This window comes from Phyllobacterium sp. RCAM01083 (assembly GCF_055685835.1).
Genome location: NZ_JBVFZN010000005.1, coordinates 2,432,668 through 2,488,966 on the forward strand (window position 1 = coordinate 2,432,668; position 56,299 = coordinate 2,488,966).

Genomic DNA, 56,299 nt, shown 5'->3' on the forward strand with positions numbered 1-56,299 from the left:
TTTAAGCCCTACCAAGGTTGAATTGAAAATATCGCCCAATTGGTATATATCATTGTCATATCTCAAAAGAGGTGCGACATGGAAAAAGCCAAAATCTTCTGGTCCGGACGCTCGCAGGCCGTGCGTCTTCCAAAGGAGTTCCGATTTGACGCCACAGAGGTTCGTATACGGCGTCACGGGCAATCCGTGATTCTTGAGCCGATGCCGGAAAATTGGGCTTGGCTGGATGCCCTTTCAGGCCCGTTAGACGACGACTTTGCAAAAGCTGCGGGCGAGAAGTCAGTACCGCAGGAAAGACCTGATCTCGACTATTTCAAATGAAATTCTTGCTTGATACCAACGCCATCATTGCGTTGCTGAAAGGCAATGAACGGCTGCACAGCCGGCTGCGTCGACATCAGCCGCAGGATTTTGCAATCTCGGCCATTGTTGCCCATGAACTATTTTACGGAGCCTACAAATCACAGCGCGCCGTTCAGAATGTCGGCCTTGTTGAAAGTCTGCAATTCCCGGCACTTGAGTTTGATCTGGACGACGCCAGATATGCGGGCGAGTTGCGCGCAAAGCTTGCGCGCGCGGGTAGTCCCATCGGCCCTTACGATGTTTTGGTCGCAGGGCAGGCCCTTGCACGGTCTCTGACCCTCATCACACGCAATGTCCGTGAATTTCAGAGGGTCGAGGGACTCAGCGTTGAAAACTGGGAGGATTAGACCGTCAATCTACTCTTCCTCGCCCTGGCTGCTGCGGAATGTCGTATCGGCGGGATAGACCCCGAGAATCCGCACCTCCTTGGAGAAGAATTCCAGTTCTTCCAGGGCATGGGCAACGTTCTTGTCGTCCGGATGCCCTTCAATATCGGCGTAAAACTGCGTAGCGGTGAACTTGCCGTCAATCTGATAGCTTTCCAGCTTGGTCATGTTAACGCCATTGGTGGCAAAGCCGCCCATCGCCTTGTAGAGCGCCGCCGGAACGTTGCGCACGCGAAAGACGAAGGTCGTCATCATGAGTTCGTCGGATGTGCGCGGTGCCCACTTTTTCGTCTTGTTCAGGACGACGAAGCGCGTGACATTGTTTTCCGTGTCCTCGACATCCTCTTCCAGGATATCGAGACCATAAAGGCTGGAGGCGAGCCGCGGTGCGAGCGCCGCCATCGTCTTGTCCTTGACGTCGGAGACCAGCCGCGCCGCGCCTGCCGTATCCCCGGCAATGACCGGCTTCCAGCCGTTCTTGCGGATGTATTTGCGGCACTGGCCAAGCGCGTGGATATGGCTGTGAACCGTGACGATTTCGCTGCGCTTGGTGCCAGGAAGAACCATCAGCTGAAAATGGATCGGCAGAAAATATTCGCCGACAATGTGCAGGCGCGATTCCGGCAAGAGGTGGTGGATGTCCGCCACGCGCCCGGCGATCGTGTTCTCGATCGGGATCATCGCCAGATCAGCCGCGCCACTTTCAACCGCGTTAAACGCATCCTCAAAGGTCGGGCATGGCAACGGCTCCATGTGCGGAAACATGTTCCGGCATGCGGTGTCGGAATTGGCACCCGGTTCGCCCTGAAAGGAGATGCGGTTGGTCTTGGCCATAATCAATTGCCCTTTATTGAAGTAAGAATGTCACGTGCCCGCTCAAGATCTTCCTGGGTATCAACACCCAGTGGCACCGAATCAACGATCTCGACATCGATGCGCATGCCGGCTTCCAGCGCGCGCAGCTGCTCCAGCCGTTCGCGCTGTTCGAGTGGCGACGGGCCAAGGCTGACGAATCGCTGCAGAGCTGCACGGCGATAGGCATACAGACCGATGTGGTGGTAGAGCGGGCCGTTGCCGTAGGGAGCCGTCGCACGCGTAAAGTAGAGCGCGCGCATTTTCCCGGTGCCAATATCTGACCCGACGATCTTCACCACATTCGGATTGGTCTTTTCATCTTCCCTGGTGATCTCAACACACAATGTGGCGATATCGGCGGGACCTTCACGCAGCGGCAGGAGCGCGCGTTTGACCAATTCCGGATCAATGGTCGGCAGGTCGCCCTGGACATTGACGATGGCATCGACAGTGCCTTCCGGATCGAGTGCCAGCAAGGCTTCATAGATGCGGTCCGAACCTGATTCATGGTCGCTGCGTGTCATGACCACTTCAAGTCCGTGGGCTTCGACCGCCGCCTTTACCTCGGCGCTGTCGGTGGCAACAACAGCACGGCCAAGACCGGCCGCCAGGGCACGTTCAGCCACATGCACGATCATCGGCTTGCCGGCAATATCGGCCAATGGCTTGCCGGGCAAGCGTGTGGAGGCCATGCGGGCGGGAATCAGGGTCAATATTTTCATCGTCATAAGCACCCTACGGTGTCAAAAAGTCTCAGGCAGAACTGCCCTTATATGTGTTGCAAGTCTTGAGCAAAAGACCTAGTTTCCGCGCGATCACGAGGGGACTCTCGTCAAGTTATGCAGCGGTCTGCATTGACCAGATAATGAGAACCTCCGCAAGAGGAGCAATGATCGACAATGGATTCGAGCGCATTCAACAAATATGCCATGGCGTTCCTGGCAACAGTTTTCGTTGTCATGACAGCGGGCATCCTTTCGGATTTCTTATTTGATTCCCGTGCGCCCGAAAAACCCGGCTTTATCATCCAGGCTGCCGAAGCCGGCGGTGAAGGTGAAGCCGGCGCGCCAGCCGCAGCAGCTGCGGCCGTGCCGATCGCAACCCTGCTCGCATCGGCGGACGCGACGCGCGGCGAAGCGATTTTCAAGCGCTGCCAGGCTTGCCATACCGGTGAAAAGGGCGGCGCCAACAAGGTCGGCCCGAACCTCTGGGACATCGTCGACCGTCCCATGGCGACGCATGAAGGCTTCAGCTATTCCGGCGCCATCAAGGATTTCTCCAAGGGCGGCAAGGAACTCTGGACGTTCGACCATCTCAACCACTTCCTGACGTCGCCCAAGGGCTACATCAAGGGCACGGCCATGGGCTTTGCCGGTGACAAGAAGGACAATGAACGCGCGGACCTGATCGCTTACCTGCGCACGCTCTCCGACAGTCCAAAGCCGCTTCCTGCTGCCGATGCCGCGCCAGCCGGCGGTGAAAAGCCAGCCGATGCAGCAAAGCCTGCAGATGGCGCTGCGCCGGCACCGACAAAATAAGTCAGCCGTCAATTCCAAGGGAAAGCCGGGTCCAGTGCCCGGCTTTTTTGTATCCGTCAGCCTGATCCTATCAAGACTGCGTGTTTTTTTGCCGAAGGTCTGTTCTCCGCCGCATTTTCTCTTAGACTGACCAAAAAAGAGAACCGTGGAGATCTGATTTGCAATTCCGTCCGCTCGTTGCCAGCCTCGCACTCCTTGCCATGACAGCCGTGATTCCCCTATCGGATGCACGGGCTGCGGATGCTGAATGGCGGACGGCGGTCAGCGCTCTGGGCAAGCCGAAATACGGCCCGGACTTCAAGCATTTTGATTTTGTGAATCCCGATGCGCCCAAAGGCGGAACCTTGAATCAAATTGCTCAAGGTTCCTTCGACAGCCTCAACCCCTTCGTCGTCCAGGGAACGTCTGCGGCGGGGCTTCCGGGCGGGACCATACTGGGTGGATATCTCTACGATACGCTTCTCAGCCGGGCGCCTGATGAGCCGGCAACAAATTACGGTCTTCTCGCAGAAGCAGTTGCTTACCCAGATGATTTTTCCTGGGTAAAGTTCCGCCTCAACCCCGCTGCAAAATGGCATGATGGACAACCCATCACCGTCGATGACGTCATCTGGTCGTTCGACACCCTGAAAGCGCAAAGCCCGATTTACAACAAGTATTATCATGATGTGACAAAGGCCGAGAAGACCGGGGACGGAGAGGTTACCTTCACGTTTGCGAGCGGCGGGAACCGTGAGTTGCCCAGCATTGTCGGCGAGTTTCCCGTCTTGCCAAAGCACTGGTGGGAAGGCACCGATCAATCCGGCAAGAAGCGCGACATCACCAAGCCCACGACGGAAATCCCTCTGGGCTCGGCTGCCTACAAAATCGAAAGCGTCGACTTCGGCAAGACCATCGTATGGAGCCGGGTGGCTGATTACTGGGGCAAGGATCTCCCCACCAATGTCGGGCGCAACAATTTCGATCGTATTCGCTATGAATATTTCCGGGACGCAAACGCCATGTGGGAAGCCTTCAAGAAGGGGGGGTTCCAGGATTACCGCGGCGAGCCAAGCATCGGCCGCTGGATGCGTGGCTATGATTTTCCGGCATTCACCCGGGGTGATGTCGTCAAGGCCGTGTATCCACAGCGGTCGTCTGGTCGCATGCAAGGATTTCTCCTGAACACACGCCGCGACAAATTCAAGGATATCAAGGTGCGCGAAGCCTTGAATTTTGCCTTCGACTTTGAATCCATGAGCAAGAATGCATTTTTCGGTCAATACAAGCGAATAGACAGTTATTTCTCCGGCACGGAACTCGCATCGAGCGGCCTCCCGACAGGCAAAGAACTGGAGATACTTCAAGGGGTTAAAGGTGAAGTACCGGAAGGGGTTTTCAACGAGGAATTCAAGAACCCGGTTTCTGACACACCGCAGGCACAACGCGATAATTTGCGCAAGGCCGTCACGCTTTTGCGGGAGGCCGGTTATGATCAGAAAAATGGAAAGCTCGTCAATACAGCGACCGGTCAACCTCTGACCATCGAATTTCTGGCGGACGATCCGGGCAATGAGCGTACCATCGGACCTTTCATGACGAATCTGCGCAAGCTTGGCATAGACGCGCAAATACGGGCTGTCGATGCGGCCCAGTACGCGGCCAGGGTCAATGATTATGATTTTGACGTGATGGCAATCGCCGGGATCGGGCAAACGCTGTCGCCAGGCAACGAGCAACGCGATTTCTGGGGATCCAGCACGGCCGACACGCCTGGCGGGCGCAATTACATGGGTATCAAAAACCCGGCCATCGACAAGCTGATCGACAGGGTCATCTTTGCCAAGGACCGTGAAGAGCTTGTTGCCGCAACCCGTGCGCTCGACCGGGTTCTCCTGTGGAACTACTATGTTGTTCCGCAGTGGTATGATGACAGGGTCAAGATCGCCTACTGGAACAAGTTCGGCATGCCTGAAAAACAACCGGATTATATCGGTGTCGACCCGCTTTCCTGGTGGATTGACCCTGCCAAGGAACAAGTTCTGAAAGCCCACGCGCAATGATGGCCGGGCGTCTCAATCGCCGCGATCTGCTGAAATATTCCAGTGCAGCGGCTTTGTCCGCTCTCACTCCGCGTCTGGCACTGGCGGATGTGAAGACGGATGTTCCGCTGCATGGTCTTTCCGCCTTTGGCGAACTCAAATATCCGAAGGATTTCACGCATTTCGAATACACCAATCCCGATGCGCCGAAGGGTGGTACGTTCTGCTTCTCGCCGCCGACATGGTATTTCAACCAGTCAACGCAGACATTCAACACGCTGAACGGTTTCAGCGCACGCGGCGATGCACCGCCACGTGTGGAATTGTGCTTTGATTCCTTGATGACATCGGCGCTGGACGAGCCCGATTCCATTTATGGCCTGGTAGCTGAAAGCGTTACGGTTTCCCCGGACAAGCGGACATTCATTTTCAAGTTGCGCCCGCAAGCGCGTTTTCACGACGGCTCCCCCCTGACGGCTCACGATGCGGTGTTCAGCTATGAGACGCTCAAGACAAAGGGGCATCCCGATCTCGTGGTGATGATGGCGGAACTCACCGAAATTGTCGCCGAGGATGACCACACATTGCGTCTGACCTTTTCCGGCAAGCATTCCGGCCGCGCCATTCTCGACATCGCAGCAGGGATACCGATTTTTTCCAAAGCGTGGTACGCCACGCGGGATTTCGGTGCATCGACGCTGGAAGCGCCTCTCGGCTCGGGAGCCTATCGCGCGGGCATGATCCTTGCCGGTCAAACGATTGAATACGAGCGCGTTGCCGATTACTGGGCAAAGGATTTGCCGGTACAACGCGGCTCCAACCATTTTGACCGCATCCGCATCGAGTTCTTTCGCGACCGGCAACCGGATTTCGAATCCTTCAAGAAGGGCGATATTTACTGGCGCTCCGAATCCGTCGCGAAGACATGGGCGACCGAATACAATTTCCCGGCCATTCAGCAGAAGCGTGTCGTCAAACGCGAGTTCTCCAGCGAAAAACGGCCAGTGATGCAGGCCTGGGCTCTGAACCAGCGCCGGGAACAGTTCCGCGACCCTCGGATACGCGAAGCCATCGCGTTGTGTTTTGATTTCGAGTGGACCAGCAAGAACCTGTTTTACGATGTCTACAAACGCTCGCAATCGCTGTTTGAGAAATCGGAATTTCGCACCGAAGGCAAACCCTCCGCCGAAGAGCTGGCCATCATCGAGCCGCTGCGCGACAGGCTGCCGCCGGAGATTTTCGGCGATGCGGTCCTGCAGCCCGTATCGGATGGTTCGGGGCGCGACAGAAACAATCTGCGCCGCGCGGTCGAATTGATCACCGCAGCGGGTTATACGCGGCAGAACGGCAAATTCGTCGATGCCGGCGGCAGACCGCTCAACCTGGAAATGTTGATCCAGGCGGAAGTCTTTACGCGCTCCTCGGCACCGTTCATCAACAATCTGAACGCCATCGGCATCAATGCCACCCTGCGACTGGTCGATCCGGCGCAGTATCAAGTCAGGCTGCAGGACTTTGATTTCGATATGATGGGCGCTGCCTACTCCCTTGGTTCCACGCCGACACAGGAGAGCCTGCAGTCCATCTTTGGCTCCAAATCGGCTGCCATGCCCGGATCGACCAACTTTGCGGGCATTGCGGATCCGGTGATCGACGCGCTGATCCAGAAAGTCGGTGACGTGAAGTCACGGGCAGAATTGGTCACGATTATGCGTGTTCTGGATCGGCTCTTGCGTATAAGGCGTGACTGGATTCCAAATTGGTACAGCGCGAATCACCTCATCGCCTATTGGGATATGTTCGGCTTCAAGGAGCCCAAACCCGATTATGGCTTTCCGGTTGAAACGCTCTGGTGGCTTGACGAAGCAAAGGCAAAGGCAATTGGCAAGATTTAAAATGATATCTCCTGGAGCACCGTCTTAATGGGAGCCTATATTCTACGGCGTTTGCTTCTGATGATACCGACCCTGTTCGGAGTCCTGCTTGTCTGCTTCGTGATTGTACAGTTCGTCCCCGGCGGTCCGGTCCAGCGCATTATCGGCCAGCTCACCGGACAGGGCGGCAACGCGCTTGACCGCATCGGCGGCGGCGGTGCTGATTTTGGTCAGAGCCATGAATCGCTCGGCCTTGGTACGGCCAACTCGAAATATCGCGGCGCTCAAGGCCTCGATCCCGCTTTCATAGCCAGCCTCGAAAAGCAGTTCGGCCTCGACAAGCCGCCGCTCGAGCGGTTCCGTATCCTGGTATGGAACTATCTGCGCTTCGATTTCGGCAACAGCTATTTCCGCGATATCAGCGTCGTGCAGCTCATCAAGGAGAAACTGCCGGTCTCGATATCCCTCGGCCTGTGGATGACACTGATATCCTATGCCATTTCCATTCCGCTCGGCATTCGCAAGGCCATCAAGGACGGTTCCGCCTTCGACGTGTGGACCAGCGCCGTTGTCGTGGTTGGCTATGCGATACCGGGATTCCTCTTCGGCATCATGCTGATCGTGTTTTTTGCGGGCGGCTCATTCTTCGACTGGTTTCCGCTGCGCGGCTTGACGTCCAACAATTTCGCCGAGCTCTCATTCTTCGGCAAGATCGTCGACTATGCCTGGCACATTGCCCTGCCGCTGACGGCCATGTTGCTGTCGGCCTTCGCCACGACGACCCTTCTGACCAAGAATTCGTTCCTCGATGAAATCCGCAAGCAATATGTCACCACGGCGCGGGCCAAGGGCCTGACCGAGCGCAAAATTCTCTATGGGCACGTCTTCCGCAACGCCATGCTCATCGTTATTGCCGGTTTTCCCAGCGCCTTCATTTCGATCTTCTTCACCGGTCAGCTGCTGATCGAGGCGATTTTCTCGCTGGATGGACTGGGGTTGCTCGGCTATGAATCGATCATCAATCGCGACTATCCCGTGGTGATCGCCACGGTCTATATTTTCGCCCTTGTCGGCGTCGTCGTCAGTCTCCTGTCCGATCTTCTCTATACATGGATCGACCCGCGCATCGACTTCGAGCGGAGGGACGTCTGATGACCGATACAAGCATTGGCACCCAGCCCTCACCCGTTGCCGTTCGGCGCCCGCGGCTGTCGCCGCTCAATGCCCGGCGCTGGCAGAACTTCAAGGCCAACCGCCGCGGGTGGTGGGCCCTGTGGCTGTTCCTGTTCCTGTTCATTGGATCGCTGTTCGGCGAGTTCATTGCCAATGACCGGCCGATCCTTGTTTTCTACAAGGGCGAGATACTCTTTCCCGTTCTCGTCGATTATCCGGAGGAGAAGTTCAACGGCTTTTATGCGGTGACCGACTATCGCGATCCCGTGATCCAGGACGAGATCAATGCCAATGGCTGGGCCATCTGGCCGCCGATTCGCTATTCCTACCGCACCGTCAACAACGAGCTTCCCGATACGGCGCCGTCAAAACCATTCTGGCTCTATACGCCGGAGGAGCGATGTGCCCGCTATCCGCAGGGTGTGAACGACACCAACTGCACGTTCGGCAACATGAACATTCTGGGCACGGATGATCAGGCGCGCGACGTGTTTGCCCGGGCGCTCTATGGTTTTCGCATTTCCGTGCTGTTCGGGCTGATCCTGACCGCAGCGTCTGCGGTTATCGGGGTGACGGCCGGCGCCATGCAGGGTTATTTCGGCGGCTGGCTCGATCTTCTGGCACAGCGCTTCATTGAAATCTGGTCTTCGGTGCCCACGCTCTACCTTCTCCTGATCATGGCTTCGATCCTGCCGCCGGGCTTCTGGATCCTGCTCTGCATCATGCTGCTGTTCTCGTGGGTGCATTTTGTCGGCATCGTCCGCGCTGAATTCCTGCGGGCCCGCAATTTCGAATATGTGAATGCCGCACGGGCGCTCGGCGTGCGTGACCGGACAATCATGTTCCGTCACCTTCTGCCCAACGCCATGGTGACCACGCTCACCTTCCTGCCCTTTATCCTCAACGGATCGATCACGACGCTCACCTCGCTCGATTTCCTCGGTTTCGGCCTGCCGCCGGGCTCTGCCTCGCTCGGCGAACTGCTGGCTCAGGGCAAGAACAACCTGCAGGCGCCATGGCTTGGCCTGACCGGTTTCGTCGTCATCTCGCTGATGCTGTCGCTGCTGATCTTCGTCGGTGAGGCAACCCGTGACGCATTCGATCCGCGCAAGGCTTTCAAATGAGTGCGTCCCCCCTCCTTTCCGTCCGTGATCTCTCGGTTGCCTTTACCCAGAACGGCCGCCAGTCGATTGCCGTCGATCATGTCTCGTTCGACATCGCTCAGGGCGAGACGGTTGCGCTCGTCGGCGAATCCGGTTCCGGGAAGTCGGTCTCGGCCCTGTCGATCCTGAAGCTTCTGCCCTACCCGCCGGCCTCGCACCCCTCCGGCCAGATCCTGTTCAACGGACAGGACCTTCTGGACAGCGACGAGAACGATCTGCGGCGCGTACGCGGCAACGACATCACCATGATCTTCCAGGAGCCGATGACCTCGCTCAATCCGCTGCATACGATCGAGAAGCAGATTGTCGAAGTCCTTAAACTGCACCAGGGCATGGCTGACAAACCGGCGAGGCAACGCACGCTTGCGCTTCTACATGAAGTGGGCATCCGCGAACCGGAAAAGCGCCTCGATGCCTACCCGCACCAGCTCTCCGGCGGCCAGCGCCAGCGTGTGATGATTGCCATGGCGCTCGCCAACAAGCCGAAGCTGCTGATTGCCGATGAGCCGACCACCGCGCTCGATGTGACCGTGCAGGCACAGATCCTGCAACTGCTTGCCGACCTCAAAAAGGCACAGGGCATGTCCATGCTGTTCATCACGCATGACCTCGGCATCGTCCGCAAGATTGCCGATCGCGTCTGCGTCATGACCAAGGGTAAAATCGTCGAAACCGGTCCCACCAGGCAGATCTTCGACAATCCGCAGCATGAATATACGCGCCATCTGCTTGCCGCCGAACCCAAAGGCAATCCCCCCTCCGCTGATCTGTCCGCCGCGCCCGTCATGCGCGGCGAGCAGGTGAAGGTCTGGTTCCCGATCAAGCAGGGCTTCCTGCGGCGGACCGTCGACCATGTGAAGGCCGTCGATGGCATCGATGTGACCATCCGCGCCGGACAGACGCTCGGGGTTGTCGGCGAATCCGGCTCGGGCAAAACCACCCTCGGGCTTGCGCTGTCGCGCATGATTTCCTCCCAGGGGGTCATCCGCTTCGGCGAGAAGGACATTAACCAGTTTTCCTTCAAGCAGATGCGGCCGCTGCGCCGCGAGCTGCAGATCGTGTTTCAGGACCCGTTCGGTTCGCTGTCGCCGCGCATGTCGATTGCCGATATCGTGGCCGAGGGCCTTGCCGTGCACGAGCCGAAACTGTCGGCGGACGAGCGGGATGCACGCGTCGTTGCCGCACTCAAGGAGGTCAATCTCGATCCGGAAAACCGCTTCCGCTATCCGCATGAATTTTCCGGCGGCCAGCGCCAGCGCATTGCCATTGCCCGGGCCATGGTGCTCAACCCGCGCTTCGTCATGCTGGACGAGCCGACCTCGGCGCTCGACATGAGCGTGCAAGCACAGGTGGTCGACCTCTTGCGCGGATTGCAGCAAAAGCACAATCTGGCCTATCTTTTCATCAGCCACGATCTCAAGGTGGTGAAAGCGCTGGCCAATGACGTGCTTGTCATGCGCAATGGCAAAGCGGTTGAATATGGCCCGTCGGAGGAAATCTTCGCCAATCCGAAGAGCGATTATACAAAAGCACTGATGGCAGCGGCCTTCAGGATAGAAACGGCGGAACAGGGAGCAGTAAGCGAATGACCGGGACAAGCGACACGATTTTTCTGGCTGTAACGGGATGGGACCCGGAGGTCTGGCTATCGGAGTTTGCCAAGAACGCCCCGCAGCGCAAACTTGTCCTGAACACCGATACGGACAAGGAAAAGGTTCGCTACGCACTGGTATGGAAACAGCGTCCTGGTTCCCTCGCGGACCTGCCGAACCTCGAAGTCATTTTCTCACTGGGCGCCGGTGTGGATCACGTCTTCCATGATGACAGGATTCCCGATGTGCCTATCGTGCGCATCGTATCCCCTGATCTGACGATGCGGATGACGGAATATGTGATCTGGCAGGTGCTGGATCACCACCGCCTCGGCCTGCGCTACCGGCAGCAGCAGGCAGGCAAGGTCTGGCATGAGGACCGGCGCCAGCCGGCGGCGCATGAGGTCAATGTCGGCATACTCGGCATGGGCGTGCTTGGCCGTGATGCCGCCTTGAAGCTGCGAATGCTGGGATTCAAAGTCAGCGGCTGGAGCCGCCGTCCCCAGAGCGTCGAAGGCGTGACCAGCCATTTTGGCAATGATGGCCTGAAGGATTTCCTGAAGGATGCGGATATCATCGTTTCGTTGCTGCCGCTGACACCGGAGACCAAGGGTATCCTGTCGATGAGCCTTTTTGCCCAGATGAAGGCGGACGGGCCGCTCGGCGCGCCGATTCTCATCAATGCCGGTCGCGGCGGGCTGCAGAACGAGGCGGATATACTGGCCGCGCTGGAACGTGGCATGTTGTCAGCTGTCACACTTGATGTGTTCAACAGGGAGCCCCTGCCGAAAGACAGCCCACTATGGACGCATCCGCAGGTCATCATCACCCCGCATGCGGCCGCAAGCTCCAGCCCGTCGGCGCTGGTTCCGGAGATTGTCGCCCAGATCGAATCCTTCGAGCGCGGCGAGCCGCTTAAAAATATTGTCGACCGGAAAGCCCAGTATTAGAAAAATTTGGCTTTGACAGCCCAGAACCTTCGGATAGATTGCCCGCGCAAGTGTTCTCAGGGCGGGGTGCAATTCCCCACCGGCGGTAATCACTGGGTGTCGAAAGATGTCAGGTGCGAGCCCGCGAGCGCTTTCCGGTTTGCCGGAAAGGTCAGCAGATTTCGGTGCAATTCCGAAGCCGACGGTATAGTCCGGATGAAAGAGAACAACTGAAAGCAAGGGCTGCCTTTCCGGCAGTCCCTGACCGTTTTTGGTTGTGCCCTGATTCACGTCAACTCTTGAGGAGACCGACATGGATCAGTTCCAGAATAACAATACCCCACATTTCGCCCCGCGCATCGCCTTCATCCAGGCGCGATGGCATGCGGAAATCGTTGACCAGTGCCGTATCGGCTTTGAAGGCGAACTCAAAAGTCAGGGTGTCACTGCCGGGCGGTTTGACGTCTATGACGTTCCGGGATCGTTCGACATTCCCCTGCTGGCCAAGAAGCTCGCCGAAACCGGCCAGTACGACGCGATTGTCGCAACAGGTCTCGTCGTCGATGGCGGCATTTACCGGCACGATTTCGTCGCCGGAACTGTGGTGAGTGCGCTTCTCACCGCCCAGATGGAGACCGGTGTTCCCATGCTGTCAGCCGTGCTGACACCGCATCATTTCCAGGAAACCGCCCAGCATATCGACTTCTTCACCAGGCATTTCCTGGTCAAGGGACAGGAAGCGGCGCGCGCTTGCCTGCAGATCATCCGCACATTCCAGCACGTGGCTGAGCTATCGGCGGCTTGAATCTAAACAAGCAAAGCAAATGATAAGCCCTCTGTTCCGTCGAACAGAGGGCTTATTTGACTAGAGCCGCCGTACCGCTGTCGGCTTGCCATAGAGATAGGCAATGCGTTCGATGGCATCGTGCAGAGGCTCAAGCGTCACGCTCATCGTATGACCGCTTGCGTGCAGCAGCATGGAATGGCTGGCCATCATCGCGGCATGGCCCTTCCAGAAGACAAAATCACCGCGCTTCAGATTGTTGTAATTTGCATCCGGCTCGATCGCATCGCCGATCGCATCAGCCTGCATGTCGGAATCGCGCAAGACGGACTGACCGGTCATCAGCAGCGACAACTGGACCAGACCGGAGCAATCAATTCCGAAACCGGACACGCCGCCCCACAGATAGGGCGTGTGCATCAGAGTCTCGGCAACCGCCACGTGATCGTCAGTGACTTCATCGATCGGAACGAGATGCTTGGCAATGACGGCCTCGCCGCTTGGCAGGATGCCGTAGAGCGTTCCCCGGCGTTCCTCACCGCCCTTTATCGTGACAAGCGATCCCATGGACAGTGCATTGGTTGGCGGGAACTTCAGGTCAGATCCCGGATAGACAAACGTGCGCGGCGCGATGACGATATGCGTCGGCTCGTCATAGCGCTTGTCCAGCGCCGTATCGACGACATAGCCGACATATCCGTCCCGCTCGTTCTGCACCCAGCACCAGCCATTGCTGTCTTCGAACACCAGAACGTCATCGCCGAACAGGAACTGTGTGGTTACACCGGCATCGCCGCGCGCTGCGCCGCGCACATCAACAACCGGATCGGCAATGCGCATAGGCTTGCCTTCCACGAAGTGCTCCGCCTCTACCTGCCCACGCAGGCTTTCGTCCGCCAGATCGGGACGGAACGCGTTCAACCGTTTATCCAATGTCACAGGGGTAATCCTCTTGCCTTGGCGATGACGAGATCGCCGAGCTTTTCAACATAGAGCGCACCTTTTACCGTTCTCTTGACGAGAACGTTGCGCTTGTCTTTTTCATCACGATGCCGGTCCACCAATCCATAACCACCCATTGTATCCAGCGCGCGGGTAATCACCGGCTTCGTCACCTTCAGCTTGGCAGCCATACCACGAATCGTGTGCGGCGGCGGTTCCAGATAAATCGTCAGCAGCACCGCCAATTGCCGCATCGTCAGGTCATGCGCATCATCCCGCACTTCGGAGACGGCGATTTCCTTCCACAATGTCAGCGCCTGAAACGGCTTCAACTCAATCTGCATGAACGGCTTCCGAGATCATTTCGGTTCCGTATCATTTTATTCCTCGCGGTGCGAAGTGCAAGCGGTCATAGCCGGTTGGCGGCTTCTTGGCCGGGCGCAGGTGCATCCGACAGCATTCGAGAATTTGCCGCCGGACACAGACTGACGAATCTCCGTTATTTCCCAGCCGGAAAACGCGTCTTCAACACATGGTAAAGCGCCCTGATGGCCTGCGCTTCCCCGCCAACGGGAGAATGCGGCTTCTCCACCGGGTTCCAGCCATAGATATCGAAATGCCCCCAGATTCTGGTCTTCTCGACAAAGCGCTTCAGGAACAGCGCCGCTGTCACCGATCCGGCAAAGCCATCGGTCGTCACATTGTTGATGTCGGCCACGCGGGATGAAAGCCTTGCTTCGTAAGGCTGCCACAACGGCATGCGCCAGACCGGATCGGCCACGGCTTCGGACGCCTTGGCCACATCAGCTGCGAAACGCTCATCGGTCGCATAAAAGGGCGGCACATCCGGACCAAGCGCAACACGCGCTGCGCCCGTCAGTGTCGCCATGTCGATCAGGATTTCCGGCTCTTCCTCATCGGCCAATGCCAGTGCGTCGGCGAGGACAAGGCGTCCCTCCGCATCGGTGTTGCCGATCTCGACGGTGATGCCCTTGCGGCTCGTCAGAATATCGCTCGGACGGAATGCGTTGGCCGAGATGGAGTTCTCCACCGCAGGAATGAGGACGCGCAAGCGGACCGGCAGTTTCGCATCCATGATGATGCTCGCAAGGGCCAAAACGTTGGCTGCACCGCCCATGTCCTTCTTCATCAGAAGCATGCTGCTGGCGGGCTTGATATCAAGACCGCCGGTATCGAAGCAGACGCCCTTGCCCACCAGGGTTACCTTCGGAGCATCCTTCTTGCCCCACTCCAGATCGATCAGCCTCGGCTCCTCGCTTCCGGCACGGCCGACAGCATGGATCATCGGAAAATTCTTCTTGAGCAGCGCATCGCCCTTGATCACGGTGACGGACGCCTTGTGCTCATCGCCCACCTTGCGCACGGCAGCTTCCAGCGCCTCCGGGCCCATATCGTTGGTTGGCGTATTGATGAGGTCACGCGCGAGCGTCACCGCCCTCGCCTGCCGCTTCACATCGGCCTTGTCAGCGCCTTCCGGCAGCATCAGCGCAACGTCCGCATCATCCTTCTTCGTGTACCGGGTGAACTTGTAACCACCGAGCAGGAAGCCGAGAGCGGCCAGATCAGGCGCGCTGACAGGGCTTGCCAGATGCCAGGCGCCCTTCGGCAAAGCCTGCGCGAGTTTACCTGCCGCCAAAGGATTGTCATCCTTGCCGGTCCCAAGCAATGCGCCGGCAATCTGGCCGTTTTCGCCGGGAACAATGAGCAGCCGGCCGGGCTGCCCTTCGAACCCGTTTGCCCTGGCCCAGGCAAGTGCTGCCGGATCAAGTCCAAGCGCTTCCAGCCCGCCCTTCGCCACGAACCAGACAGGCTTGCTATCCGATGATTTTTGTTTGGTGATTTCGGCAGGCATGATCGTTTGCTCCTGGTGTCAATTTTCTGCTTTTGCGCCGGCAAAGGCGGCGTCATTAACGGTCCGTTAGGGTTAACAGAATATTTCTTTCACATGGGATTGGTTAACGCACCAATGGATGTGCGCTGGGATCTGACGGGGCAAACTATGACAAGCGCAGGGATTATTCAACGCAACCGCCGGCTCATTTTTTCCGTGACCGTGGCTGCCCTTGCAATGAGCATTTCCGGTTGCGCCACCACCGACAAGACAACCACCGGCTCCATCTCACCAGCAGCATCGACAGCAAGTCCCACGGGCAATTTTGATCATATGAACGCGCAGCAGCTTGCGCAGGCCTCAACCAGCCTGGGAGCGCGGTATCAAAGCAACCCGAAAGACAAAGCCACAGCCATGAATTTTGCTGCGGTGCTGCGCATGATGGGGCGAAACGATCAGGCGCTTGCAGTCATGCGCAGCCTTGCTATCGCCTATCCGAAGGACCGCGAGGTTCTGGCCGCTTACGGCAAGGCATTGGCAAGCAGCGGTGAATTCGAAGCGGCGCTTGACGCAGTTCGCCGCGCCCAGACGCCTGAATATCCGGATTGGAAACTGCTTTCCGCTGAAGCTGCGATCCTCGACCAGCTCGGCAAAACCAGCGAAGCCCGTGACATCTACAAGCGGGCCATGGACCTCAATCCGAACGAGGCATCGCTGCTTTCCAATCTCGGGATGTCGTATGTGCTGTCAGGCGAATTGAATACAGCCGAAACCTACATGCGCAGGGCGGTCAACGCACAGGGTGCCGACAGCCGCGTCCGGCAGAATCTGGCGCTCGTGGTCGGACTTCAGGGACGGTTTCCCGAAGCGGAAACGATTGCGAAGCAGGAGCTTTCGCCGCAACAGGCGGAAGCCAACGTCAAATATCTGCGATCCATGCTCGCCCAGCAGAACTCCTGGACGATGCTGAAAGACAAGAAGAAGCCCAACAGCTGACAAAGCAGGAAAAAGGCCGCTCGGATCAGGCGGCCCTTTCGCTCGTGCTGCGGGCAGGCCTCAATCTTATTTGATCTTATTTAAGGGCCGTCCCGAAGAGCCCGCCCTGCGCCGAGACCTGGATCACAGCGGGCCCGAGAATAACGGCAAAAAGCACGGGCAGAAGAAACAGGATCATCGGAACCGTCAGTTTGGGCGGCAGGGCTGCCGCCTTCTTTTCCGCTGCATTCAGCCGGGCTTCGCGGCTTTCGTCAGACAAGACACGCAATGCGCCACCAATGGACGTACCATAGCGCTCCGACTGAGTCAGTGCCTGAACCACGGCCTTGACCGACTCAAGCCCCGTCCGCATGGCAAGGTTTTCGTAGGCCTGTCGCCGCTCGGGCAGGAAGGATAATTCGGCGTTCGTCAGGACGAACTCTTCCGCCAGGGCGGTCGACTGGACTCCGATCTCCTCGGAGACTTTCTTGAAGGCAGCTTCGATGGACATACCGGATTCAACGCAGATCAGCATGAGATCGAGCGAGTCCGGCCACGCCATCTGGATCGAGTGTTTGCGCTTGCTGCCTGCATTACTCACATAAAGATTGGGCGCGTAAAAGCCGGCATAACCGCCGATGAGACAGACGAGTATCCGGACCATCGTCGGGTATTGGATCAGGCCATTCATGCCGAATACCCAAAAGGCAGTCAGGCTGAGTGTCAGGAATGGCAGACCGAAGCGCGCCGCCAAGAACAGATTCAAAGCATTCTGTCCGCGAAACCCGGCCGTTCGCAGGGATGCCAGTGTTTTTTCATCGGCAAGCGCCCGCTGCAGGTCCAGCTTTTCCACGAACTGGCGAACGCCCTGCCTCTGCACCATGCGCAGGCTACCCTGCGACGCGGCCTTGTGGCGGCTGATACTTTCCGTGGCAAGGCGGGTTCGATCCTTGGCGCGCAACTGGTCACGCTCCAGTGCGACGGATTTCATCCGCGTCTTCAACACGGAAGTGCGAAGCTTTGGCAGGAAAACCGTTACCACCGTTGCAAAGGCTGAGATTGCAACAAGGACGGTCCGGACCGTATCCGGATTGTCCTGCACGGCTTTGAGGAGGGAAGAGAACACCGCGCTTACTCCGCTCAGAACTTGAAGTTGATCATTTTGCGCATCACGGCGATGCCAATGGACATCCATATCCCGGCACATATTATGATCATGTTGCCCATATCGGTTGTGAACAGAACCATGATGTAGTGAGGACTGGACAAGTAGACGAGGCATGCAACCACGAAAGGCAAGGCGCCGATGATATAGGCGGACGCTTTGGCTTCCATCGACAGGGCCTGAACCTTTGCCTTCATTTTCTTCCGGTCTCGCAGCACTCTGGAAAGATTGCCAAGTGCTTCCGACAAGTTACCGCCTGCCTGCGATTGAATCTGAATGACGATGCCGAAGAAGCTTGCTTCCGGACAGGGCATGTATTCCGACATCCGCATGGCCGCCTCCGGAATACTCACCCCAACCTGTTGCATATCCACAATCCGGCGAAACTCGGTGCGAACCGGTTCATGGGCTTCCTGTGCGATCAATCGAATACCATCATTGAGCGGCAGGCCGGATCGGATGGCGCGAACAATGACATCGATGGAATTGGGAAATTCATGCAGGAAAGCCGCCACGCGCCGCCGCCGCCTGAAATAGACGAATGCGCGCGGCAACCCCAAGGCACCGATCAGGAAAAAGCCTGGCGCCAGATAAAGCGGGGCGCCGAAGAAGGTGCGGAGCACAACCAGCAGCAGCCCGACGATGCCCGAATAGATGTAGAACCGCTTTACGGTCACCTTCATGCCCGCTTGTTGCAGCAGCATTTTCAGCGGCGGAGACTTGATGTTCTTGTCACGCAGTTTCTGCCGCTGGTCGATATCGTTCAGCGTGTCCTGTACCGACTTGCGGCGCCTTGTTGCTTCAACCTGCTTGTCCCTGGCTGTTGATTTGCTCAAACCGTCGATCGCGGCCAGCTTGACCGATTTCAGCCGTTCATCCGACTTTTTCTGCTGTTCAATGTTGTCGAAAACGAAGAAATAGGCGAGCGCCGCAACCGCAGTCGTTGCGAGCAACACGAAGGTGAGCTGTTCAAGATCAAGCCCGAACATGATGGGTCTCCCGCCGTGCGGTGTGCATCATGACTGCAATTCCATTGTATCGATGGCTTTTGCGAGCCTGTGCTCCTCATTGTAATAACGGGCACGATCCCAGAATTTCGGCCGGCTTATGCCGGTCGAGACATGTTTTCCAATAAGCCGGCCATTCGCATCTTCGCCCTCGATATCGTAAAGCATGAGGTCCTGCGTGATGATGACATCCCCTTCCATGCCGACAACTTCGGTCACATGCGTGATGCGGCGCGAACCGTCACGCAGACGGGCGGCCTGAATGATGACATCGACAGAACCGACAATGATCTCCCGCACCGTGCGCTGAGGCAGGGCAAATCCGCCCATGGCGATCATGGATTCCATGCGGTTGAGGCATTCCCGCGGGCTGTTGGCGTGGATGGTGCCCATCGACCCGTCATGACCGGTGTTCATGGCCGACAGAAGGTCGAACACCTCCGGTCCGCGGACTTCACCGACGATGATCCGTTCAGGACGCATGCGCAGGCAATTCTTGACCAGGTCACGCATGGTGATCTCACCTTCCCCCTCCAGATTGGCAGGGCGCGTTTCAAGGCGCACCACATGCGGCTGCTGGAGCTGAAGTTCGGCCGAATCCTCGCAGGTAATAATGCGCTCATCCCGGTCGATATAATTCGTCAGGCAGTTCAAAAGCGTGGTCTTGCCTGAACCCGTGCCACCGGAAATAACAATATTGCAGCGCACGCGCCCGATAATCTGAAGCAGTTCGGCACCGGGTGGCGAGATCGCTCCCAGGCGCACCAACTGATCAAGGGTCAGTTTGTCTTTCTTGAACTTGCGGATTGTGAGAACCGGCCCGTCGAGTGCAAGGGGCGGCGCAATGACATTCACACGCGAGCCATCCGGAAGACGCGCATCGCATATGGGGCTGGATTCATCGACGCGGCGGCCAACCTGGCTGACAATGCGTTGGCAGATGTTGAGCAACTGCTGGTTGTCGCGAAAGCGGACCCCCGATTCCTGGACCTTGCCAAGGACTTCAATGTAGGTTTTGCGCGCGCCGTTGACCATGATGTCGGCGATATCGTCACGGGCAAGCAAGGGCTCCAGCGGACCATAACCGAGAACATCATTGCAGATATCGTCGAGCAATTCTTCCTGCTCGGCAATCGACATGGCAAAATTCTTGATGGCGATAATATCGTTGACGATATCGCGAATTTCCTCACGCGCCACATCCGGATCGAGTTTGGACAGCTGGGAGAGATCGATCGTATCGATCAGGGCCGTAAAAACCTGCGATTTTGTATCGTAGTAGCTCTCGTTCTTTTCGCGCTGTGGTGCGACCGGCTTTGGCGGCTGCTCGACAACCGCCAAACGCTTGACCTCAGCAATATCCCGAGGGAGCTTTGCCGGTTCCGCGGCGAGCGAGGCATGATTCGTGGGCAACGCCGTCTCAAGCGCAAGCGCCCGGAACTCCTGGACCGGGCGGCCTTCCCCCGTACTTCCGCGTTTGCCGAACATGGGTCTATTCCTTCAGTCTCATTTCTTGCGCTTCAGCTTGGACAAGACCGTGGAAAGCACCGGCTTCTTTTTGGCCTTCAGCTCCAGCCGTCCCGTCAGGATGTGGGCAATCTCATTGATGTTCTGGACAATTGCATTGGAGGAATCGGTCTCAGCAAGCATCCGCCCATTGTTTGACGCGTTCCCGAACAATGCGGGTTCAAAAGGGATCACGCCGATCGGGGCAATCCCCAGCGGGCTGCAGAAATCTGCGGGTGCGATTTCCGGCCGTTTGGGAATGCCGACCTGATTGAGAATGAGGCGCGGCGGCCCGTCATTGGGGCGAAGCTGTTTCAACGTGTCCAGCAGGTTCTTTGTGTTGCGCAAATTGGCCAGTTCCGGCGATGCTACAATCACGATCTCGTCCGCACGCGCCAGGGTTGTGCGGGTCCAGCCGTTCCACGTGTGCGGAATATCCAGAATCACGTGCGGAACGGACCTTTGGGCCACATCAATCAGATGGGCAAAGGAATCCTCGCGGAAATCGAAGACGCGGTCGAGGGTCGACGGTGCTGCAAGCAGTGACAGGTTTTCGGCACATTGCGCCAGGAGCCGGTCTAGGTAAACATCATCGATGCGTTCGGGCGAGAATACTGCTTCCGCCATGCCTTGCGGCGGGTCCTGATCAAAATTGATGTTGGCGGTGCCGTAAGGCAGATCCATATCGGCGATGACCACCTCATTCTTGAACAGCGAGGAGATGCACCATGCGATATTGTGCGCCATTGTCGAGGCGCCGACCCCGCCCTTGGCGCCGATGAATGCGATGGAGCTTCCCAGCGGCTTTGCGTCAGGATCGACAAAGAGACCGCCAATCACACCAATGATATCGGCCAGATTGACCGGCGCGACCATATATTCAGAAATGCCGTTGCGGATCAGCTCGCGGTAAAGCCAGACATCGTTGTAATGTCCGATGACCACCACCTTGGTGCTTGGATCGCAAACCTCCGACAGGGTGGCGAGTTGTTCCAGTATGTCACGCGGGGCAGCCGATGATTCCAGAATGATCAGATTGGGTGTTGGCACGGTCTGAAAGAGTTCGACAGCCGTCGCTGTTCCGCCCATGTGAAGTTGTGCGTGGGTCTTCGCCATGCGGCGATCTTCGCTTGCACGCAATATCTGCTGCGCAACAGCGTCGCTTTCGCAAAATGCCTGTATTGAGATCCGGGGAATTGGCCGGAAGGCGTGCAGCCCCGTACCAGCCGGCCGGCCCTCGGCATCCCCGAATTGATTGTCTGTTTCAAAGGCCAGCTGGCTCATTTTAGCATTCCGCGTTTTGTCGAAAGGTCTCTTTCAGCAACTAATATTGCACTTCCTGCGTGACGATCGGGGGCGGCTGTGTGGCATTTCTGTACGCATCGATAACCTTGCCGCGACGCTCTGCATCGATTGTCGTCGACGCCCTTGGCCCGAGAAGATCCGCCGGATTGGCTATCTGCGCCGCCAGATTGTTCTGGCTGGCACAGCCAAAGTTCGCATAATGCTTGTTATCCGCTGTTTCGAGCAGATCCTTGGGCCATTGACCGCAAGGTCCGGTCGAGGCCGTCATTGCCGAATAGGATAGGCGGATCGGCGCAGAATCAGCCGGGTCAGCCCGGTACCGCTCGCTGGAAATATTGAACGGCTTTACCCCGCTCCTGCGCAACACGGCGACGATGTCATCGCGCAGGCGGCTCGCCGCGTGCTCGTTCGGCGTACCCGATGGCAGAAGTATGTGAATAACGCCCGAACCGTTGGCGTGATAATTGGTCAGAACATTCTGAACGATGCTGCGCTGGGTGATCGACAGCCTGTTGTCGGCATGGCCGACCGGAATATCGGCAACCTGCTCTTTTTCAGAGATGACAATGGGATGATTGGTCCGGTAATCATCCGGGATGCTGCCGACGGTCGTACCGCGATCCGCACAGCCCGCAAGCAGAGCAACAGTGAGAAGCGCAAGCACCGGTTTCATCGGTTTCAATTTCCTCAGGGCTGACATGGCAGGGTCCTTGCTCATTTGTAGATGTATCCGACAACACCCTCATACCGGCCGGTGGGCGGGGTGGCAGCTTTTGTCCCATAGACCCGGTTGACTTTTCCGAGGAACATCCCGGCCGCATCGCTGGCAAGATTGAGATTATCGTCGGGCCGGGCAAGGGCGCTACGGGCAACCGGCCGCACCAGATAGGGTGTGACGATGATCACAAGCTCGGTCTCGTTGCGCACGAATTCGCGGCTGCGGAACAGCGTGCCAAGGACAGGTATTTTGGAGAGCCCGGGAAGACCGGAAATAGCCTGTCTCGCATCATCCCGCATCAAGCCGGCAATCATCATGGATCCGCCGGAGGGAAGCTCCACGGTCGTGTCAGCCAGGCGTTTACGGATGGAAATAACGTTGGTCGAAGGCCTCGTCTGACCGATACTCAGAGAAACCGACCCTTCCATGGTTGGTTCTGATACGGACGTACGCACTTTGAGACTGATACGCCCCGGAGAAAGAACCACGGGCACGAATTCAAGGCCGATGCCGTAATCGATCTTTCCAATATTGTAGGTGATTTTTCCCTTATCATCGACATCGGAGCCATTGATCATGTTATATTCGCCGCCCACGCGGAAGGTGGCTTTTTCACCGGAAATCGCCGTCAGCGTCGGTTCGGCCAGGGTTTTCATCACACCGGCCAGTTCCATGGCGTTGATATAGGAGTCGATCGTCGCACTGCCGATCGATATGGGAATGGTCGCGCCGGAACTGCTCAGCCCCTTCCCGACAAGGGAAGCCAAATTCTCCGAGCCGAACAGAATGCCGTCGGATTTCGTGGATCCGACCATGTTGACGCCCAGCTGCTTCATTACGGAACGGCTGACTTCCGCTACAGTGACCTTGAGCGTCACCTGATCTTCACCGGCAATCTGGATAAGGTTGACGATCTTGCTCTTCTGCCGCGCTTCGTTCTGGTCACCAATGATAACGCTGCTACTGCCATTGCCGCCGGCAGTGGCGGTCTGTTGATACTGGCCCGTGGTGGCTTCACCGCCGGTGACCAGCAGGGTTGCCAGATCCGTGGCACGCTTGGCATCGAGCGGCGTCTGCACCGTGCCTGTCAGGATGACGTTGTCATTCAGGAGTTCGACCTTGATATCGGAATCCGGAATATACTTCTTGAGACTGCCCTCGAGCCCGGCAACATCGCGCTCGATGACCAGATCGAAACTGGCCAGCTGTTCGCCATTCGGTCCAAAAACGAAAACATTGGTCTGGCCGACCTGTTTTCCGAATAGATAGATGCGGCGGGCCGTGCGGGTCACGGCATCAGCCACCGTCGGATTGGCGACAAGGATGTCGTAGGCGTCGGCCGGAAGATCGACCACCAATGACTTGTTGAGCGCAAGACTGATCCGCTTTGGCGCGCCTTGCCCCTGATTCAACTTGACCACATTGCTCTGCGCCACGGCGGCCGTCTGGATTGGCAAGGGAGCGATGCAGCAGCCGACAGCGACAAGTCCGGCTTTCCAAAACCGGTGCGCGCGATTGCCAGATCTACCCATTCTGAAAATTGCTCCGAAACCCATTTTATTTGCGCCCCAATATTTCAGTGACAGTCCCGGATTTGATCAGCTTGACGTTTCCGGCCCGGCCGGGTGAATTGACGAGATATTCGGCACCCGGCCCCGTCGGCTCCTGTGCATCCTGCAAGGACCGCAGGACCAATGTCATGCGGCTCGCCATTTGCTGGGCCACAGCCAATATCTCCGCCTGCTGCGGCGTCAGCTCGAGCGTTGCCGTGGAACCGACCTTGTTTTTCTGGCCTGTTTCGTCTTCCTGGATTGTCTGATCGATGGCGAGAACCCGGACATTGCTCAGGATCGTCTCTGTCGCGAACTGCTTCTGCTCTCCATCGATCTGCCGGATCATGATCACGTCGACATAATCATTGGGCAGGATGAAACCGCCGGCCGACGTATCCGCAGCAATCTGCGTTGCCACGGCGCGCATTCCGGAAGGCAATTGCGCGGACATGAAACTCTGGCCCTTGCCGATCAGTTTTGCTTCCCGAATGGGTTCTCCCGGAAATATCTGCAGCCGGACGGTGGAGCCGCGCAATTCTTCTTCGGCGTTGGGCCGTTCCGAGCGCTTGATGTAGCCATCGGCCAGAGCGGACACCGGCCAGGGCTGCCAACGCATCTGGTTTCGCATTTCGGCACCGACGCCAAGCCCATCCGTGGCGACCAGTACATCCTGTAATTCAATCTGTGGCAGGGGAACTGTTTCTACGACAACCGGTGCATCAGGCTTCATATTCGTCGCGATATAGCCAGCCGCACCGGCGGCTGTAATCGCCACGATGAGAATAACAACGCGTGCCTTTTGCATCTATGAACCCCAATAGACTTTTGTCTAATTTACCCAGGGTTGCACCTTGACTTGGCAATCGTGTAATTATGGTTAACAGTTTACTTAAAAGGACAGAAAACGACGTTCACCGGCGTCTGTTTGTGCCGTCTCCCACGAAGCGGCACCGTTTCAATGGCCGATCAACCCTTGGGCGACCGAAAGCCGTCAGGCATGGGCCAACCGGTCTATGACCCAGACGCACATGGGTGAGGACGGAAACATGATGAGACCGGCAGCGCCAAGGGCAACACCGTAGGGAACGCCTTCGTTCTTCTGTGCCAATCGCTGCATGAAATCCAAGCGACCTGAATACACAATGGCAAAGTGCGAGTTCCGATACTTGAGGATGGCCAGGGTAAGCGCGCCGCCGAGCAACGACATCACAAGCAGATAGCCGGCCAGATCCATGTTCCACCCCATCCAGACCGCTGTCGCGGTCATGAGCTTGGCATCACCACCACCCATTGTTCCCGTGGCAAATAGCAGGAATGTGAAGGCAAACACCACAGCCCCGGCGACAAAATGCAGTCCGTAGATATCCCAAGGCATCCCGGTCATGGGCGCCAGAACGGCGAAGGCGACAAGCAGAATAAGCGATACACGATTTTGGATCGTCATCGACAAAAGATCCGATGTCCCTGCAAAGGCCATGGCGAAGGGGAAAACGATCAGTATCGCAGCTTCAATCATCGCGCCGTTCCATCAAACCGAGGGGCAGAGTCATCCCGCATGTCACAATCCCCGCGTGCAAGAGCCTCATTTGGTGACATTGCTCACCGTCGTGGCAAAGCCATCATAGGTTGCCTTTACAGCAGTTCCGAGCGTACCGGCGCCAGCAACGATGCCAATGGAGATGATACCGGCAATCAAAGCATATTCTATGGCTGTCGCACCCGACCTGTTCCGGGGAAAACCGGTGAATATATTATCGTCCGACTGAGCGAGGCGCTTTGCATTGAACATCATGATTTCCCCCGCATGTCTGCAACCGCGCACGGTCGCCAACTCTGTAACGTGATGCCCTGAACAATATCCCTGGCGCATTGCTTTCAGCTTAAGAAAGACCGTTACGAAAGGGTGAAGGAGAACCGTAAAATCCCCCGTTTCGAAACGCCTCACCGCCGTGCCACCACGGGCAGAGCAGGCGTCACAATTATACTTAATGATAAGTTCACAGGTTTAAGTCTTCCTTCACCAATCATCGGCATCGTTCATTCAACGATTTTGCGAAGGGCACTCCCATGGTTCGATACAACGGCCAACGACGTTTCAGTCAGCATGCAACAATGATCGCACTTGTGCTCGCTGCTGCCCTGTCCGGAAGCGTGCAAGCCCATGCTGACACGGGTATCCATGTGGTCATGAACCAGGCAACTGTGCTGAAGCTTGCGCGCCCGGCAGATACGGTTGTGGTTGGCGATCCTGAAATAGCGGATGCCGTTGTCAAGGATTCCCGAACCGTCGTCTTGACGGGGAAAGGCTTCGGCATGACCAATATCGTCATCATGGATGCCGAAGGCGGAGCAATCGTCGATGACCAGGTTCTCGTCAGCCGCAGTGTCGCCAACACTGTGCGCGTTTACCGGCGCGCCTTTGTGCAAACACTCTCCTGTTCTCCCTTTTGCGAGACATCCCAGAAGACGGCTGCGGAGAAGAAATCAGACTCGGAAATTGGCGGGAACTGACCGGCCTGCCGCGACCGCTTGCATCACAGTTGAGAAAGCGTGAATTCGCTCATCACAATTTGCACGTTCCCACACACGAGATTCTAATATCTGCCTGATAGAGCTTTGTCCGTGGCGGGGAGACGGAGAAAGTCCAGTGATGATGCAGGAAGCTGTCAGAGGGGAAGAACGCGGAATTTCCGATTTGCCGGAAAGCACGCGGTTTGCAAGAAAAAGCCCACTGTTCACATGCTTTCGCAAAGACAATCGCGGCAGTGTTGCCATTGAATTCGCCCTGATCGCCCTTCCCTTCTTTCTCCTGATCTTTGCCGTTGTCGAGGTTACCCTCAGCTTCACCGCCGAGCAGGTCATGTCGAATACGGTCGATGACATTGCGCGCCAGCTGCGCACCGGGCAATTGAGGACAACGGATGTCAGTGACGCCACAAAATTGAAAGCACTGATTTGTCCCCGCTTGCTCATGGCTGCCACGCCCTGCCCCGATCTGGTGGTCGACCTGCAGACCTATGCGACATTCAAAACCGTCCCCACGACAGTCCCGCTCACATCGAACAATGACGTCGATGTCAGCACCTTGAAAGTCAATCCGGGCGGTGCCGGCACGATCAATCAGCTGCGGATTTTCTATCGCTGGCCCGTTCTGACGGATTTGATGAAAACCCGTATCGCAAGCATAAAGAGCCAGGGGAAAACCCTGCTGTTCTCAACAGCCACCTGGCAAAATGAGCCGTACCTCTGATGCGTCGCCAACCAACCAATGACCTGTTTTCTTCCGCGAAGGCTCCCGCCATGCCGCCATTCAAAAGAATCCGTGAAAAAGTGGCCGCTTCCAAGCGCATCCTGGCTGCGTTCGGCAAAGACCGCCGAGGTGTTGCCGCACTGGAATTTGCATTGATTGCGCCGGTGATGATCATGCTTCTTCTCGGGAGCATTGAAATCACCAACGGATTCGACGTGAACAAGAAGCTGGCGCGGGCCGGAGCGATGGTGGGCGATCTGGTGACACAGCAACAATCCGTCACAAAGGAAAAGATCGCCGATATCATGGAAATCGGGACTTCCATCCTCTTGCCCTATTGGCGCGACCTGCCGACAATCACCATCACATCCATCAACGTGGACGGAAACGGCATCGCCACGGTTGCCTGGTCGCAACGCAAACAGGGTCAAACCATCTCAACGCCCTATACCAAGGGCAGTACCATCACCATCGATCCCAACCTGAAGATTCCCACGTCAAACTTTGTGCGTGTTGAAACAAGCATTGCCTATATTCCGCTCGTTGCCTGGACAATGAAAGACACCGTCAACACGTCCAAAGGCACCAGCGGTCCAGGTATCGTCATGGGCAAGATGATCTATGGCCGGATCCGTCAGGGCGCGAACGCGGTAGCCTGCACCAACTGCTGAATTGCCGGAACCTGCCTTAACAACCGCCCGCGCACATGGTGTTTGTCATCAGCGTCAGTTTCACCTATCTGTGGATTCTGGTTCTGATGGAGTGAGGCATGTCTCGCGCTTTTCTTTTTGTGCTCGATTCTTTTGGCATAGGCGGTGCGCCGGATGCTGCAGCGTTCGGCGACGCAGGTTCAACGACATTCGGTCATATCATGGAAGCCTGCGCCGACGGGCGCGGCGACAAGGACGGGCTGCGCTCCGGCCCGCTCACTCTCCCGCATTTGAGTTCGCTGGGCCTAGTTCATGCCGCCAATCTCGCTTCCGGTATCAATATCCCCGCCCCGGCCGCCGATCCTGTCGGGCTGTGGGGTGCTGCCGAGGAAGTGTCGAATGGCAAGGACACCCCCTCCGGGCATTGGGAAATTGCCGGTGTACCGGTCACTTTCAATTGGGGTTACTTTCCCAGGACAATTCCGACATTTCCTGACACATTGATTACCGAAGCTGTGCGGCGCGCCGGCCTGCCGGGCATTCTGGGCAACAAGCATGCCTCCGGCACCGAGGTCATCGAGGAATATGGCGAAGAACATATTCGCAGCGGCAAGCCGATATTCTATACATCCACGGACTCCGTTATCCAGATCGCCGCGCACGAACAGCATTTCGGGTTGGACCGGCTCTATGATCTGTGCGTGCTTGTTCGTGAACTGGTCGACCCGCTGAACATCGGCCGGGTCATTGCCCGTCCGTTTGTCGGGGAAACCACGCAAACCTTCGAGCGCACAGGCAACCGGCGCGACTATTCGGTGCCGCCGCCGGAACCCACCTTGCTCGACAGGCTGACGGATGCGGGCCGTACTGTCATCGCGATCGGCAAGATCGGTGACATCTATGCGCACAAGGGGGTGTCCCAGGTGCGCAAGGCCAACGGCAATATGGCCTTGTTCGATGAAACGCTGATTGCCATGGACGACGCACAGGACGGCGATCTCGTCTTTACCAATTTTGTCGATTTCGACATGCTCTACGGACACCGCCGCGACGTGCCCGGCTATGCCGCCGCGCTCGAGGCCTTTGACCGGCGGCTGCCGGAGGCCATGGCGAAACTGCGACCCGGCGATCTCCTGATCCTGACCGCCGATCACGGCTGCGACCCGACCTTCAGGGGAACGGACCACACGCGTGAACGCGTTCCGGTTCTGTGCTTCGGGCCCGACCTGCCGCATGGATCCGTCGGCATCCGCACGACATTTGCCGATATTGGCGAGACAGTCGCAGCCCATCTTGCCATTGCGCCCGGCCCACACGGAAAAAGCTTCCTACGGGGCACGGCATCCCATGCCTGAGCTTCCCGAAGTCGAAACCGTCCGCCGCGGCTTGCAGCCTTTCATGGAGGGAGCAACCATTGCGCGTGTCGAGCAGCGCAGGGCGGATCTGCGCTTTCCTTTTCCGGACCGGTTTGCCGAACGGCTGACCGGACGCACGATCGACTCGCTCGAGCGCCGTGCGAAATACCTCATCATGCATATGGATGACGGACTGGGTCTGATCAGTCATCTCGGCATGTCCGGTTCCTATCGCATCGAACAGGACGGGGCAGACACGGCACCGGGTGTCTTCCATCATGACCGGTCAAGAAATACGACCCATGACCATGTGGTGATCCATGTGGAATCAAGAGACGGGATCAGAAGCCGGATCGTCTACAACGATCCGCGCCGTTTCGGCTTCATGCTGTTTGCCGAGCCAGGAGCGCTCAACACCCATAAATTCCTACAAGACCTCGGTATCGAGCCGACAGGCAACCGGTTGGACGGCGCATTGCTGGCCAGGCTCTTCGCCGACAGGAATGCGCCGCTGAAGGCAGCCTTGCTCGACCAGAAGCTGATTGCAGGCCTCGGCAACATCTATGTCTGCGAAGCCCTGTGGCGGGCCGAACTATCGCCCCGGCGATTGGCCGGATCCATTGCCGGGAAAAGCGGCGATCCGGACCCCATGGCGGATCGGCTTGCCACCTCCATTCGTTCCGTCATCGCCGATGCCATAGCGGCAGGCGGTTCCAGCCTGAAAGACTACCGGCAGGCAGACGGAGAACTCGGTTATTTCCAGCATTCATTTTCTGTCTACGACCGTGAAGGCGAGCCTTGCCCGCGTCCTGCCTGTGATGGCACGATAGCCCGCATCGTCCAAAGCGGGCGTTCGACGTTTTTCTGCCCGATCTGCCAGCATTAGGAGGAGTATCCGGATGGCCTACGAAAACATCATTGTGGAGACGCGTGAGAAAGTTGGTTTCATCCAGCTCAATCGTCCACAGGCGCTCAATGCACTCAACTCCGCCCTGCTCGGCGAACTCAGCGCAGCGCTTGAAGCTTTCGACCGGGACAATGGTATCGGCGCCATCGTCGTCACGGGCTCGGAAAAGGCCTTTGCCGCCGGTGCGGACATCAAGGAAATGCAGACACTGGATTTCGCCGATGCCTATCTCGGCGATTATTTCAGCGAGTGGGAGCGGGTCACGCGCCTGCGCAAGCCGCTGATCGCCGCTGTGGCCGGTTACGCGCTGGGCGGCGGCTGCGAACTCGCCATGATGTGCGATTTCATCATCGCGGCCGATACCGCCAAATTCGGCCAGCCGGAGATCACCCTCGGCGTCATGCCCGGCATGGGCGGCTCACAGCGGCTGACGCGCTTTGTCGGCAAGTCCAAGGCGATGGATCTGTGCCTGACCGGGCGAATGATGGATGCGGCGGAAGCGGAGCGTTGCGGCCTTGTCTCGCGTGTTGTCCAGGCCGGCGAACTGGTGGAGGAAGCGTTGAAGGCTGCCCGGAAGATCGCCTCCTTCTCGCTGCCTGTCGCCATGATGACCAAGGAAACGGTCAACAGGGCCTATGAAACGACCCTTTCGGAAGGATTGAGATTTGAAAGGCGTGTATTCCATTCCATGTTCGCGCTGGAAGACCAGAAGGAGGGGATGGCTGCCTTCGCGGAAAAACGCGCCCCGAATTTCAAGAATCGCTGAGGCCGAAATATCCACCGGCAAGGCGACGATTCCAAGTTGACGCAACCGGAAACGTGATCTATAAGCCCGACAACGTTTGGTGGCCCCTCGGCCACCCTATTATTTTGTGACGGCCGCGTTGATGCTGCCGAGTAGCTGACAGAAAAGAGAGGCATCATGGCCAACACTCCTTCGGCCAAGAAAGCGGCGCGTAAGATCGAAGCCCGCACCGAAGTAAACAAATCCCGCCGCTCGCGCGTGCGCACCTTCCTTCGCAAGTTCGAAGATGCGGTGGCAAGCGGTGATCAGGCAGCCGCTTCCGTAGCCTTCAAGGCTGTTGAACCGGAAATGATGCGCGCTGCCACGAAGGGCGTCGTGCACAAGAACACGGCATCCCGGAAGGTTTCCCGTCTCGCACAGCGCCTTAAGGGCATGTCTGCCTAATCAGACACAAATAATCTATTTTAAACCCGGCTGGTCCTTAGCCGGGTTTTTTATTTGCCATTTTTTTGGGCATAAATTCGTTTCCGATGAAAAAGATTGTGGCATATCAAAACCCTGACATATGCGGGTCATAAATAGTTTCATACAAAAAGCGACAACCATCATTTCTCTTTTAATTTCAATGAGTTACGGCAGGTAGCCATTATCGCCAGACCCCAGCCGGAAGAATCTGTCACCCCAGCCTGTGTCAAGCGATAATTTAATATTTTTTTTTGATCGCGTGAGTCCGCAGTGCAGCAAAATCGGCATTCCAAAAAAGGCTTTGAATCCGAAGGCTTTTTCCCTGTCCAACCGGAGGTAGTTAAAAAAAACGCAAAAGCGTTAACCTTTAATTCACTAAAAAAGCGGCGCGCCTGCCCTTGCCCTCCCTGCAAAGGTTTTTGTAAGGTCCAGACATCGAAGGGGTGGGCAAAAACCCATTTAACAGGCTTATCAAATTAATGGGTTCGGACGCAGATTTTTCGTTTGCGTAACGAGTACGTTTTTGTCGGGTATCCGGGTTGTACGACCCTGGATCGTTTCAGAAAAGAAGCAAGTTGGCGGCGCTGGCATCAGCCGGGCGTGAGTCTTTTTGCGCCAAAGTTGAAAGGGATGTGGACGTGGCGGTTTTTAGAATTTCGGTGCGAGATTGTTCAGACCTGTACTACGCGTCCCTGACCTTATCCAACAATTAGCTCCAGGAGATTGAAAGCTGGTCATAGGGGTGACCGGCTCTTGAGGACTGCAACCGGTCATGGACCGGTCCACATGCGAACACGGGCACTATCAAGCCCGAACAGAAAAATATCAGGATGAGGCAATGACAATGACCAGCGGAATAATGGAAAACGGCACGAATGCAGCCATGGTCCCGCTCCATATGGACGAAGGGAAAAGTATGGTATCGGCCGGCAGCCAGGGCGAGACGATTTTCGAGAGGGTCAAGACCAAGCTCAAAGCCAAACTCGGAAATGAAGTTTACTCCAGCTGGTTCGGCCGCCTGAAGCTGGATGAAACATCCAAGAGCATTGTTCGCCTTTCCGTGCCGACCGCATTTCTTCGTTCCTGGATCAACAACCACTACTCCGACATGATCAACACGCTGTGGCATGAAGAGGATGAGCAGGTCCTGAAGGTGGAGATCGTTTTCCGCAGCGCCAGCCGCGCCAGCCGCCCCTCGCTTGAGGCAGAGCCTGCCTTGCGGGCCGACCAGCGTGCGATTGCCCGCGACAAGCCGGTTTTTCCCGTCGGCAGCACATCGCAGGACAAGAAGGCACCGGCACATTTTACCGACCGTGCAACGGATCGCCCGGGACAGAACTCCGTGTTCGGTTCGCCGCTGGATCCGCGCTACACTTTCGAGACATTCGTTGATGGCACGCCAAACCGGGTGGCCCTGGCTGCTGCGCGCACCATTGCGGATGCCGGCGCCAGTGCCGTTCGGTTCAATCCGCTGTTCATTCACGCCTCCGTCGGCCTCGGCAAGACGCATCTGCTGCAAGCCATCGCCGCCGACGCCCTGAAGCGCTCGGAGCGGGCCCGCGTGGTCTACCTGACTGCCGAATATTTCATGTGGCGTTTCGCAACGGCTATTCGCGACAACAACGCGCTGTCGTTCAAGGAACAGCTGCGCGATATCGATCTCCTGATCATCGATGACATGCAGTTCCTGCAGGGCAAATCGATCCAGCATGAATTCTGCCATCTGATCAATACGCTGCTCGACAGTGCCAAGCAGGTGGTGGTTGCCGCCGACCGCCCACCGTCAGAGCTGGAATCGCTCGATGCGCGCGTGCGTTCGCGTCTGCAGGGCGGTGTTGCCCTTGAAATGATTTCGCCGGACTATGCGATGCGCCTGGAGATTCTCAAGCGCCGCCTGATTGCCGCCCAGCAGGAAGACCAGTCCCTGGATATTTCGCCGGAGATTCTCGATCACGTCGCCCAGTCTGTCACGGGAAGCGGCCGTGAGCTGGAAGGCGCGTTCAACCAGCTGCTGTTCCGCCAGACCTTCGAGCCGAACCTGTCGGTCGACCGGGTCGATGAACTGCTCAGCCATCTGATGCGCGGCGGTGAAGCCAAGCGCATCCGCATCGAAGAAATCCAGCGCATCGTTGCGCGCCACTACAACGTCTCCAAGCAGGACCTTCTGTCCAACCGGCGCACGCGCACCATCGTCAAGCCGCGCCAGATCGCCATGTATCTTGCTAAGATGCTCACACCCCGCTCGCTGCCGGAAATCGGCCGGCGTTTCGGCGGCCGTGACCACACAACCGTTCTGCATGCGGTGCGCAAGATCGAAGATATTGTCGGCAAGGACCAGAAACTGTCGCAGGAACTCGAGCTCCTGAAGCGCCTGATCAACGATCAGGCCCAATAAGGCTACTTCGCCACTTATCAACAGAAAGCCTGCGGTATGGTGCGTTGCAGCCAGCCGCAGGCTTGCTTTTTAGGGTGACTTTCTGCCAATTTGCTTGACCTTGGGGGAACTTCGCCCTCTCGCCAGAAAAAGCGCCGCAGGCCCTTAAGGGCTTTGGGTCGAATAAGACAGTGAGACCGGTTTATCATGCGTGTAACTCTTGAACGTTCCAATCTTCTGAAGTCGCTCAACCATGTTCATCGCGTGGTCGAACGACGCAACACCATTCCGATTCTTTCGAACGTTCTTCTGCATGCCGAGGGTGCAAGCCTTGCCCTCAAGGCCACGGACCTTGACCTGGAAGTCACCGAAGCCACTGCCGCGCAAATCGAACAATCCGGTGCCACTACCGTGCCGGCCCACCTGCTCTATGATATCGTCCGCAAGCTGCCCGACGGGGCTGAAGTAATGCTGGCAACCAATGCCGACGGCAATTCCATGACAGTGACTTCGGGCCGGTCGAATTTCCGCCTGCAGTGCCTGCCGCAATCGGATTTCCCCGAACTAACCGCAGGATCCTTCACACACACATTCCGCATCACATCCACGGCGTTGAAAAGCCTGATCGAGCGGACGCAGTTCGCCATCTCCACGGAGGAAACCCGCTATTACCTCAATGGCATCTATTTCCATGCCATCGAGAGCGAGGGCTCGTTGAAGCTGCGCGCCGTGGCCACGGACGGACATCGTCTGGCCCGCGCCGAGCTGGAAGCGCCTTCCGGCGCGGAAGGCATGCCCGGCATCATCATCCCGCGCAAGACCGTTGCCGAGTTGCAGAAGCTTGTCGATGATCCCGACATTGCCGTGACCATCGAACTGTCGGACACAAAGATCCGCTTCACCATCGGCTCGGTGGTTCTGACCTCCAAGCTGATTGACGGCACCTTCCCGGACTATCAGCGCGTCATTCCATCCGGCAACGACAAGAAACTGACCATCGACCGCCAGAGCTTCGCGTCTGCCGTCGATCGTGTCTCGACGATTTCGAGCGAGCGCGGCCGCGCCGTCAAGTTGACGATTGCCGATGGCCAGCTGACCTTGACGGTCAACAATCCGGATTCGGGCAGCGCCACGGACGAGCTTGCGGCTGATTATGACTCCGATCCGATCGAGATCGGCTTCAATGCCAAATATCTCCTCGACATCACTGCCCAGCTTTCCGGCACGGAAGCGATCTTCATGCTGGCCGATGCCGGCTCGCCGACACTGGTGCGTGATACAGGCGATGCGAATGCACTCTACGTGCTCATGCCGATGCGGGTTTGACGCAAACGGACAATCCCGCTGTGACCGATGATCCCAGAACGGACGCGGGTAAACCGGCCCGCGTTTCGATCAGCCGGTTGAAGCTTGCGCATTTCCGCAATTACGAAAACCTGTCATTGCGGCTCGGCCCGTCGCATGTGGTGCTGACCGGAGAGAACGGGTCGGGCAAGACCAATCTGCTGGAAGCCGTCTCGTTTCTTTCTCCCGGCCGCGGTTTGCGCCGCGCCACCTATACCGATGTCACCCGCAATGACGCGCCCGATGGTTTTGCCATCCATGCGGCCATCGAGACCGAGGAAGGCTGCGTGGATGTCGGCACCGGACTTGCCGGCAATGCACCGGGCGATACGGCGCGGCGGGTGCGAATCAATGGCGTCACCGCATCCAGTGCCGACGACCTCCTGGAATATTCCCGCATCCTCTGGCTGGTGCCCTCGATGGACGGCCTCTTTACCGGCGCGGCCGGGGACCGGCGGCGTTTTCTCGACCGGATGGTGCTGGCCATCGATCCGGCACATGGCCGCCGTGTTCTCGACTATGAGAAGGCCATGCGCAGCCGCAACCGCCTGCTGACGGAAGAGCGCAGCAACGGCGCCTGGCTCGATGCCATTGAAACTCCCATGGCGGAGCTCGGCATCGCGATTGCCGCTGCCCGGGCCGAGCTCATGCGCCTGATCAACGGCATGATCGAGCGGCTGCCGGACGACAGTCCCTTCCCCAAGGCCGACTGCATTCTCGACGGCGCGTTGGAAGCACGCATCGGTATCGAATCGGCAACGGACGTTGAGGAGGCCTTTCGCCGGGCACTGCACGACGGACGCAGCCGTGACCGGGCGGCAGGACGCACATTGGATGGTCCGCACCGCTCCGACCTGCTGGTGCGCCACCGGCCCAAGGCCATGCCTGCCGAACTCTGTTCCACCGGCGAGCAGAAGGCACTGCTCATCGGCCTTATCCTGTCGCATGCGCGCCTCACGGGAGAACTAGCGGGCATGGCGCCCATTCTGCTTCTGGACGAGATCGCCGCCCATCTTGACGAAGGCCGCCGCGCCGCCCTTTTTGACATCATCGAAGACCTTGGCGGACAGGCCTTCATGACGGGTACAGACCGCTCGCTGTTTTCGAGCCTTACCGGCCGCGCGCAGTTTTTTGACGTGTCGCACGGGGAAGTGCACGCCGGATAGAGCGGGTGATGGCAAGCCCGCCTGCGGCCGTGTTAGCATGCCGGAGAATCGAATTCTTTCTGCAACAATCCCATGAAACAAGGCCTCCATGGACACAGGGCTGTTATCGCCCGGTGCCTTGATCCAACAAAGGAATTCCCATGTCTGATCTTTCTGCCTTCCCTGTTACCAAGCGCTGGCCGGCACAGCATCCCGACCGCCTTCAGCTCTATTCGCTGCCGACGCCCAATGGCGTGAAGGTATCCATCATGCTGGAAGAGCTTGGGCTGCCATACGAGACCCATCTCGTTGATATCGGCAAGAATGAAAGCTGGACGCCGGAATACCTGTCACTGAACCCCAACGGCAAGATTCCCGCGATCATCGATCCGGATGGTCCGGGCGGCAAGCCCCTGCCGCTGTTTGAATCCGGCGCAATCCTGCTCTATCTCGCCGAGAAAACGGGCAAATTCCTGCCTGCTGATCCGGCCCGGCGCTACGAGACCCTCCAGTGGGTGTTCTTCCAGATGGCTGCCATTGGCCCGATGTTCGGTCAGGTCGGCTTTTTCCATAAGTTTGCCGGCCGGGAGTATGAGGACAAACGTCCGCTCGAGCGTTATGTGACTGAATCGAAACGTCTGCTCGGCGTGCTCGAAACGCACCTTGAAGGCCGTCAGTGGATCATGGATGACGACTACACCATCGCCGATATCGCCACGCTTGGCTGGGTTCGCAACCTGGTTGGCTTCTATGGTGCGGGCGAACTGGTCGACTATGCCAGCCTGAAGAATGTCCCAGCTTGGCTCGAGCGCGGGCTTGCACGCCCGGCGGTGCAGCGCGGTCTCGATATACCCAAGCGACCATAGGCGCCCGGCTGCTGTGATTCCCTGTTGTGAACCTCTGAACGCCGCCGCTTTGGTGGCGTTTGCCTGCACCCCGGCTGGAGTGTGGTATTCGGGGTATCGTTGGGGATGATCTTCGTTCATTCCGCTTGATGTTAAACACCAAAATTACTCAGCGACCGGAAACTTGCCCCGACAATTCCGCCAGCCTAGATAGAACTCTGGAGGACGACCTCCTCGCGGCCGTAAGAGGCTGCGTCTGAACACAAGCCGGGACGGCCCGCACATGGAAAAGGATGGTCGTCATGGCCTGGATTTATCTCGTCGTCGCAGGACTCTTTGAAATCGGCTGGGCCATCGGGCTCAAGTACACCGACGGTTTTACCCGGTTGACGCCGTCGGTACTGACCGGCGCCAGCATGGTGATCAGCGTTCTCGTGCTGGGCCTTGCCCTGCGTGAGCTGCCCGTGGGCAGCGCCTATGCGGTCTGGACCGGTATCGGCACGGTCGGTACCGCGCTGCTCGGCATGTATCTTTTCGGAGAACCGGCAACGGTCATCCGTCTCGTCTGCATCGGCCTGATCGTCTCCGGCATTGCCGGGTTGAAATTTCTTGCCTGAGACAAATCGGATGCTGCATTCGGGGTCCATCTTGCTCTAATGTAGCGCCATGAGCGACCCTGAAAACCCTGCCTTCACCTCCACCGAACTTGAACGCTATGCCCGTCACATCATCCTGGCGGAGATCGGCGGTCCCGGCCAGCAAAAGCTCAAGCGCGCCCGCGTGCTTGTCGTGGGCGCTGGCGGACTGGGCGCGCCGGTGCTGCAGTATCTGGCGGCCGCAGGCGTCGGTACGCTTGGCATTGTCGATGATGACCGGGTTTCGCTGTCCAATCTGCAGCGGCAGGTCATACACGACACCGATCTCGTCGGCTCGCCCAAGGTCGAAAGCGCCGTCCGCGCCATTGCCGCGATCAATCCGCACGTCACGGTCGAAGCCCACGAAACGCGCATTGCACCCGACAACGCCGCCGATCTCATCAGCCGTTATCACATCGTCGTCGACGGCTCCGACAATTTCGACACACGCTATCTGCTTGCCGATGCCTGTGCAGCGGGAAAACGTCCGCTGGTTTCCGCAGCGCTCGGACGGTTCGACGGCTCCCTGACGACGCTCAAACCCTATGAACAGAACGGCAAGGGCGAGCAAAACCCGTCCTATCGCGATCTCTTCCCGTCCCCGCCCCCGCCAGGTCTCGTGCCTGCCTGCGCGGAAGCCGGCGTTCTCGGCGTGCTCCCCGGTGTTATCGGCAGCCTGCAGGCCACCGAAGTCATCAAGCTGATCACCGGTATCGGCGAGCCGCTGATCGGCAGGCTGCTGCTTTACGATGCATTGAGCTCGCGCTTCGAGACGATCAGGTACAAGGCAAACACCGCTGGAGCTGCGGCGTGAGCGGACACAAGGCCCTTCGCCATGCCGCTTGAGCTGACTGCGGAGCAAAGAGCAATCGCCAATGGTGCACGCGGCGAGGGTGCGGCGATGGCTCTGCGCATTGTCGCGGCGACAGCCCGCTTGATGGGCGCCCCGTCGCTCATTCCCATTGCCTCAGCCCATATCGACGGCGCGCTCTATCACGGGGATTCCGGCACGCTGTTTGCGGAGAAGCTCGTGGAAGGCGGGGCAAGGGTTGCCGTGAGAGCCACGCTCAATGTCGGCTCACTTGACCTGACCGGCTGTTCGAAGAACCGGCTGGAGCCGCATGAGCGCGGCATGGCCCGGCGGATGATGTATGCCTACCGGACGCTCGGCTGCGAACCGACATGGACATGCGCGCCCTATCAGGCCGGACACCGCCCCGCCTACGGCAGCGACGTCGCCTGGGGCGAATCCAATGCGGTGGTCTTCTGCAATTCCGTCTTCGGCGCGCGGACCAACCGCTATGGCGACTTTCTCGATATCGCCTGCGCCATTGCAGGCTACGCCCCGTACTACGGATTTCATCTCGCGGAAAACCGCCGGGCCAGAATCGTCTTCGATGTATCGGGGCTGGACGCGGAGTTCCTGGCATCCGAGGCCGCGTGGCCGATCCTTGGCAGTCTTTACGGGCGGGAAATGGGCGATGCCGTGGGTGTTGTCGCCGGTATCGAGCATCATCCCGGAGAAGATGCGCTGAAAGCTTTTGGCGCAGCCGCGGCCTCTGCCGGTGCCGTCGGGCTCTTCCACGTGGCCGGCGTTACGCCCGAAGCGCCGGACCTCGCCACGGCCCTGCAGCATCAGGCGCCGGAGACAGTGATCAAGGTGACCACCGACATGATCGGGGATTCCCGACGCAGGCTGTCCACAGCGGCCGGTGCCGAATCCATCCATGCCGTGGCTATCGGCAGCCCGCATCTTTCCGGCGCCGAGTTTGATCGCCTGGAGCGGCTGATCGCCGGACGTCAGCTGGCTGTACCGCTCTATGCCTGCACCGGCCGCCATGCCCTCGCCGCGCTCGAAAGCAGCGGCAAGCGCCTGATACTGGAACAGAGCGGCGTCATTATCGTCGCCGATACCTGCGTCGTCGTCACGCCCATCCTGCCCGATATCGATAACGCCGTGCTGATGACCAATTCAGGAAAGTTTGCCCATTATGCGCCGGGGAATACGGGTTATGGCGTTATTTACGGCTCCATGGCCGAATGTGTGGAAAGTGCCGTTACCGGACGTCCGGTGTTTGGAGCTGCCGAATGAGCCGGTTTCAAACAGAAATTCTCGTGGAAGGCCAGCCAGCTCTGGCAGAGGCGCTGGTTTTGACAGCCCCCATCAGTTTCTGGGGCGGCGTCAATCCCAAGACCGGACGGATTGCCGACGTGCGCCATCCGCAGCACGGCATCGCCATCACCGGCAAGGTTCTGTGCCTGCCGGGAACCATCGGGTCATCATCGGCGGCAGCCGTGCTTCTGGAACTCGTTTCTGCTGGCCTCGCACCCGCTGCCATCATCCTGCATGAACCCGACGCCATTCTCCTCCTGGGCCTGATTGTCGCGCAGGAGATGGGCCACGCAACGCCCATGGCTGTCAAACTCGACCGCAGGGAGTTTACCCAGCTGATCGATCAAACGCTCACGATTGATGTTGCCGGGATGGTCAGCGTTCAATAATTCGCGTTGTTGCCAGCGACACCGGCTTAAACGAGATTGGGCAAAACCCGGTCCGGCGGACGATGCCCGTCAATGAAGGTGCGGATATTGATGATCACCTTCTCGCCCATGTCGATGCGGCCTTCCAGCGTAGCCGAACCCATATGCGGTAGGATGACGACCTTGCCCGCCTTGGCCAGCTTGCGCAGCTTTGAATTGACTGCCGGCTCGTGTTCGAAGACATCAAGCGCCGCGCCGGAGAGTTTCCCGGTTTCCAGCTGGGCGATCAGCGCCTGCTCATCGATGATCTGGCCGCGCGCCGTGTTGACGATGAAAGCGGAAGGCTGCATCAGCGCCAGCCGCCGCGCCGAGAGCAAATGGAACGTGGCCGGCGTGGACGGACAGTTGACCGAGATGATGTCCATTCGGGCCAGCATCTGATCGAGACTGTCCCAATAGGTTGCTTCGAGCTCGACTTCTGTCCTCGGACTGACCGGCTTGCGGTTGTGATAATGGATCGACAGGCCAAAAGCCTTGGCGCGGCGGGCAACGGCAGTGCCGATACGGCCCATGCCGACAATGCCGAGGCGCTTGCCCCAGATACGCCGCCCAAGCATCCAGGTCGGGCCCCAGCCCTCCCATTTGCCGTCATCGAGCAGAATGGATGCGCCTTCCACCAATCGCCGCGGCACAGCCAGCATCAGGGCCATGGTCATGTCGGCGGTGTCTTCGCTCAGGACATTGGGGGTATTGGTGACAGTGATGCCGCGCTTGGCGGCGGCAGGAACGTCGATATTGTCAACGCCATTGCCGAAATTGGCGATAAGCTTGAGATTCGGACCGGCTGCATTGATGATCTCTTCATCGATACGGTCGGTAACCGTGGGCACGAGAACATTGGCTTGCTGGACGGCCTCGATCAGTTCCGCCTTTGACAACCGCCGGTCATCGACATTCAACCGCGCTTCGAAGAGTTCACGCATGCGCGTCTCAACGGAATCGGGCAGTTTTCGGGTGATGACGACCAGAGGCTTTTTGTTAACCAATATTCCCCTCCCTTTTTCCGATGATATTGAGACCTCTTTAACCAAGTCATTGCAAACTGCAATTGCTCTTGAGCTCCGATACTTGTCTATCAAGGCGGCGCGTCAAAGACAAAGAAAAATAGGGATCGTTCCTTGTTCAACCGCATAATTGCCGGAAAAGAGCTCAGAACGATGAAGGACTGATTTTGTTGGGTATCTCATTTATTCGTTCTTTCACACTGACCGCCGGTATTGCGTCGGCCCTTTCCCTCGCCGTTCCCGCGGCGATTCCCGGCATTGCCACGGCTTATGCCGCCCAACAGGTTGGCCCCAGCGGCCTGCCATTGCCGCGTTTTGTCAGCCTGAAACCCGGCCGCGTCAATTTGCGCGTCGGACCGGGGCGCGACTACGCCGTGACGTGGCTGTTTCTGAAATCGGGCCTGCCGGTGGAAATCGTCCAGGAATATGACAATTGGCGGCGCATTCGCGATTCCGAGGGAACCGAAGGCTGGGTCTATCAATCCCTCCTCTCCGGCAAGCGCACCGCGATGACCGCCCCGTGGCAGCGTGACAAGGACAATGTCATGCTGAATGTCTATCGCAGTGCCGATGACAAGGCGGGCATCGTGGCACAGGTGCAGCCCGGCGTTCTGGCAACCCTCAAGATGTGCAATGGGGATTGGTGCCGGCTGATATTCAGCGGTGCCAGCGGCTGGATGCGCCAATCGGATATCTGGGGTGCCTATCCCGGCGAGAAGTTTGATTGATCCATAGAATCCGGGCGGGCTTGCCTCACATGCCCGTCAGACTGCACAATCCGTCATCATTGATATGCGATTGGATCAGCCGCGTTTTTTGCGCAGGCGGATGATGATGTCCACGTTGACGATTTCCATGCCTTCCGGTACCGGCGGAAGATGGCCGACCATGGCCGAGCCATCCGGAATATCGATCACCTGGTTCTCGCCTTCGACGAAAAAGTGATGGTGATCGGAAACGTTGGTATCGAAATAGGTTTTTGCGCCTTCGACGGCGAGGATGCGCAGCATGCCTGCCTGGGTGAACTGGTGCAGGGTATTGTAGACCGTCGCAAGGGAAACAGGCACATTGGCGCCGAGCGCCTCTTCATGCAGTTCTTCCGCCGAAAGATGACGATCGCCCTTGGCGAAGATCAGACTGGCAAGCGCTACACGCTGACGGGTGGGACGCAAACCCGCAAAGCGCAGGCGCTCTTGCAAGGGTACGTCGGCATCAATCTCATAAGAAATATGCATGGCCCGTCTGCCACTCCGTTAAATGATATCAAAAGTCTCACCATAGACTGTTGTCTATCGTGTTACATCATTGATATATGCCGTCTTGCGAAATCGATCAATAGGCCGCAATTCAGCCATTCCGTTAGGGATAAGCCAACAGACCGTTTTCAGCGAGAAACACTCTGTGATAGGGTCCGCCCGCGCAAAAGCGCCAGCATTGAAGCAATTGATGGGAGACAGAATGCCAGAACAGAAATCAAGCTACGGGTATGAAGAGCTCCTTGCTTGCGCCCGCGGAGAGATGTTCGGTCAGGGCAATGCCCAGTTGCCAGCGCCACCCATGCTGATGTTTGATCGCATTACCGAGATTTCCGAGACCGGCGGCGAAAACGGCAAGGGCTATATCCGTGCTGAATTCGACATCAAGCCGGACCTGTGGTTCTTCCCGTGTCACTTCATTGGCGATCCCGTCATGCCGGGCTGCCTCGGTCTCGACGCCATGTGGCAGCTGACCGGCTTTTATCTAGGCTGGCTCGGCGAGCCCGGCAAGGGCCGCGCGCTGTCGACCGGCGAGGTCAAGTTCACCGGCATGGTCACCCCGAAGACCAAGATTGTCGAGTATGGCATCGACTTCAAGCGCGTCATGCGCGGTCGTCTGGTGCTGGGCATTGCGGACGGCTGGCTAAAAGCCGACGGCGAAACTATCTATAAGGCAACCGACCTGCGGGTTGGCCTATTCAAGGAAAGCGCTGCCTGACCCTATCGGTCAGCGCAGCACCTTCAAGGAGATCGCAATGCGGCGAGTGGTTGTGACGGGGATGGGTATCGTGTCCTCTATCGGAAATAACGTGCAGGAGGTGCTGGAATCCCTGCGTGCAGCGAAATCGGGTATTGTCTTCGCGGAAGACTATGCAAAATACGGTTTCCGCAGTCAGGTGCACGGCGCTCCCACGCTTGATCCGGCAACGCTGGTCGACCGGCGCGCCATGCGCTTCCATGGCGGGGGAACCGCATGGAATCACGTGGCCATGGACCAGGCCATCGCCGATGCCGGTCTCGATGAAAGCCAGATTTCCAATGAGCGCACCGGTATCATCATGGGTTCCGGCGGTTCATCCACCCGCACCATCGTCGAAGCTGCCGACAAAACCCGCGAATCGGGTTCATCCAAGAAGGTCGGGCCGTTTGCTGTGCCGAAAGCCATGTCTTCGACCGCATCGGCAACGCTTGCCACCTGGTTCAAGATCAAGGGTGTCAACTATTCCATTTCATCGGCCTGCGCGACGTCCAATCACTGCGTCGGCAATGCCTTCGAGATGATCCAGTATGGCAAGCAGGACATGATGTTTGCCGGCGGCTGCGAAGATCTCGACTGGACGCTTTCCGTGCTTTTCGACGGCATGGGCGCCATGTCCTCCAAGTTCAACGACCGGCCTTCGGTTGCATCGCGCGCCTATGACAAGAACCGCGACGGTTTCGTCATCTCCGGCGGCGCAGGCGTGCTGGTTCTGGAAGAGCTGGAACACGCCAAGGCGCGCGGCGCCAAGATTTACGGCGAAATCGTCGGTTACGGCGTGACATCGGACGGTGCCGACATGGTTGCGCCAAGCGGTGAAGGCGCCGCCCGCTGCATGCGGATGGCCATCGAGAACGTGAAGGGCAAGGTGGATTACATCAATCCGCACGCCACATCGACACCGGTTGGCGATCTCAAGGAGATCGAAGCCATTCGCGAGGTGTTCGGCACGGCGGAAGCCGGCTGTCCGCCGATCTCGGCGACAAAATCACTGACCGGGCACTCGCAGGGTGCCACCGGCGTGCACGAATCGATCTATTCGCTTTTGATGATGAACCACAATTTCATCGCCGAGAGCGCCAATATTGAAGAACTCGATCCGGCATTCGAGGACATGCCTATTGTGCGCAAGCGGATCGACAATGCCAAACTGGATACGGTGCTGACCAATTCCTTCGGATTTGGTGGCACCAATGCAACGCTGGTGTTCCAGCGTTTCCAGGGTTGAGAGGGAAGAATATGGGTGAACTGATGAAAGGCAAACGCGGTCTCATTATGGGGGTCGCGAACAGCCATTCCATTGCCTGGGGCATTGCCAAGGAACTGGCCGACAACGGCGCTGAACTCGCCTTCACCTATCAGGGCGATGCCTTCGGCAAGCGTGTTGCACCGCTCGCGGAACAACTCGGCTCCAAGCTGCTGCTTCCCTGTGATGTCGAAGATATCGCAACCGTCGATGCCGTGTTCGAGACCCTGGAAAAGGAATGGGGCACGCTTGATTTCGTCGTGCATGCCATCGGCTTTTCCGACAAGTCGCAGCTCAAGGGCCGCTATGCCGATGTCACCACGCGCGACAATTTCAGCCGCACCATGGTGATATCAGCCTATTCCTTCACGGAAGTGGCGCAGCGTGCTTCGAAACTGATGACGAATGGCGGCTCCATCCTGACGCTGACCTATGGCGGCTCGACCCGCGTCATGCCGAACTACAACGTCATGGGCGTGGCCAAGGCTGCCCTTGAAGCCATGGTGCGCTATCTCGCCGCCGATTACGGCCCGGAAAGCATCCGCGTCAACGCGATCTCCGCCGGTCCGGTCCGCACGCTGGCTGGCGCCGGCATCGGCGATGCACGCGCCATGTTCTCCTACCAGAAGCGCAACGCGCCGCTGCGCCGCACCGTCGATATCGACGATGTCGGCCGCTCGGCACTCTATCTTCTCTCGGATATGTCGAGCGGCGTGACCGGCGAAATCCACTATGTGGATTCCGGCTACAACATCGTATCGATGCCAACGCTCGAAGAACTGAAGAAATCCGACGACGGCAAGGAATAAACCCTCCTGCCAGAATTGACAGCAGTCCCGTGAGACCAGGCTTGGTTTTGCGGGATTTTTGTTGAAAGTGGGCCTCCCTTTTTCGTCAGGAATGTCAGGAGACCCACCATGCGCCTCGTTGAAACGCTTATCTACAGCCTGCGCCCGGGGACAGGAGCCGAGTTCCACAAACTGGTGTGCGAGGAAAGCCTGCCCATACACCAGTCCATCGATATGGATGTGGTCGATTTCGGCCAATCGGAACATCACCCCGATGCCTATTTCCTCGTGCGCGCCTATGACAATCTCGACCACCTCAACGCTTCGCAGGAAGCGCTCTATTCCAGCGATACCTGGCGCAGGGGACCACGTCCCGCCATTTTGCAACGGATCGTCGTCAGCCTCAAATCCATGGCGTGGATGAGCGAGGCGGCCATCGAAGAAACGAGGCTGTGCGGTATCCGGCGGCGGCGATTGAACTGACTATTTTTTCGCTTCGATGATCTTGTAACCGGCGGTGTCCTCGATCGGCAGGACGGAACGGAACAGTGCCTTCAGGCCCGCCTCGTAGGGCATCTGGCGGTTGGCGACGAGCAGCAGTCTGCCGCCCGGCTTCAGCCGCTTGGCGGCAGCCGCAATGAAACCCTGCCCCATGGTCGGGTCGGCACTGCGTCCCGCATGGAATGGCGGGTTCATGACGATCGTGTCGTAAATCTCGGCGATGGCTTCGCCATTCACATCATGCCAGTGGAATGACAAAGGCAGCTCGGTTGCACCGGCAAGGTTCAGTTTTGCCGCTTCGAGTGCTTCAAAATCCGCCTCATAGACTGCCAGCGATTTCAGCTTTTCCGGATGCTTCAGGACTTCGCTGGCAAGATAGCCCCAACCGGCGCCGAAATCGGCGACATGGCCGCTGATGCGTCCCGCAAAATGCTTCACCAGCAGCGCGGATCCCTTGTCGATGGCCGTGTGGGAAAACATGCCGGGTGCGGTGGTAAAGCGCGCGTCGACCAGCGTCGGTTCAGCCACAAGCGCCTTCACCTGCACCTCGTCGAGAGCCTCGGGCCGGGTAAACCAGAAAGCCACCGCATGGTGCTTGGACAAGCGGTCGGTGACCGGCGCAAATTTCTCGACTGTCTTGCGGAAACTGTCGATACCAAGTTTCTTGTCGCCGCCCACCACGATCAGGCCGCCCGCTTCGACGTGGCGCAAAGCCTGCGCCAGCCATGCCTCATTGCGCCCACGATGCTTGCCAAGAAGGATCAGCGCGCCCTTGAAGCTTTCCCCGCCCTCAAGACGGGAAACCGCCTGGAAGCCCGCTTTTTGCAACGCGTTGTAATCCGGCCGGAACGGCTGGAGCGCTGTCAGCGCATCTTTCCACGCAGGATCGATATCGCGCTCCACCTCGGCGCCAAGGAACAGCCACGCGCTACCCGCATCTGGAACCGGCAGTATCCCGTCTTCAAAGGGCAGAAAGAGCGTCTTGAGTGCGCCGTTGGCCATGGCAATGTCCATCCATCAATAGGTCTGTCTGAAGCGGAATTGACTGGAATGGCAACTTTCCATGCCAATCGAACCCCGCCAAGAAAAAAGCGCGCCACGGGGGCGCGCTTTCATCACGTCAAAGCAAGAGGCTTATTCAGCGTCTTCTTCAGCCTGCTTCTTTTCCTGAACGATTTCCTTGCCGGTTTCCTGGTCGACAACCTTCATCGACAGGCGAACCTTGCCACGTTCGTCAAAGCCCATGAGCTTGACCCAGACCTTCTGGCCTTCCTTGACCACATCGGAGGTCTTGGCAACACGCTCGGAAGCGAGCTGGGAAATATGGACCAGACCATCGCGCGGACCGAAGAAATTGACGAATGCGCCGAAGTCTGCGGTCTTGACGACCGTGCCTTCGTAGATTTCGCCGACTTCAGGCTCAGCAACGATCGAATGAATCCACTTGCGGGCGGCTTCGATTTCCTTGGCAGAGGAGGACGCGATCTTGACCGTGCCATCGTCTTCGATGTTGATCTTCGCACCGGTCTTTTCGACGATTTCACGAATGACCTTGCCGCCAGAACCGATAACGTCACGGATCTTGTCGGTCGGGATGTTCATGACTTCGATGCGCGGTGCAAATTCGCCGAGTTCCGAACGGCCTTCGGTGATGGCCTTGGCCATTTCGCCGAGGATGTGCAGACGGCCGTCCTTGGCCTGACCCAGAGCAACCTTCATGATCTCTTCGGTGATACCGTCGATCTTGATGTCCATCTGCAGGGCAGTGATACCGCTTTCAGTACCGGCAACCTTGAAATCCATGTCGCCGAGATGATCTTCGTCGCCGAGGATGTCGGACAGAACAGCGAACTTCTCGCCTTCGAGAATCAGGCCCATGGCAATACCAGCAACCGGACGGAGCAACGGAACGCCGGCATCCATCAGGGCAAGCGATGTGCCGCAGACAGTCGCCATTGAGGACGAGCCGTTGGATTCGGTGATTTCCGAAACCGTGCGCAGCGTGTAGGGGAACTGTTCCTTGGCAGGCAGAACCGGATGGATAGCGCGCCAGGCGAGCTTGCCATGACCGATTTCACGACGGCCGGGCGACCCCATGCGACCTGTTTCACCGACCGAATAGGGCGGGAAATTGTAGTGAAGCATGAAGGTTTCTTTGTACATGCCGGTCAGCGAGTCGACATACTGTTCGTCTTCGCCGGTGCCGAGCGTTGCAACAACGATGGCCTGTGTTTCACCGCGGGTGAACAGGGCCGAACCGTGGGTGCGCGGCAGAAGGCCGACTTCCGATACGATCGGACGAACCGTCGAGAGGTCGCGGCCATCGATACGGCCGCCCGTGTCGAGGATGTTCCAGCGAACGATCTTCGCCTGAACCGACTTGAACACGGTTGCGATCTGTTCGGCGGAGAATTCCGGCTCTTCAACACCTTCCGGGAAGAAGTGTGCCTTGACCTTTGCCTTGGCCGCATCAACAGCGGCATAACGCTGCTGCTTGTCGGTGATCTTGTAGGCAGCGCGCAGATCGGCTTCGCAAACCTTGAGAACCGCAGCTTCGACAGCAGAAAGATCTTCTGCCTGGAAATCGCGTGGCTCTTTTGCAGCAACTTCAGCGAGCTTGATGATCGCGTCGATAACCGGCTGGAAGCTCTTGTGACCGAACATCACGGCGCCGAGCATGACGTCTTCAGCCAATTCCTTGGCTTCCGATTCAACCATCAGAACGGCTTCGCCTGTACCGGCAACAACGAGATCGAGGCTCGATTCAACCATTTCGTCGATGGTCGGGTTCAGCTTGTATTCGCCGCCGATGTAGCCGACGCGTGCGCCGCCGATCGGACCCATGAACGGAACACCGGACAGCGTCAGCGCTGCGGAAGCACCGATGAGCGAAATGATGTCAGGATTGTTTTCGAGATCGTGCTGGATAACCGTCAGAACAACCTGTGTGTCGTTCTTGTAGCCATCGGCAAAGAGCGGACGGATCGGACGGTCGATCAGGCGCGAAACCAGTGTTTCGTTTTCGCTCGGACGGCCTTCACGCTTGAAGTAGCCGCCTGGAATCTTGCCGGCCGCGTAGGTCTTTTCCTGGTAGTTTACGGTCAGCGGAAAGAAATCCTGACCTGGCTTTGGTTCCTTGGCGGAAACAACGGTGGCGAGAACGACGGTTTCGCCGTAGGTGGCGAGAACTGCGCCGTCAGCCTGGCGGGCAATCTTGCCCGTTTCCAGAATGAGCGGACGACCGCCCCATTCGATTTCAACTTTGTGTTGATTAAACATATCTTGTCCTTCAGTGGGGAAATACGCGCATCCCTTTGATGCAGCATGTTTCGCCCGTTTCGTTTCAGACCAATCACGGGCAAGACAACGTGCAACTCGTATGGCCGAGTTGCCTGCAATCCTGCCCCATGACCTGCCTCATGGTAGCGTTCATCCCTGTCGGGGATAAACAGAGACCGGCGGAGCGACTGAACGCACCCGCCGGTCCAATCCGTTAGCGGCGCAGGCCGAGCTTTTCGATCAGCGTCTGGTAGCGGCCTTCGTCTACACCCTTGAGATAGTCAAGGAGACTGCGGCGCGTCGAGACGAGCTTGAGAAGACCACGGCGGGAATGGTTATCCTTCTTGTGGTCCTTGAAGTGCTCGGTCAGGTTGACAATGCGCTCTGTCAGAACTGCAACCTGGACTTCCGGGGAACCGGTGTCGCCTGGCTTCGTTGCGTATTCAGAGATCAGTGCCTGCTTGCGTTCAGCGGTAATCGACATCGTATGTCCTTTCTTTTGAAGGGAAAACGGGATGCCCACGGCCGGGATGTCGTCCAGCGGGGGCCGGTTAAAGCGGCAGGCAAAGCCTGTCGCTGCGGGCCGTATAGTCGAAAATGTGACAAATTACCAGCCGCAAATGATTCGACCGCTTTTCAGCTGTCGAACCGGGGGCAAAACGGTCATATACATTTTGCCATCTTATATTAGACGGTAACTGCGGCATGAGCATGGCATGTCCCTGCCCGCCCCGATTCCGCCAATCCGCCTTTCCATACTGGTTGGCGGGCCAATGATCCGGAGTAAAATCATGAACACCATTCATCACGCCGCTGCCACGGGTTTTGCCGCTAAGGCCGACAGCTATGTCCTGGGCCGTCCGGACTATCCGCCAGCGCTCGATGCATGGCTGCGCGATGAACTGGATCTGGAACCCGGTAAGACCGTTGTCGATCTCGGCGCCGGAACCGGCAAGTTTACGCGCCGGCTCTTGACGACGGGCGCTGCGGTCATCGCCATTGAACCCGTTGCCGAAATGCTGCAAAAACTCACTGATGAACATCCCGAGATTTCGGCCAAATCAGGCACTGCCGAATCGATCCCTCTTGCCGATGCATCCGTGGACGCGGTCGTCTGCGCGCAGGCATTCCACTGGTTTGCCACCAAAGCCGCACTCACGGAAATCCACCGGGTGCTCAAACCCGGCGGCAGCCTGGGGCTGGTGTGGAACACGCGGGACGCGCGCATTCCCTGGGTGGCAAAACTCGCCGATATCTTTGCGCCCTACGAAGGCGACACGCCCCGGCACCATACCGGTGAGTGGAAAAAGCCTTTTCCGTTCAATGGCTTCAGCGCGTTGAGGGAACATCACTTTTCCAACAACCATACCGGTGCGCCAGAAGACGTCATCGTCAACCGGGTGCTGTCGACCAGCTTCATCGCCGCCCTGCCGCCGGAAAAACAGGAACGGGTTGCCGCCGACGTTCGCGCCCTTATCGCAAACGAACCGACGCTCGCCGGAAAAGCGGAGGTCACCCTGCCCTACGACACCGCAGCCTACAGTTGCATCAAGGAATGATATTCGCCAATAAGGACGAAGCGCCCGAGGAGCACAGCATGAATGACACACCGGCGATCCATCTGTTTTCCTATGGAACCCTGCAGCAGGAGGGTGTCCAGCTGTCTTCCTTCGGCCGCCTTCTGCAAGGCACGCCGGATGCGATGCCCGGTTTCAGGAAATCGATGATCGAAATCACCGATCCCGATGTCATCCGTGCCAGCGGCAGCAATTTCCATCCCATCGTCGTGCCAAGCGGCGATTCCGGCGACGAGGTCGCGGGGACGGTTTTCAAGATCACGGCGAGTGAACTCGCCGCGGCGGACGCCTACGAAGTGTCCGACTACAAGCGCATCGAAGTGCGCTTGAAATCAGGAATCGATGCCTGGGTTTACGTGAAAGCTTAAGCGGTGAAAACGCGCTTGGGCTTGAACTGACCCTGCTCGATGAAGCCGATGGCAAGAAGCTTGCCCTTGCTCGTTACACAGGCTTCGTCAGCCTCAACCGGCGCGTCGCGGCCGCGCAGGATGACCGGGTTGCCCATGCGGATGCGGTGCGCCTGATCGTCGGAGAGGGCGACCTGCGGCAGGCTTTCCAGCGCCGCGCCGGTATCGATCAGGAATGCATCCATCACCGAGAAACGCGCCTCGATGGCTTCGTAGGAACGGTCCTCGCCTTCCTCACCCTCGGCAGGTGCCGGCGGGTGGGCCGCTTCCAGTTCTTCGAGCGTGACGAAATCCTGTTCGTCAAAGGGAGCAACTTCAATGCGGCGCAGATCGGAGATATGACCATAACAACCGAGATCCCGCCCCATGTCCCGGGCGAGTGAGCGGACATAGGTGCCCTTGCCGCATTCGACTTCGAAAATCGCGGTGGATGCGTCGGGCTGTTCGATCAGTTCGAGCCGGTCGATTTCGACTTCGCGTGAAGGGATTTCCACGTCTTCACCGCCGCGTGCCAAATCATAGGCGCGCTCGCCGGCAATCTTGATGGCGGAGAATTTTGGCGGAATCTGCTGAATCACACCGGTATATCTGGCAAGAATGGCCTTGATCGATGCCTCGTCCGGACGATGCTCCGACGTGACCGTGATCTCGCCTTCCATGTCGTCGGTGGTGCGTTCAGCACCCCACGTGACCGTGAAGCGGTAAATCTTGGTTCCGTCCATCACATAGGGGACGGTCTTCGTCGCTTCGCCCAGCGCGATCGGCAGCATGCCGGATGCGAGGGGGTCGAGCGTGCCGGCATGTCCGGCTTTTTCAGCCTTGAACAGCCACTTGATCTTGGAGACTGCTTCGGTCGAGCCCATGCCCTTCGGCTTGTCAAAGATCAGCCAGCCGGATACGGGCCGGCCTTTTTTCTTGCGCTGTCTCGACATTCAATTGTTTCCGTTGCCGTCAGGGCCATGTCCCGGCACATCGCCGGGGTTGGGATCGTCATGATCATCATCGTGGTCGTGATGATCATCGAGATCGCGGGTCACCTCGGGCTTGCGCAGCAGCGCATCGATCTTGGCGTAGTTGTCAAAGCTCGAGTCGATGCGGAACCGGAATTCCGGCATGTACTTCATCTGCTTCAGATAGGCCGCTGCTCGGCCGCGGATGAATTTTGCATGCTGGTTCAGCGCGGCAATCACCGCATCGCTGTCTTTCGCGCCAATGGGCGAGACAAAGCAGGTGGCGATCTTGAGATCCGGCGACATGCGCACTTCAGAAATGGCGACAACGGCGTTTTCCAGCGTGTCATCACGCACGTCGCCGCGCTGAAGCACCTGAGAAACGGCGTGACGCACCTGCTCACTGACGCGCAGCTGGCGTTGCGAGGGGCCGGACGATGAGGCAAAACGAGACATATTTATCGTATCCCAAGATACAGGAGATCGCCGGTTTTTGTTCCGGCGATCCTGTTATCGATGATTTAAACGCTGCCCTTGCAGGGGCTTGGCGTCAAAGTGTGCGGGTAATGTGTTCGACGCGGAACGCTTCGATCGTATCGCCTGCGCGAATATCGTCATAGTTCTCGAACGCCATACCGCATTCCTGACCCGCAGGCACTTCGGACACTTCGTCCTTGAAGCGCTTGAGCGTCTTGAGCTTGCCTTCGTGAATGACAACGTTGTCGCGGATAAGGCGTACGCCCGCACCACGTTCGACCTTGCCTTCCGTGACACGGCAACCGGCAACCTTGCCGACCTTGGTAATGTTGAAGACCTCGAGGATCTCCGCATTGCCGAGGAAGGTTTCGCGGCGTTCCGGCGACAGCAGGCCGGACATGGCTGCCTTCACGTCATCCACCAGATCGTAGATGATGTTGTAGTAGCGGATCTCGATACCTTCACGTTCGGCCAGGTCACGCGCCTGCTTGTTGGCACGCACGTTGAAGCCGATGATCGCAGCATTGGAGGCTTCGGCAAGAGCAATATCGCTCTCGGTGATGCCGCCGGCACCCGAATGGATGATGCGTGCGCGAACTTCGTCGGTTCCGAGCTTGTCCAGCGCACCGGCAATGGCTTCGATGGAACCCTGCACGTCGCCCTTGATGAGCAGCGGGAATTCCTTCAGGCCGGTGACCTGCAACTGGCTCATCATCTGTTCGAGCGAGCCGCGCGAGCCAGCCTGACGTGCCACTGCCTTTTCACGGGCAAGACGCGTGCGGTATTCGGAAATCTCGCGGGCCTTGGCTTCGTTTTCCACCACGGCAAAGCGATCGCCAGCCTGTGGCGGACCCTGAAGACCCAGAACTTCGACCGGCGTTGCCGGACCGACTTCCTTGACCGTTTCACCGCGATCATTGACGAGGGCGCGGACACGGCCCCATTCGCTGCCGGCAACGATGATGTCGCCCGGACGCAATGTACCCTTCTGGACGAGAACGGTCGCAACCGAACCACGACCGCGGTCGAGCTTGGCTTCGATGACCACACCTTCGGCCGTCCGTGAAGGATCGGCTTTCAGGTCGAGAATTTCAGCCTGGAGCAGGATCGTTTCGAGCAGCTTGTCGAGACCGGCACCGGTTTTCGCCGACACTTCCACGTCGAGCGTTTCACCGCCCATCGATTCCACGAAGACTTCGTGCTGCAACAGGCCATTGCGGACCTTCTGCGGATCGGCGGACGGCTTGTCGATCTTGTTGATCGCCACGATGATCGGAACACCCGCTGCCTTGGCATGGTTGATCGATTCAATCGTCTGCGGCATCACGCTGTCGTCGGCGGCAACCACAAGGATAGCGATATCCGTTGCCTGTGCACCGCGTGCGCGCATCGCTGTAAAGGCGGCGTGGCCGGGCGTATCGATGAACGTGATCTTGTGACCGTTCTGCTCGACCTGGTAGGCGCCGATGTGCTGGGTGATGCCACCGGCTTCACCGGACACCACGTTGGCCTTGCGGATGGCGTCGAGCAGCGACGTCTTGCCGTGGTCGACGTGACCCATGATCGTGACAACAGGCGGACGGGATTCGAACGCACCTTCGTCGTCCTGCACGTTGAAGATACCTTCTTCAACGTCGGATTCCGCAACGCGGCGAACCGTATGACCGAATTCTTCGGCAATCAGCTGAGCCGTATCGGCGTCGATCAGATCGCCCGGCTTCATCATCTGGCCTTCCTTCATCAGGAATTTGATGACGTCAACCGAACGCTCGGCCATACGCTGTGCAAGTTCCTGAATGGTGATGGTCTCCGGCAGAATGACTTCGCGCGCGATTTTCTCGCGGGTGTCCTGCTGCATGCCACGCTTGAACTTTTCCTGGCGGCGGCGCATCGCGGACAGCGAACGGCTGCGGCCTTCATCGTTCAGCGCCGTGCCCAGAGTGAGCTTGCCGCGACGACGCTCGTCTTCGCCCTTGACGACCTTGGGTGTGCGCACTTCCGGCTTGGCCGGAGCGGCACTGCTGCCACGGCGGGCACCCGCAGGACCACGGCGTTCTTCTTCCTCGTCAGCGACCGGCTTGCGGACGGCACCCTTCGGCGCAGCGGTATCTTCGGCCGCTTTCGCGGTTTCAGGCTGGCGCTTGCGGGCTTCCTCTTCCGAACGCTGCTTGGCTTCGGCTTCCTTGCGCAGGCGCTCTTCTTCTTCGGCCTGGCGGCGGGCGGATTCTTCACGCTCCTTGGCGCGCAAAGCATCTTCCTCCGCACGGCGGGCAGCTTCGACAGCCGCACGCGCACGATCTTCCGCATCACGAACTTTTGAACCCTCGAGTGCCTTGCGGCGGGCTTCAAGCTCGGCGGACGACAATGTGTTCAGCACCATGCCCGAACGGTCGTTCGGACGCGATGAACGGTAGGGCTGCTGGGCAGGCCGCTGCGAATGCGCCGGAGCAGCGGGACGCGCGCTCGCGGATGCAGAAGCAGCTGACGTGCTTGGCGCAGGAGCCGCCGGACGCGGCGCTGGCGCAGGAGCAGCACTTGATGTCGTCGCCTGCACGGGTGCAGGGGCCGGCTGGGGAGCCGCCGGGCGCACAACCGGTGCAGAAGGAGCAGGTGCCGCAGAGGCCGGCGCCGGTGTTGCCGGTGCAGGCGCAGCAGGCGGCGTTACCTCAGGCTTCTGATCCGGAAGGCTAAACTTGCGCTTCTTGGTTTCAACGACAACAGACTTCGTGCGGCCATGACTGAAATTCTGACGCACAGTACTCTGTTCAACGCCAGGCCGCTTCAGGGTCAGGGTCTTTTTATTGACGCCAAGCGTCTTGTCGTCTGTCGATTTTGTATCGCTCATTCCGTTTCCGTTTCCTTCGCGGCAGATGCCGCTTTAGCGTCGGCCAGATCCGTACGGCCATCGCGAAAATGCTGTAGCAGCCAAGCTCGCTCGACGAACCCGGCAGCTGCCTTCCCCTTGAGTACGGCAGCATGTATCACATTTACCCCGCCTAGTGCCAAATCCATTTCACTGCTTTCAAACAATGAAAGGGCGGGAATTTCCGGTCCGCCGGCATAAACTACCGAACGGCGGGCCTGGTCAAGCTTGCGGATGCCATCTTCCGCTGCTTCACGGGCATGAAGAACCATCGCTGCGGTGCCGTTGCGGATAGCTGAGTCCACTTTTGCGGCCCCTGTTACCACAACACCGGCCTTGCGCGCCAACCCAAAACTGCCAAGCGCGAATTTTACCAGCATCTGCTCAACAACCAACCCGAAATCGTCCGGGACAGTCACATTGGTTTTCAATGCGCGCGGGAAGAGCTTTCGCTTGACCGCTTCATCAATATAACGCCGCTGGGCCTTCACCCAACACCCCCGCCCGGGAAGATTGCGCTTCAAATCAGCGACAACCGCCCCGTCCGGGCTTGCGACGAACCGGATCATGTCATCGACAGAACCGCCTTCGCGCGTGACAATGCATGTCCTGTCATTCATTTCCGGTTCCACGTACAAAGGCCTCTCGCTCTTAGCCAGCGACCTCTTCGTCCGGCACTTCATCCGTCTCAACAGCAACCAGATCGTCTTCGGTGATCCAGCCAGCCTTGAGGCGCGCTGTCAGAACCATCTGCTCCGCATCGGTACGGCTGACTTCGAAAGCCGAGAGAATGCCGGGATGGTTGATTGTCTCACCATCCTTGCGCTCACGCCAGCCGGTCAGTTCATCCACAGCATAACCGGCGAAATCTTCAATCGTCTTGACGCCGTCTTCGCCGACAGCAACCAGAATGGCATTCGTCATGCCAGGCAGATCGCGCAGTTCGTCCGAAACACCCAGCTCCTTGCGGCGGGCATCGCGTTCAGCTTCGATGCGGCCGAGATATTCCTGGGCGCGCTGCTGGATTTCGCTTGCCGTCTCCTCATCGAAACCATCGATGGAGGAAATTTCATCGCCATCCACATAGGCGATTTCCTCGACGCTGGCAAAACCTTCCGATGCAAGAACCTGACCGACCATCTCGTCGACATCAAGCGCTTCCATGAACAGGTTGGAGCGTTCGACGAATTCCTTCTGGCGGCGTTCCGACTCTTCCTGCTCGGTGAGGATATCGATA

At 58.1% G+C, this 56,299-nt stretch carries 58 protein-coding genes and 1 riboswitch (2 of these 59 running past the window's edge); of the genes, 34 read left to right on the forward strand and 24 right to left on the reverse strand.

Annotated features, from left to right (window positions below; all coding sequences use genetic code 11):
• The 3 genes from nudC to ACZ25R_RS18760 form a co-directional block, all read left to right on the forward strand.
• Positions 1–5 carry the end of an NAD(+) diphosphatase gene (gene nudC / locus ACZ25R_RS18750; RefSeq protein ID WP_472461858.1) on the forward strand. It extends 940 nt beyond the left edge of the window, so only the last 5 of its 945 coding nucleotides appear in the window; its start codon lies beyond the left edge, outside the window; its stop codon occupies positions 3–5.
• A 73-nt stretch (positions 6–78) separates the two neighbouring features.
• A complete protein-coding gene (locus ACZ25R_RS18755) occupies positions 79–321 on the forward strand; it encodes an antitoxin (RefSeq protein WP_472461859.1) in 243 nt (80 codons plus the stop codon).
• Positions 318–710, forward strand: coding sequence for a PIN domain-containing protein (locus ACZ25R_RS18760; protein ID WP_472461860.1), 393 nt, complete (start codon positions 318–320; stop codon positions 708–710). The genes ACZ25R_RS18755 and ACZ25R_RS18760 overlap by 4 nt, the downstream gene beginning before the upstream one ends.
• Before the next feature lie 9 nt (positions 711–719).
• Here ACZ25R_RS18760 and ACZ25R_RS18765 read toward each other — a convergent pair whose 3' ends face one another.
• Together ACZ25R_RS18765 and ACZ25R_RS18770 are read right to left on the reverse strand one after the other, a co-directional pair.
• Complete coding sequence (locus ACZ25R_RS18765; protein ID WP_464662558.1) at positions 720–1,583, reverse strand: prephenate dehydratase; 864 nt, start codon at positions 1,581–1,583, stop codon at positions 720–722.
• A gap of 2 nt (positions 1,584–1,585) precedes the next feature.
• On the reverse strand, positions 1,586–2,338 hold the full coding sequence (locus ACZ25R_RS18770; protein ID WP_472461861.1) for a 3-deoxy-manno-octulosonate cytidylyltransferase: 753 nt from the start codon (positions 2,336–2,338) through the stop codon (positions 1,586–1,588).
• A gap of 165 nt (positions 2,339–2,503) precedes the next feature.
• On the opposite strand from ACZ25R_RS18770, the gene ACZ25R_RS18775 reads away from it, so the two are divergent.
• The 8 genes from ACZ25R_RS18775 to ACZ25R_RS18810 all read left to right on the forward strand — a co-directional run bounded on the left by ACZ25R_RS18775 (position 2,504) and on the right by ACZ25R_RS18810 (position 12,699).
• Complete coding sequence (locus tag ACZ25R_RS18775) at positions 2,504–3,142, forward strand: c-type cytochrome (protein WP_223611997.1); 639 nt, start codon at positions 2,504–2,506, stop codon at positions 3,140–3,142.
• A gap of 200 nt (positions 3,143–3,342) precedes the next feature.
• Entirely contained in the window at positions 3,343–5,184 is a 1,842-nt protein-coding gene (locus tag ACZ25R_RS18780; protein WP_472462520.1) for an extracellular solute-binding protein, read from the forward strand.
• A complete protein-coding gene (locus ACZ25R_RS18785; protein ID WP_472462521.1) occupies positions 5,184–7,058 on the forward strand; it encodes an extracellular solute-binding protein in 1,875 nt (624 codons plus the stop codon). Before ACZ25R_RS18780 ends, ACZ25R_RS18785 begins: the two co-directional genes overlap by 1 nt.
• 27 nt (positions 7,059–7,085) lie before the next feature.
• Positions 7,086–8,189, forward strand: coding sequence for a microcin C ABC transporter permease YejB (locus ACZ25R_RS18790; RefSeq protein ID WP_223612000.1), 1,104 nt, complete (start codon positions 7,086–7,088; stop codon positions 8,187–8,189).
• Positions 8,189–9,334, forward strand: coding sequence for an ABC transporter permease (locus ACZ25R_RS18795; RefSeq protein WP_472461862.1), 1,146 nt, complete (start codon positions 8,189–8,191; stop codon positions 9,332–9,334). The genes ACZ25R_RS18790 and ACZ25R_RS18795 overlap by 1 nt, the downstream gene beginning before the upstream one ends.
• On the forward strand, positions 9,331–10,962 hold the full coding sequence (locus ACZ25R_RS18800; protein ID WP_346306255.1) for an ABC transporter ATP-binding protein: 1,632 nt from the start codon (positions 9,331–9,333) through the stop codon (positions 10,960–10,962). Before ACZ25R_RS18795 ends, ACZ25R_RS18800 begins: the two co-directional genes overlap by 4 nt.
• Positions 10,959–11,915, forward strand: coding sequence for a 2-hydroxyacid dehydrogenase (locus tag ACZ25R_RS18805; RefSeq protein WP_472461863.1), 957 nt, complete (start codon positions 10,959–10,961; stop codon positions 11,913–11,915). Before ACZ25R_RS18800 ends, ACZ25R_RS18805 begins: the two co-directional genes overlap by 4 nt.
• Positions 11,916–11,963: 48 nt before the next feature.
• Positions 11,964–12,126, forward strand: a riboswitch (FMN riboswitch).
• Between the two features lie 81 nt (positions 12,127–12,207).
• Positions 12,208–12,699, forward strand: a complete 492-nt coding sequence (locus tag ACZ25R_RS18810) for a 6,7-dimethyl-8-ribityllumazine synthase (protein ID WP_472461864.1) — start codon at positions 12,208–12,210, stop codon at positions 12,697–12,699.
• A 60-nt stretch (positions 12,700–12,759) separates the two neighbouring features.
• Here ACZ25R_RS18810 and ACZ25R_RS18815 read toward each other — a convergent pair whose 3' ends face one another.
• The 3 genes from ACZ25R_RS18815 to ACZ25R_RS18825 form a co-directional block, all read right to left on the reverse strand.
• A complete protein-coding gene (locus ACZ25R_RS18815; protein ID WP_472462522.1) occupies positions 12,760–13,626 on the reverse strand; it encodes a C40 family peptidase in 867 nt (288 codons plus the stop codon).
• On the reverse strand, positions 13,614–13,964 hold the full coding sequence (locus ACZ25R_RS18820; RefSeq protein WP_472461865.1) for a MarR family transcriptional regulator: 351 nt from the start codon (positions 13,962–13,964) through the stop codon (positions 13,614–13,616). Before ACZ25R_RS18820 ends, ACZ25R_RS18815 begins: the two co-directional genes overlap by 13 nt.
• 155 nt (positions 13,965–14,119) lie before the next feature.
• Positions 14,120–15,493, reverse strand: coding sequence for a leucyl aminopeptidase family protein (locus tag ACZ25R_RS18825; RefSeq protein ID WP_472461866.1), 1,374 nt, complete (start codon positions 15,491–15,493; stop codon positions 14,120–14,122).
• A gap of 216 nt (positions 15,494–15,709) precedes the next feature.
• Between ACZ25R_RS18825 and ACZ25R_RS18830 the strand changes: the two genes are divergently transcribed.
• Positions 15,710–16,468 (forward strand): tetratricopeptide repeat protein, encoded by a 759-nt coding sequence (locus ACZ25R_RS18830; RefSeq protein WP_472461867.1) that lies wholly within the window; start codon positions 15,710–15,712, stop codon positions 16,466–16,468.
• Between the two features lie 76 nt (positions 16,469–16,544).
• On the opposite strand, the gene ACZ25R_RS18835 is transcribed toward ACZ25R_RS18830, so the two are convergent.
• The 9 genes from ACZ25R_RS18835 to ACZ25R_RS18875 form a co-directional block, all read right to left on the reverse strand.
• Positions 16,545–17,573 (reverse strand): type II secretion system F family protein, encoded by a 1,029-nt coding sequence (locus tag ACZ25R_RS18835; protein WP_346306259.1) that lies wholly within the window; start codon positions 17,571–17,573, stop codon positions 16,545–16,547.
• Between the two features lie 14 nt (positions 17,574–17,587).
• Positions 17,588–18,601: a type II secretion system F family protein gene (locus ACZ25R_RS18840; RefSeq protein ID WP_223612011.1), complete on the reverse strand. Its 1,014-nt coding sequence runs from the start codon at positions 18,599–18,601 to the stop codon at positions 17,588–17,590.
• 27 nt (positions 18,602–18,628) lie between these two features.
• Complete coding sequence (locus ACZ25R_RS18845; protein WP_403169660.1) at positions 18,629–20,107, reverse strand: CpaF family protein; 1,479 nt, start codon at positions 20,105–20,107, stop codon at positions 18,629–18,631.
• A gap of 18 nt (positions 20,108–20,125) precedes the next feature.
• Positions 20,126–21,409 carry an AAA family ATPase gene (locus ACZ25R_RS18850; protein WP_472461868.1) on the reverse strand — a complete coding sequence of 428 codons (1,284 nt, stop codon included), beginning with the start codon at positions 21,407–21,409 and terminating at the stop codon, positions 20,126–20,128.
• Positions 21,410–21,449: 40 nt separating this feature from the next.
• Complete coding sequence (locus ACZ25R_RS18855) at positions 21,450–22,103, reverse strand: CpaD family pilus assembly protein (protein WP_288191762.1); 654 nt, start codon at positions 22,101–22,103, stop codon at positions 21,450–21,452.
• A gap of 41 nt (positions 22,104–22,144) precedes the next feature.
• Positions 22,145–23,680, reverse strand: coding sequence for a type II and III secretion system protein family protein (locus tag ACZ25R_RS18860; protein WP_472461869.1), 1,536 nt, complete (start codon positions 23,678–23,680; stop codon positions 22,145–22,147).
• A gap of 25 nt (positions 23,681–23,705) precedes the next feature.
• Positions 23,706–24,506 carry a Flp pilus assembly protein CpaB gene (gene cpaB, locus ACZ25R_RS18865; protein ID WP_223612019.1) on the reverse strand — a complete coding sequence of 267 codons (801 nt, stop codon included), beginning with the start codon at positions 24,504–24,506 and terminating at the stop codon, positions 23,706–23,708.
• Between the two features lie 186 nt (positions 24,507–24,692).
• A complete protein-coding gene (locus ACZ25R_RS18870) occupies positions 24,693–25,217 on the reverse strand; it encodes an A24 family peptidase (RefSeq protein ID WP_472461870.1) in 525 nt (174 codons plus the stop codon).
• Between the two features lie 66 nt (positions 25,218–25,283).
• Positions 25,284–25,493 carry a Flp family type IVb pilin gene (locus ACZ25R_RS18875; RefSeq protein WP_223612022.1) on the reverse strand — a complete coding sequence of 70 codons (210 nt, stop codon included), beginning with the start codon at positions 25,491–25,493 and terminating at the stop codon, positions 25,284–25,286.
• Positions 25,494–25,813: 320 nt separating this feature from the next.
• Here ACZ25R_RS18875 and ACZ25R_RS18880 point away from each other — a divergent pair, with 320 nt between their 5' ends.
• The 15 genes from ACZ25R_RS18880 to ACZ25R_RS18950 all read left to right on the forward strand — a co-directional run bounded on the left by ACZ25R_RS18880 (position 25,814) and on the right by ACZ25R_RS18950 (position 39,918).
• Entirely contained in the window at positions 25,814–26,212 is a 399-nt protein-coding gene (locus ACZ25R_RS18880) for a pilus assembly protein N-terminal domain-containing protein (RefSeq protein WP_472461871.1), read from the forward strand.
• Between the two features lie 139 nt (positions 26,213–26,351).
• Entirely contained in the window at positions 26,352–26,951 is a 600-nt protein-coding gene (locus ACZ25R_RS18885) for a TadE/TadG family type IV pilus assembly protein (RefSeq protein WP_472461872.1), read from the forward strand.
• Between the two features lie 50 nt (positions 26,952–27,001).
• The gene (locus ACZ25R_RS18890; protein ID WP_472461873.1) at positions 27,002–27,622 is read left to right on the forward strand and encodes a TadE/TadG family type IV pilus assembly protein; all 621 of its coding nucleotides are present in this window, start codon (positions 27,002–27,004) and stop codon (positions 27,620–27,622) included.
• A 98-nt stretch (positions 27,623–27,720) separates the two neighbouring features.
• The gene (locus ACZ25R_RS18895; protein WP_472461874.1) at positions 27,721–28,956 is read left to right on the forward strand and encodes a phosphopentomutase; all 1,236 of its coding nucleotides are present in this window, start codon (positions 27,721–27,723) and stop codon (positions 28,954–28,956) included.
• On the forward strand, positions 28,949–29,842 hold the full coding sequence (gene mutM / locus ACZ25R_RS18900; RefSeq protein WP_472461875.1) for a bifunctional DNA-formamidopyrimidine glycosylase/DNA-(apurinic or apyrimidinic site) lyase: 894 nt from the start codon (positions 28,949–28,951) through the stop codon (positions 29,840–29,842). Before ACZ25R_RS18895 ends, mutM begins: the two co-directional genes overlap by 8 nt.
• Before the next feature lie 13 nt (positions 29,843–29,855).
• A complete protein-coding gene (locus ACZ25R_RS18905) occupies positions 29,856–30,629 on the forward strand; it encodes an enoyl-CoA hydratase (protein WP_472461876.1) in 774 nt (257 codons plus the stop codon).
• A 156-nt stretch (positions 30,630–30,785) separates the two neighbouring features.
• Positions 30,786–31,052: a 30S ribosomal protein S20 gene (gene rpsT, locus ACZ25R_RS18910; RefSeq protein ID WP_105736677.1), complete on the forward strand. Its 267-nt coding sequence runs from the start codon at positions 30,786–30,788 to the stop codon at positions 31,050–31,052.
• An 865-nt stretch (positions 31,053–31,917) separates the two neighbouring features.
• Positions 31,918–33,468, forward strand: a complete 1,551-nt coding sequence (dnaA, locus tag ACZ25R_RS18915; RefSeq protein WP_472462523.1) for a chromosomal replication initiator protein DnaA — start codon at positions 31,918–31,920, stop codon at positions 33,466–33,468.
• A 186-nt stretch (positions 33,469–33,654) separates the two neighbouring features.
• A complete protein-coding gene (gene dnaN / locus ACZ25R_RS18920) occupies positions 33,655–34,773 on the forward strand; it encodes a DNA polymerase III subunit beta (RefSeq protein ID WP_223612033.1) in 1,119 nt (372 codons plus the stop codon).
• A gap of 20 nt (positions 34,774–34,793) precedes the next feature.
• Positions 34,794–35,957, forward strand: coding sequence for a DNA replication/repair protein RecF (gene recF / locus ACZ25R_RS18925; RefSeq protein ID WP_472461877.1), 1,164 nt, complete (start codon positions 34,794–34,796; stop codon positions 35,955–35,957).
• A 140-nt stretch (positions 35,958–36,097) separates the two neighbouring features.
• Positions 36,098–36,802, forward strand: a complete 705-nt coding sequence (locus tag ACZ25R_RS18930; RefSeq protein ID WP_472461878.1) for a glutathione S-transferase N-terminal domain-containing protein — start codon at positions 36,098–36,100, stop codon at positions 36,800–36,802.
• A 281-nt stretch (positions 36,803–37,083) separates the two neighbouring features.
• Complete coding sequence (gene sugE, locus ACZ25R_RS18935; RefSeq protein WP_105736796.1) at positions 37,084–37,398, forward strand: quaternary ammonium compound efflux SMR transporter SugE; 315 nt, start codon at positions 37,084–37,086, stop codon at positions 37,396–37,398.
• 49 nt (positions 37,399–37,447) lie between these two features.
• Positions 37,448–38,230: a molybdopterin-synthase adenylyltransferase MoeB gene (locus ACZ25R_RS18940; RefSeq protein WP_472461879.1), complete on the forward strand. Its 783-nt coding sequence runs from the start codon at positions 37,448–37,450 to the stop codon at positions 38,228–38,230.
• Positions 38,231–38,251: 21 nt separating this feature from the next.
• Positions 38,252–39,508 (forward strand): aconitase X, encoded by a 1,257-nt coding sequence (locus ACZ25R_RS18945; RefSeq protein WP_472461880.1) that lies wholly within the window; start codon positions 38,252–38,254, stop codon positions 39,506–39,508.
• Positions 39,505–39,918: an aconitase X swivel domain-containing protein gene (locus ACZ25R_RS18950; RefSeq protein WP_472461881.1), complete on the forward strand. Its 414-nt coding sequence runs from the start codon at positions 39,505–39,507 to the stop codon at positions 39,916–39,918. Before ACZ25R_RS18945 ends, ACZ25R_RS18950 begins: the two co-directional genes overlap by 4 nt.
• 26 nt (positions 39,919–39,944) lie before the next feature.
• Here the strand turns inward: ACZ25R_RS18950 and ACZ25R_RS18955 are convergent, their stop codons facing one another.
• On the reverse strand, positions 39,945–40,946 hold the full coding sequence (locus ACZ25R_RS18955; RefSeq protein ID WP_223612408.1) for a 2-hydroxyacid dehydrogenase: 1,002 nt from the start codon (positions 40,944–40,946) through the stop codon (positions 39,945–39,947).
• 185 nt (positions 40,947–41,131) lie between these two features.
• On the opposite strand from ACZ25R_RS18955, the gene ACZ25R_RS18960 reads away from it, so the two are divergent.
• Positions 41,132–41,689, forward strand: coding sequence for an SH3 domain-containing protein (locus ACZ25R_RS18960; protein WP_374042648.1), 558 nt, complete (start codon positions 41,132–41,134; stop codon positions 41,687–41,689).
• Positions 41,690–41,764: 75 nt separating this feature from the next.
• On the opposite strand, the gene irrA is transcribed toward ACZ25R_RS18960, so the two are convergent.
• Positions 41,765–42,196, reverse strand: a complete 432-nt coding sequence (gene irrA, locus ACZ25R_RS18965; protein ID WP_105736688.1) for an iron response transcriptional regulator IrrA — start codon at positions 42,194–42,196, stop codon at positions 41,765–41,767.
• Positions 42,197–42,419: 223 nt separating this feature from the next.
• Here irrA and fabA point away from each other — a divergent pair, with 223 nt between their 5' ends.
• The 4 genes from fabA (at position 42,420) to ACZ25R_RS18985 (ending at position 45,491) form a co-directional block, all read left to right on the forward strand.
• On the forward strand, positions 42,420–42,935 hold the full coding sequence (fabA, locus tag ACZ25R_RS18970; protein ID WP_105736690.1) for a 3-hydroxyacyl-[acyl-carrier-protein] dehydratase FabA: 516 nt from the start codon (positions 42,420–42,422) through the stop codon (positions 42,933–42,935).
• Positions 42,936–42,972: 37 nt separating this feature from the next.
• Positions 42,973–44,202: a beta-ketoacyl-ACP synthase I gene (fabB, locus tag ACZ25R_RS18975; protein ID WP_105736691.1), complete on the forward strand. Its 1,230-nt coding sequence runs from the start codon at positions 42,973–42,975 to the stop codon at positions 44,200–44,202.
• A gap of 11 nt (positions 44,203–44,213) precedes the next feature.
• Positions 44,214–45,029 (forward strand): enoyl-ACP reductase FabI, encoded by an 816-nt coding sequence (fabI, locus tag ACZ25R_RS18980; protein WP_223612046.1) that lies wholly within the window; start codon positions 44,214–44,216, stop codon positions 45,027–45,029.
• A gap of 108 nt (positions 45,030–45,137) precedes the next feature.
• A complete protein-coding gene (locus tag ACZ25R_RS18985) occupies positions 45,138–45,491 on the forward strand; it encodes a hypothetical protein (RefSeq protein WP_223612048.1) in 354 nt (117 codons plus the stop codon).
• Here the strand turns inward: ACZ25R_RS18985 and ACZ25R_RS18990 are convergent, their stop codons facing one another.
• The 3 genes from ACZ25R_RS18990 to rpsO form a co-directional block, all read right to left on the reverse strand.
• Positions 45,492–46,511 (reverse strand): class I SAM-dependent methyltransferase, encoded by a 1,020-nt coding sequence (locus ACZ25R_RS18990; RefSeq protein WP_472461882.1) that lies wholly within the window; start codon positions 46,509–46,511, stop codon positions 45,492–45,494.
• A gap of 132 nt (positions 46,512–46,643) precedes the next feature.
• A complete protein-coding gene (gene pnp / locus ACZ25R_RS18995; protein ID WP_464662519.1) occupies positions 46,644–48,788 on the reverse strand; it encodes a polyribonucleotide nucleotidyltransferase in 2,145 nt (714 codons plus the stop codon).
• Positions 48,789–49,002: 214 nt separating this feature from the next.
• Positions 49,003–49,272 carry a 30S ribosomal protein S15 gene (gene rpsO / locus ACZ25R_RS19000; RefSeq protein WP_105736700.1) on the reverse strand — a complete coding sequence of 90 codons (270 nt, stop codon included), beginning with the start codon at positions 49,270–49,272 and terminating at the stop codon, positions 49,003–49,005.
• Positions 49,273–49,579: 307 nt separating this feature from the next.
• On the opposite strand from rpsO, the gene ACZ25R_RS19005 reads away from it, so the two are divergent.
• On the forward strand, positions 49,580–50,347 hold the full coding sequence (locus ACZ25R_RS19005) for a class I SAM-dependent methyltransferase (RefSeq protein WP_472461883.1): 768 nt from the start codon (positions 49,580–49,582) through the stop codon (positions 50,345–50,347).
• Positions 50,348–50,385: 38 nt separating this feature from the next.
• Positions 50,386–50,733, forward strand: coding sequence for a gamma-glutamylcyclotransferase family protein (locus tag ACZ25R_RS19010; protein ID WP_472461884.1), 348 nt, complete (start codon positions 50,386–50,388; stop codon positions 50,731–50,733).
• On the opposite strand, the gene truB is transcribed toward ACZ25R_RS19010, so the two are convergent.
• The 5 genes from truB to nusA form a co-directional block, all read right to left on the reverse strand.
• Positions 50,730–51,704, reverse strand: a complete 975-nt coding sequence (gene truB / locus ACZ25R_RS19015; protein ID WP_223612057.1) for a tRNA pseudouridine(55) synthase TruB — start codon at positions 51,702–51,704, stop codon at positions 50,730–50,732. The genes ACZ25R_RS19010 and truB overlap by 4 nt on opposite strands.
• A complete protein-coding gene (gene rbfA, locus ACZ25R_RS19020; RefSeq protein WP_223612059.1) occupies positions 51,705–52,178 on the reverse strand; it encodes a 30S ribosome-binding factor RbfA in 474 nt (157 codons plus the stop codon).
• Positions 52,179–52,272: 94 nt separating this feature from the next.
• On the reverse strand, positions 52,273–55,044 hold the full coding sequence (infB, locus tag ACZ25R_RS19025) for a translation initiation factor IF-2 (protein ID WP_464662510.1): 2,772 nt from the start codon (positions 55,042–55,044) through the stop codon (positions 52,273–52,275).
• The gene (locus tag ACZ25R_RS19030; protein ID WP_374042649.1) at positions 55,041–55,682 is read right to left on the reverse strand and encodes an RNA-binding protein; all 642 of its coding nucleotides are present in this window, start codon (positions 55,680–55,682) and stop codon (positions 55,041–55,043) included. The genes infB and ACZ25R_RS19030 overlap by 4 nt, the downstream gene beginning before the upstream one ends.
• Positions 55,683–55,713: 31 nt before the next feature.
• On the reverse strand, positions 55,714–56,299 hold the 3' end of the coding sequence (gene nusA, locus ACZ25R_RS19035) for a transcription termination factor NusA (RefSeq protein WP_464662508.1). The gene runs 1,016 nt beyond the window's last position; 586 of the gene's 1,602 nt are visible here — the last part of the coding sequence; the start codon falls outside the window, past its right edge; it ends in the stop codon at positions 55,714–55,716.

Excerpts from the sequence above, each read along its gene's own strand:
- ACZ25R_RS18840 (WP_223612011.1), bottom strand. The coding sequence starts at position 18,601 with ATGTTCGGGCTTGATCTTGAACAGCTCACCTTCGTGTTGCTCGCAACG.
- ACZ25R_RS18880 (WP_472461871.1), top strand. The coding sequence starts at position 25,814 with ATGATCGCACTTGTGCTCGCTGCTGCCCTGTCCGGAAGCGTGCAAGCC.
- ACZ25R_RS18760 (WP_472461860.1), top strand. The coding sequence starts at position 318 with ATGAAATTCTTGCTTGATACCAACGCCATCATTGCGTTGCTGAAAGGC.
- ACZ25R_RS18985 (WP_223612048.1), top strand. The coding sequence starts at position 45,138 with ATGCGCCTCGTTGAAACGCTTATCTACAGCCTGCGCCCGGGGACAGGA.
- ACZ25R_RS18895 (WP_472461874.1), top strand. The coding sequence starts at position 27,721 with ATGTCTCGCGCTTTTCTTTTTGTGCTCGATTCTTTTGGCATAGGCGGT.
- ACZ25R_RS19005 (WP_472461883.1), top strand. The coding sequence starts at position 49,580 with ATGAACACCATTCATCACGCCGCTGCCACGGGTTTTGCCGCTAAGGCC.
- ACZ25R_RS19030 (WP_374042649.1), bottom strand. The coding sequence starts at position 55,682 with ATGAATGACAGGACATGCATTGTCACGCGCGAAGGCGGTTCTGTCGAT.
- irrA (WP_105736688.1), bottom strand. The coding sequence starts at position 42,196 with ATGCATATTTCTTATGAGATTGATGCCGACGTACCCTTGCAAGAGCGC.
- mutM (WP_472461875.1), top strand. The coding sequence starts at position 28,949 with ATGCCTGAGCTTCCCGAAGTCGAAACCGTCCGCCGCGGCTTGCAGCCT.
- dnaN (WP_223612033.1), top strand. The coding sequence starts at position 33,655 with ATGCGTGTAACTCTTGAACGTTCCAATCTTCTGAAGTCGCTCAACCAT.
- ACZ25R_RS18780 (WP_472462520.1), top strand. The coding sequence starts at position 3,343 with ATGACAGCCGTGATTCCCCTATCGGATGCACGGGCTGCGGATGCTGAA.
- pnp (WP_464662519.1), bottom strand. The coding sequence starts at position 48,788 with ATGTTTAATCAACACAAAGTTGAAATCGAATGGGGCGGTCGTCCGCTC.
- truB (WP_223612057.1), bottom strand. The coding sequence starts at position 51,704 with ATGTCGAGACAGCGCAAGAAAAAAGGCCGGCCCGTATCCGGCTGGCTG.
- rpsT (WP_105736677.1), top strand. The coding sequence starts at position 30,786 with ATGGCCAACACTCCTTCGGCCAAGAAAGCGGCGCGTAAGATCGAAGCC.
- ACZ25R_RS18860 (WP_472461869.1), bottom strand. The coding sequence starts at position 23,680 with ATGGGTAGATCTGGCAATCGCGCGCACCGGTTTTGGAAAGCCGGACTT.
- ACZ25R_RS18885 (WP_472461872.1), top strand. The coding sequence starts at position 26,352 with ATGATGCAGGAAGCTGTCAGAGGGGAAGAACGCGGAATTTCCGATTTG.
- ACZ25R_RS18945 (WP_472461880.1), top strand. The coding sequence starts at position 38,252 with ATGCCGCTTGAGCTGACTGCGGAGCAAAGAGCAATCGCCAATGGTGCA.
- ACZ25R_RS18775 (WP_223611997.1), top strand. The coding sequence starts at position 2,504 with ATGGATTCGAGCGCATTCAACAAATATGCCATGGCGTTCCTGGCAACA.
- infB (WP_464662510.1), bottom strand. The coding sequence starts at position 55,044 with ATGAGCGATACAAAATCGACAGACGACAAGACGCTTGGCGTCAATAAA.
- ACZ25R_RS18905 (WP_472461876.1), top strand. The coding sequence starts at position 29,856 with ATGGCCTACGAAAACATCATTGTGGAGACGCGTGAGAAAGTTGGTTTC.
- ACZ25R_RS18875 (WP_223612022.1), bottom strand. The coding sequence starts at position 25,493 with ATGATGTTCAATGCAAAGCGCCTCGCTCAGTCGGACGATAATATATTC.
- ACZ25R_RS18805 (WP_472461863.1), top strand. The coding sequence starts at position 10,959 with ATGACCGGGACAAGCGACACGATTTTTCTGGCTGTAACGGGATGGGAC.
- ACZ25R_RS18855 (WP_288191762.1), bottom strand. The coding sequence starts at position 22,103 with ATGAAACCGGTGCTTGCGCTTCTCACTGTTGCTCTGCTTGCGGGCTGT.
- fabI (WP_223612046.1), top strand. The coding sequence starts at position 44,214 with ATGGGTGAACTGATGAAAGGCAAACGCGGTCTCATTATGGGGGTCGCG.
- ACZ25R_RS18825 (WP_472461866.1), bottom strand. The coding sequence starts at position 15,493 with ATGCCTGCCGAAATCACCAAACAAAAATCATCGGATAGCAAGCCTGTC.
- ACZ25R_RS18940 (WP_472461879.1), top strand. The coding sequence starts at position 37,448 with ATGAGCGACCCTGAAAACCCTGCCTTCACCTCCACCGAACTTGAACGC.
- ACZ25R_RS18990 (WP_472461882.1), bottom strand. The coding sequence starts at position 46,511 with ATGGCCAACGGCGCACTCAAGACGCTCTTTCTGCCCTTTGAAGACGGG.
- ACZ25R_RS18830 (WP_472461867.1), top strand. The coding sequence starts at position 15,710 with ATGAGCATTTCCGGTTGCGCCACCACCGACAAGACAACCACCGGCTCC.
- ACZ25R_RS18765 (WP_464662558.1), bottom strand. The coding sequence starts at position 1,583 with ATGGCCAAGACCAACCGCATCTCCTTTCAGGGCGAACCGGGTGCCAAT.
- ACZ25R_RS18845 (WP_403169660.1), bottom strand. The coding sequence starts at position 20,107 with ATGTTCGGCAAACGCGGAAGTACGGGGGAAGGCCGCCCGGTCCAGGAG.
- fabB (WP_105736691.1), top strand. The coding sequence starts at position 42,973 with ATGCGGCGAGTGGTTGTGACGGGGATGGGTATCGTGTCCTCTATCGGA.
- rbfA (WP_223612059.1), bottom strand. The coding sequence starts at position 52,178 with ATGTCTCGTTTTGCCTCATCGTCCGGCCCCTCGCAACGCCAGCTGCGC.
- ACZ25R_RS18820 (WP_472461865.1), bottom strand. The coding sequence starts at position 13,964 with ATGCAGATTGAGTTGAAGCCGTTTCAGGCGCTGACATTGTGGAAGGAA.
- ACZ25R_RS18810 (WP_472461864.1), top strand. The coding sequence starts at position 12,208 with ATGGATCAGTTCCAGAATAACAATACCCCACATTTCGCCCCGCGCATC.
- ACZ25R_RS18930 (WP_472461878.1), top strand. The coding sequence starts at position 36,098 with ATGTCTGATCTTTCTGCCTTCCCTGTTACCAAGCGCTGGCCGGCACAG.
- ACZ25R_RS18785 (WP_472462521.1), top strand. The coding sequence starts at position 5,184 with ATGGCCGGGCGTCTCAATCGCCGCGATCTGCTGAAATATTCCAGTGCA.
- cpaB (WP_223612019.1), bottom strand. The coding sequence starts at position 24,506 with ATGCAAAAGGCACGCGTTGTTATTCTCATCGTGGCGATTACAGCCGCC.
- ACZ25R_RS18850 (WP_472461868.1), bottom strand. The coding sequence starts at position 21,409 with ATGAGCCAGCTGGCCTTTGAAACAGACAATCAATTCGGGGATGCCGAG.
- ACZ25R_RS18795 (WP_472461862.1), top strand. The coding sequence starts at position 8,189 with ATGACCGATACAAGCATTGGCACCCAGCCCTCACCCGTTGCCGTTCGG.
- dnaA (WP_472462523.1), top strand. The coding sequence starts at position 31,918 with ATGACCAGCGGAATAATGGAAAACGGCACGAATGCAGCCATGGTCCCG.
- ACZ25R_RS18800 (WP_346306255.1), top strand. The coding sequence starts at position 9,331 with ATGAGTGCGTCCCCCCTCCTTTCCGTCCGTGATCTCTCGGTTGCCTTT.
- ACZ25R_RS19010 (WP_472461884.1), top strand. The coding sequence starts at position 50,386 with ATGAATGACACACCGGCGATCCATCTGTTTTCCTATGGAACCCTGCAG.
- ACZ25R_RS18755 (WP_472461859.1), top strand. The coding sequence starts at position 79 with ATGGAAAAAGCCAAAATCTTCTGGTCCGGACGCTCGCAGGCCGTGCGT.
- fabA (WP_105736690.1), top strand. The coding sequence starts at position 42,420 with ATGCCAGAACAGAAATCAAGCTACGGGTATGAAGAGCTCCTTGCTTGC.
- ACZ25R_RS18950 (WP_472461881.1), top strand. The coding sequence starts at position 39,505 with ATGAGCCGGTTTCAAACAGAAATTCTCGTGGAAGGCCAGCCAGCTCTG.
- ACZ25R_RS18890 (WP_472461873.1), top strand. The coding sequence starts at position 27,002 with ATGCCGCCATTCAAAAGAATCCGTGAAAAAGTGGCCGCTTCCAAGCGC.
- rpsO (WP_105736700.1), bottom strand. The coding sequence starts at position 49,272 with ATGTCGATTACCGCTGAACGCAAGCAGGCACTGATCTCTGAATACGCA.
- ACZ25R_RS18870 (WP_472461870.1), bottom strand. The coding sequence starts at position 25,217 with ATGATTGAAGCTGCGATACTGATCGTTTTCCCCTTCGCCATGGCCTTT.
- ACZ25R_RS18790 (WP_223612000.1), top strand. The coding sequence starts at position 7,086 with ATGGGAGCCTATATTCTACGGCGTTTGCTTCTGATGATACCGACCCTG.
- sugE (WP_105736796.1), top strand. The coding sequence starts at position 37,084 with ATGGCCTGGATTTATCTCGTCGTCGCAGGACTCTTTGAAATCGGCTGG.